The 56642-nt window shown below is 29.0% G+C and carries 53 protein-coding genes and 1 other RNA gene; 13 read left to right on the top strand and 41 right to left on the bottom strand.

Annotation, left to right across the window (positions count from 1 at the left end; translation table 11 throughout):
- Both OCV55_RS07580 and OCV55_RS07585 read left to right on the top strand, forming a co-directional pair.
- Nucleotides 1-238 (top strand): DUF6431 domain-containing protein (locus tag OCV55_RS07580; RefSeq protein WP_267309861.1); only part of this gene is annotated, 238 nt, incomplete at its 5' end.
- Between the two features lie 259 nt (nt 239-497).
- Nucleotides 498-692, top strand: a complete 195-nt coding sequence (locus OCV55_RS07585; RefSeq protein ID WP_096807543.1) for a hypothetical protein — start codon at nt 498-500, stop codon at nt 690-692.
- A 213-nt stretch (nt 693-905) separates the two neighbouring features.
- Here the strand turns inward: OCV55_RS07585 and purF are convergent, their stop codons facing one another.
- From purF to OCV55_RS07610, 5 genes are all read right to left on the bottom strand, one after another.
- Nucleotides 906-2321, bottom strand: a complete 1416-nt coding sequence (gene purF / locus OCV55_RS07590; protein ID WP_147580261.1) for an amidophosphoribosyltransferase — start codon at nt 2319-2321, stop codon at nt 906-908.
- Nucleotides 2322-2405: 84 nt separating this feature from the next.
- Nucleotides 2406-3770, bottom strand: coding sequence for a PFL family protein (locus tag OCV55_RS07595; protein WP_147580262.1), 1365 nt, complete (start codon nt 3768-3770; stop codon nt 2406-2408).
- A gap of 11 nt (nt 3771-3781) precedes the next feature.
- On the bottom strand, nt 3782-4054 hold the full coding sequence (locus OCV55_RS07600; protein WP_022000844.1) for an ACT domain-containing protein: 273 nt from the start codon (nt 4052-4054) through the stop codon (nt 3782-3784).
- A gap of 98 nt (nt 4055-4152) precedes the next feature.
- Nucleotides 4153-4467 carry a PTS sugar transporter subunit IIB gene (locus OCV55_RS07605; protein ID WP_022000845.1) on the bottom strand — a complete coding sequence of 105 codons (315 nt, stop codon included), beginning with the start codon at nt 4465-4467 and terminating at the stop codon, nt 4153-4155.
- Between the two features lie 66 nt (nt 4468-4533).
- Nucleotides 4534-4851, bottom strand: a complete 318-nt coding sequence (locus OCV55_RS07610) for a PTS sugar transporter subunit IIB (RefSeq protein WP_022000846.1) — start codon at nt 4849-4851, stop codon at nt 4534-4536.
- 165 nt (nt 4852-5016) lie between these two features.
- On the opposite strand from OCV55_RS07610, the gene OCV55_RS07615 reads away from it, so the two are divergent.
- Complete coding sequence (locus tag OCV55_RS07615; RefSeq protein WP_147580263.1) at nt 5017-5562, top strand: metallophosphoesterase family protein; 546 nt, start codon at nt 5017-5019, stop codon at nt 5560-5562.
- Between the two features lie 2 nt (nt 5563-5564).
- On the opposite strand, the gene OCV55_RS07620 is transcribed toward OCV55_RS07615, so the two are convergent.
- From OCV55_RS07620 to yqeH, 8 genes are all read right to left on the bottom strand, one after another.
- Nucleotides 5565-5900, bottom strand: coding sequence for a helix-turn-helix domain-containing protein (locus OCV55_RS07620; protein ID WP_022001265.1), 336 nt, complete (start codon nt 5898-5900; stop codon nt 5565-5567).
- Nucleotides 5901-6004: 104 nt separating this feature from the next.
- Nucleotides 6005-8308: a peptidase U32 family protein gene (locus tag OCV55_RS07625; RefSeq protein ID WP_147580264.1), complete on the bottom strand. Its 2304-nt coding sequence runs from the start codon at nt 8306-8308 to the stop codon at nt 6005-6007.
- Between the two features lie 11 nt (nt 8309-8319).
- Nucleotides 8320-9006 carry a 5'-methylthioadenosine/adenosylhomocysteine nucleosidase gene (locus OCV55_RS07630; protein WP_119363370.1) on the bottom strand — a complete coding sequence of 229 codons (687 nt, stop codon included), beginning with the start codon at nt 9004-9006 and terminating at the stop codon, nt 8320-8322.
- A 4-nt stretch (nt 9007-9010) separates the two neighbouring features.
- Complete coding sequence (locus tag OCV55_RS07635; RefSeq protein ID WP_119363369.1) at nt 9011-9724, bottom strand: class I SAM-dependent DNA methyltransferase; 714 nt, start codon at nt 9722-9724, stop codon at nt 9011-9013.
- Nucleotides 9724-10065 carry a ribosome silencing factor gene (rsfS, locus tag OCV55_RS07640; protein WP_147580265.1) on the bottom strand — a complete coding sequence of 114 codons (342 nt, stop codon included), beginning with the start codon at nt 10063-10065 and terminating at the stop codon, nt 9724-9726. Before rsfS ends, OCV55_RS07635 begins: the two co-directional genes overlap by 1 nt.
- A complete protein-coding gene (locus tag OCV55_RS07645) occupies nt 10058-11155 on the bottom strand; it encodes a nicotinate-nucleotide adenylyltransferase (RefSeq protein WP_147580266.1) in 1098 nt (365 codons plus the stop codon). The genes rsfS and OCV55_RS07645 overlap by 8 nt, the downstream gene beginning before the upstream one ends.
- Nucleotides 11152-11439, bottom strand: a complete 288-nt coding sequence (gene yhbY, locus OCV55_RS07650; RefSeq protein ID WP_022001271.1) for a ribosome assembly RNA-binding protein YhbY — start codon at nt 11437-11439, stop codon at nt 11152-11154. The genes OCV55_RS07645 and yhbY overlap by 4 nt, the downstream gene beginning before the upstream one ends.
- A gap of 13 nt (nt 11440-11452) precedes the next feature.
- A complete protein-coding gene (gene yqeH / locus OCV55_RS07655) occupies nt 11453-12547 on the bottom strand; it encodes a ribosome biogenesis GTPase YqeH (protein ID WP_032090046.1) in 1095 nt (364 codons plus the stop codon).
- 423 nt (nt 12548-12970) lie between these two features.
- Between yqeH and OCV55_RS07660 the strand changes: the two genes are divergently transcribed.
- Nucleotides 12971-14650, top strand: coding sequence for an IS1634 family transposase (locus tag OCV55_RS07660; protein WP_267309862.1), 1680 nt, complete (start codon nt 12971-12973; stop codon nt 14648-14650).
- A 184-nt stretch (nt 14651-14834) separates the two neighbouring features.
- Nucleotides 14835-15524, top strand: coding sequence for an RNA polymerase sporulation sigma factor SigK (sigK, locus tag OCV55_RS07665; RefSeq protein WP_107029510.1), 690 nt, complete (start codon nt 14835-14837; stop codon nt 15522-15524).
- Nucleotides 15525-15539: 15 nt separating this feature from the next.
- On the opposite strand, the gene parC is transcribed toward sigK, so the two are convergent.
- Together parC and parE are read right to left on the bottom strand one after the other, a co-directional pair.
- Nucleotides 15540-18158 (bottom strand): DNA topoisomerase IV subunit A, encoded by a 2619-nt coding sequence (parC, locus tag OCV55_RS07670; protein WP_147580267.1) that lies wholly within the window; start codon nt 18156-18158, stop codon nt 15540-15542.
- A 9-nt stretch (nt 18159-18167) separates the two neighbouring features.
- Nucleotides 18168-20093, bottom strand: a complete 1926-nt coding sequence (gene parE / locus OCV55_RS07675) for a DNA topoisomerase IV subunit B (RefSeq protein WP_022001275.1) — start codon at nt 20091-20093, stop codon at nt 18168-18170.
- Nucleotides 20094-20203: 110 nt separating this feature from the next.
- On the opposite strand from parE, the gene plsY reads away from it, so the two are divergent.
- Nucleotides 20204-20803, top strand: a complete 600-nt coding sequence (gene plsY, locus OCV55_RS07680) for a glycerol-3-phosphate 1-O-acyltransferase PlsY (protein ID WP_147580268.1) — start codon at nt 20204-20206, stop codon at nt 20801-20803.
- A 35-nt stretch (nt 20804-20838) separates the two neighbouring features.
- Here plsY and OCV55_RS07685 read toward each other — a convergent pair whose 3' ends face one another.
- From OCV55_RS07685 to OCV55_RS07770, 18 genes are all read right to left on the bottom strand, one after another.
- The gene (locus tag OCV55_RS07685) at nt 20839-21468 is read right to left on the bottom strand and encodes a histidine phosphatase family protein (protein ID WP_117792905.1); all 630 of its coding nucleotides are present in this window, start codon (nt 21466-21468) and stop codon (nt 20839-20841) included.
- Nucleotides 21469-21492: 24 nt separating this feature from the next.
- Nucleotides 21493-21693: a YneF family protein gene (locus tag OCV55_RS07690; protein ID WP_022001278.1), complete on the bottom strand. Its 201-nt coding sequence runs from the start codon at nt 21691-21693 to the stop codon at nt 21493-21495.
- A gap of 14 nt (nt 21694-21707) precedes the next feature.
- Nucleotides 21708-22070 carry a sporulation inhibitor of replication protein SirA gene (locus OCV55_RS07695; protein WP_022001279.1) on the bottom strand — a complete coding sequence of 121 codons (363 nt, stop codon included), beginning with the start codon at nt 22068-22070 and terminating at the stop codon, nt 21708-21710.
- Between the two features lie 68 nt (nt 22071-22138).
- Nucleotides 22139-24118, bottom strand: a complete 1980-nt coding sequence (gene tkt, locus OCV55_RS07700; RefSeq protein ID WP_147580269.1) for a transketolase — start codon at nt 24116-24118, stop codon at nt 22139-22141.
- Nucleotides 24119-24201: 83 nt separating this feature from the next.
- A complete protein-coding gene (locus OCV55_RS07705; protein ID WP_022001281.1) occupies nt 24202-24432 on the bottom strand; it encodes a DUF896 domain-containing protein in 231 nt (76 codons plus the stop codon).
- 19 nt (nt 24433-24451) lie between these two features.
- A non-coding RNA gene (ssrS, locus tag OCV55_RS07710) (6S RNA) lies at nt 24452-24611 on the bottom strand.
- Between the two features lie 36 nt (nt 24612-24647).
- Entirely contained in the window at nt 24648-25931 is a 1284-nt protein-coding gene (gene yfmH, locus OCV55_RS07715; RefSeq protein ID WP_119363363.1) for an EF-P 5-aminopentanol modification-associated protein YfmH, read from the bottom strand.
- A complete protein-coding gene (gene yfmF, locus OCV55_RS07720) occupies nt 25931-27193 on the bottom strand; it encodes an EF-P 5-aminopentanol modification-associated protein YfmF (protein WP_147580270.1) in 1263 nt (420 codons plus the stop codon). Before yfmF ends, yfmH begins: the two co-directional genes overlap by 1 nt.
- A gap of 90 nt (nt 27194-27283) precedes the next feature.
- Nucleotides 27284-28249, bottom strand: a complete 966-nt coding sequence (locus OCV55_RS07725; protein ID WP_147580271.1) for an ABC transporter permease — start codon at nt 28247-28249, stop codon at nt 27284-27286.
- A complete protein-coding gene (locus tag OCV55_RS07730; RefSeq protein ID WP_032090037.1) occupies nt 28249-29340 on the bottom strand; it encodes an ABC transporter permease in 1092 nt (363 codons plus the stop codon). Before OCV55_RS07730 ends, OCV55_RS07725 begins: the two co-directional genes overlap by 1 nt.
- Complete coding sequence (locus OCV55_RS07735) at nt 29330-30862, bottom strand: ABC transporter ATP-binding protein (protein WP_147580272.1); 1533 nt, start codon at nt 30860-30862, stop codon at nt 29330-29332. Before OCV55_RS07735 ends, OCV55_RS07730 begins: the two co-directional genes overlap by 11 nt.
- Before the next feature lie 304 nt (nt 30863-31166).
- The gene (locus tag OCV55_RS07740; RefSeq protein WP_032090035.1) at nt 31167-32228 is read right to left on the bottom strand and encodes a BMP family lipoprotein; all 1062 of its coding nucleotides are present in this window, start codon (nt 32226-32228) and stop codon (nt 31167-31169) included.
- A 95-nt stretch (nt 32229-32323) separates the two neighbouring features.
- On the bottom strand, nt 32324-34600 hold the full coding sequence (locus OCV55_RS07745) for an FtsK/SpoIIIE family DNA translocase (RefSeq protein WP_032090034.1): 2277 nt from the start codon (nt 34598-34600) through the stop codon (nt 32324-32326).
- A 61-nt stretch (nt 34601-34661) separates the two neighbouring features.
- On the bottom strand, nt 34662-36356 hold the full coding sequence (locus OCV55_RS07750) for a ribonuclease J (protein ID WP_117346913.1): 1695 nt from the start codon (nt 36354-36356) through the stop codon (nt 34662-34664).
- 79 nt (nt 36357-36435) lie between these two features.
- Nucleotides 36436-37023 (bottom strand): dipicolinate synthase subunit B, encoded by a 588-nt coding sequence (locus OCV55_RS07755; RefSeq protein WP_022001290.1) that lies wholly within the window; start codon nt 37021-37023, stop codon nt 36436-36438.
- Nucleotides 37016-37642, bottom strand: coding sequence for a hypothetical protein (locus OCV55_RS07760; RefSeq protein ID WP_147580273.1), 627 nt, complete (start codon nt 37640-37642; stop codon nt 37016-37018). The genes OCV55_RS07755 and OCV55_RS07760 overlap by 8 nt, the downstream gene beginning before the upstream one ends.
- Nucleotides 37643-37687: 45 nt before the next feature.
- On the bottom strand, nt 37688-38014 hold the full coding sequence (locus tag OCV55_RS07765; protein ID WP_117574681.1) for a hypothetical protein: 327 nt from the start codon (nt 38012-38014) through the stop codon (nt 37688-37690).
- 539 nt (nt 38015-38553) lie between these two features.
- Nucleotides 38554-39120, bottom strand: coding sequence for a DJ-1 family glyoxalase III (locus OCV55_RS07770; RefSeq protein ID WP_032090029.1), 567 nt, complete (start codon nt 39118-39120; stop codon nt 38554-38556).
- A 130-nt stretch (nt 39121-39250) separates the two neighbouring features.
- On the opposite strand from OCV55_RS07770, the gene coaBC reads away from it, so the two are divergent.
- Nucleotides 39251-40429, top strand: coding sequence for a bifunctional phosphopantothenoylcysteine decarboxylase/phosphopantothenate--cysteine ligase CoaBC (coaBC, locus tag OCV55_RS07775; RefSeq protein ID WP_147580274.1), 1179 nt, complete (start codon nt 39251-39253; stop codon nt 40427-40429).
- A gap of 2 nt (nt 40430-40431) precedes the next feature.
- Nucleotides 40432-41202, top strand: coding sequence for a type III pantothenate kinase (locus OCV55_RS07780; protein ID WP_032090027.1), 771 nt, complete (start codon nt 40432-40434; stop codon nt 41200-41202).
- Here OCV55_RS07780 and OCV55_RS07785 read toward each other — a convergent pair.
- The 3 genes from OCV55_RS07785 to OCV55_RS07795 are packed head-to-tail and all read right to left on the bottom strand — an operon-like array spanning nt 41199 to nt 44715.
- The gene (locus OCV55_RS07785; RefSeq protein ID WP_032090026.1) at nt 41199-41894 is read right to left on the bottom strand and encodes a DUF421 domain-containing protein; all 696 of its coding nucleotides are present in this window, start codon (nt 41892-41894) and stop codon (nt 41199-41201) included. The genes OCV55_RS07780 and OCV55_RS07785 overlap by 4 nt on opposite strands.
- A gap of 48 nt (nt 41895-41942) precedes the next feature.
- Nucleotides 41943-44375, bottom strand: a complete 2433-nt coding sequence (locus OCV55_RS07790) for a heavy metal translocating P-type ATPase (protein WP_032090025.1) — start codon at nt 44373-44375, stop codon at nt 41943-41945.
- Between the two features lies 1 nt (nt 44376).
- Complete coding sequence (locus OCV55_RS07795) at nt 44377-44715, bottom strand: ArsR/SmtB family transcription factor (protein WP_022001299.1); 339 nt, start codon at nt 44713-44715, stop codon at nt 44377-44379.
- Nucleotides 44716-44821: 106 nt separating this feature from the next.
- Between OCV55_RS07795 and OCV55_RS07800 the strand changes: the two genes are divergently transcribed.
- Both OCV55_RS07800 and OCV55_RS07805 read left to right on the top strand, forming a co-directional pair.
- Entirely contained in the window at nt 44822-45349 is a 528-nt protein-coding gene (locus OCV55_RS07800) for a cysteine hydrolase family protein (RefSeq protein ID WP_147580275.1), read from the top strand.
- Nucleotides 45350-45459: 110 nt separating this feature from the next.
- On the top strand, nt 45460-46488 hold the full coding sequence (locus OCV55_RS07805; RefSeq protein WP_119363350.1) for a branched-chain amino acid aminotransferase: 1029 nt from the start codon (nt 45460-45462) through the stop codon (nt 46486-46488).
- 70 nt (nt 46489-46558) lie between these two features.
- Here the strand turns inward: OCV55_RS07805 and OCV55_RS07810 are convergent, their stop codons facing one another.
- Nucleotides 46559-47893, bottom strand: coding sequence for a citrate synthase (locus OCV55_RS07810; protein WP_147580276.1), 1335 nt, complete (start codon nt 47891-47893; stop codon nt 46559-46561).
- 139 nt (nt 47894-48032) lie between these two features.
- Here OCV55_RS07810 and OCV55_RS07815 point away from each other — a divergent pair, with 139 nt between their 5' ends.
- Nucleotides 48033-50378: an HAD-IC family P-type ATPase gene (locus tag OCV55_RS07815; protein ID WP_147580277.1), complete on the top strand. Its 2346-nt coding sequence runs from the start codon at nt 48033-48035 to the stop codon at nt 50376-50378.
- 22 nt (nt 50379-50400) lie between these two features.
- Here the strand turns inward: OCV55_RS07815 and OCV55_RS07820 are convergent, their stop codons facing one another.
- The gene (locus OCV55_RS07820) at nt 50401-51168 is read right to left on the bottom strand and encodes an HD domain-containing protein (RefSeq protein ID WP_147580278.1); all 768 of its coding nucleotides are present in this window, start codon (nt 51166-51168) and stop codon (nt 50401-50403) included.
- A 54-nt stretch (nt 51169-51222) separates the two neighbouring features.
- Here OCV55_RS07820 and OCV55_RS07825 point away from each other — a divergent pair, with 54 nt between their 5' ends.
- The gene (locus OCV55_RS07825) at nt 51223-51663 is read left to right on the top strand and encodes a GAF domain-containing protein (protein WP_117849973.1); all 441 of its coding nucleotides are present in this window, start codon (nt 51223-51225) and stop codon (nt 51661-51663) included.
- A 32-nt stretch (nt 51664-51695) separates the two neighbouring features.
- Nucleotides 51696-52856, top strand: coding sequence for a polysaccharide deacetylase (locus OCV55_RS07830; RefSeq protein WP_147580279.1), 1161 nt, complete (start codon nt 51696-51698; stop codon nt 52854-52856).
- Between the two features lie 14 nt (nt 52857-52870).
- Here OCV55_RS07830 and OCV55_RS07835 read toward each other — a convergent pair whose 3' ends face one another.
- From OCV55_RS07835 to OCV55_RS07845, 3 genes are all read right to left on the bottom strand, one after another.
- Nucleotides 52871-55393 carry a translation factor GTPase family protein gene (locus tag OCV55_RS07835; protein WP_147580280.1) on the bottom strand — a complete coding sequence of 841 codons (2523 nt, stop codon included), beginning with the start codon at nt 55391-55393 and terminating at the stop codon, nt 52871-52873.
- A gap of 16 nt (nt 55394-55409) precedes the next feature.
- Nucleotides 55410-56117 carry a tRNA threonylcarbamoyladenosine dehydratase gene (locus OCV55_RS07840; protein ID WP_394802858.1) on the bottom strand — a complete coding sequence of 236 codons (708 nt, stop codon included), beginning with the start codon at nt 56115-56117 and terminating at the stop codon, nt 55410-55412.
- Nucleotides 56118-56168: 51 nt separating this feature from the next.
- The coding region (locus OCV55_RS07845) for a family 4 glycosyl hydrolase (protein WP_449670417.1) at nt 56169-56642 on the bottom strand (474 nt) is incomplete at its 5' end.

The raw sequence follows: 56642 nt of genomic DNA on the forward strand, positions 1-56642 counted from the left end.
GATCATTCATGCCTACTATGACCGCCATGTCGATATCTTTGATCGAAATCATACCATCAGAATATTACGCCTTAAATGCCCATCTTGTAATTCTACCCATGCTGTCCTGATTGAAGATACGATTCCTTATTCTATTGTTTCTTTTGATATCATCATTGATGTTTTAAAAAATAAAGATTTTTTATCGTCTTCTCATGTTTCCTTTATTATTGATTATATTTCTTTTTTTTGGAGGTAGACTCTCTATTGTTACTGTATCCAATGTTCTCAAGGATCTTAAATCTCCAAATGCAACCTTAGCTTTATCATTGTAGATGACAAATCAAAAAGAAGAATGAACACTACCATCGTTGAAAACAGAAATAAGACTATTAAACTTATCAAACATGCTTCGAATGGCTATCTGAACTGGGAAAGATTCCGTAATTGTATTCTCTACACTTTAAATGATGATACGACATACTATTTTACATGTATCAGAAAGGACAGAAATTAAAATGAAAAAAGTATTTACACTTGTTATTGATGAAAATAATGAACCAATTATTGTCGAAGAAGATGTAATTTTAGAAGATATTCTTAATAGTCTGGCATCGATTTCTAAGCGAATAGATGATATACAGCTGGCTCTAATAAAAAATGATGATGTTGATACATCATCAGATTTAGATATTTCCAAAATTGACTTCTAATGTATAAAGAAACGTGGGGCAAAATTTGCCCCACATCATTTGATAATTAAAATATGAGAAACCCCCTCGTTATTTTAAATTACCAATAAATATCGCTCTTTTAGGATATCTCTAATTTTAAGATGATCCTACTACCAACATCTAAAGAATACAGTAAAAATTGAAATATTTCAATAAATATGATCAATAATTGTTGAATAATATCAAAATAAATTATTTTTCAAATTTATTTGCTTTATCAAATGAATCATATAGATTAGTTACATAATTTCCATTAAAGCAAGACATACATAACCCACATGTATGTTCTTTTGAAAAATGAATAGATTTTTTTAATCCTTCTTCACTAATAAACGCAAGGCTATCAGCTTCAATATATTTACATAATTCTTCAACATTCATTTTATTAGAAATTAATTCTTCTATTGTAGATGTATCTACACCATAAAAACATGGAAATTTAATAGCTGGAGAAGCAATTCTAACATGTACTTCTGTTGCACCAGCATCTTTTAAATGTCTTACGATTCTTTTCGAAGTTGTTCCTCGTACAATTGAATCATCAATCATAACTACTTTTTTTCCACTGACAATTGCCGATACTGCAGACAGCTTCATTCGTACACCTTGTTCTCTCATTTCTTGAGTTGGTTGTATAAATGTTCTACCCACATATTTATTTTTTACCAATCCCATTTCATAAGGAATTCCTGATGCTTCTGAATATCCAATTGCTGCTGAAATCGATGAATCTGGGACACCAATAACAACGTCTGCATCGATAGGATTTTCATAATATAATTGCTTACCAGCTAATTTTCTTGTTGTATGAACGTTTATACCATCTAAATTACTATCAGGTCTTGAAAAATAAATATACTCCATAGCACATATTTTATCTTGTAATGGATCTTTTGTATAAATCTTACTTAATAATTTTCCATCTTTTACCCTAACAATTTCACCTGGTTCAACATCTCTTACAAATTTTGCTCCAACGACATCTAATGCGCATGTTTCTGATGCAAACACATAAGCACCATTTGGTAAAATTCCAATTGATAAAGGTCGTAATCCATATTTGTCCCTTGCAGCATAAATTCTATTATCAACCATGATTAAAAATGCAAATGCACCATCTAATTTATCTAAAGAAGTACATATTCTATCAATCATATGTCCACTTTGTCTTTTAATAAGATGCCCTAATACTTCAGTATCAGAAGTTGAGGAGAAAATGCTTCCTTGTTCTTCTAATTCTTGTTTTAGAATATTTGCATTAACTAAGTTTCCATTGTGACATATACTCATAGATCCTTGCATAGTTCTAAATACAAATGGTTGAACATTAGCAATTCCACCTCCACCAGCAGTAGAATATCTAACATGTCCAATAGCTGAACTACCTTGTAACTCTTTTAATTTATCTTGGTTAAATACTTCTGTAACAAGTCCTTCGCCTTTATGAAAAATCATTTTACCATTGTTTTCACAACAGATACCAGCAGCTTCTTGACCTCTATGTTGTAAGCTATGTAATCCATAATAACATATTTGTGATGCATCTTGATGACCAATTATCCCAAAAACACCACATTCTTCGTGTAATTCTCTATCCATATAATCCATATAATACCCCCGTGACGTAAATATTGTATAATGCAAATTTATTATCGTCAATATTTTTTATATATTAAAAAATTAGAGTTTCCTCTAATTTTTAAAACTATGAATTGGTGCTGGTATTCTTCCACCACGATTTATAAATTCTGAACAATCAAATTCATTAACAGGCATAATAGGAGCATAACCTAATAATCCTCCAAATTCAACCGTTTCACCTACATCTTTTCCAGTTACTGGAATGATTCTTACAGCTGTTGTTTTTTGATTGATCATACCAATAGCCATTTCATCAGCAATAATACCAGAAATAGTAGCTGATGATGTTTTACCAGGAATAGCAATCATGTCTAATCCGACACTACATACACATGTCATTGCTTCTAATTTTTCAAGTGTTAATGCTCCATTTTCTACAGCATTAATCATTCCTTGATCTTCACTTACAGGAATAAATGCACCACTTAGTCCCCCAACATAAGATGATGCCATTACGCCTCCTTTTTTTACTTGATCATTAAGTATTGCTAATGCTGCAGTAGTTCCAGGTGCCCCGACACTCTTTAATCCCATACCTTCTAAGCAATCTGCAATACTATCACCAACAGCTGGTGTAGGTGCAAGAGATAAGTCAATAATTCCAAATGGGATATTTAACATTTTTGAAGCTTCTTGAGCAACAAGTTGACCCACACGAGTAATTTTAAAAGCAGTTTTTTTGATTGTTTCGCATAATTTACCAAAATCTTCATCTTTACATTTTTCTATTGCGTTTTTCACAACTCCTGGACCACTTACACCAACATTAATAATACAATCAGCTTCACTTACACCATGAAATGCTCCAGCCATAAATGGGTTATCATCAGGTGCATTACATAAAACAACAAGTTTAGCACATCCAATTGAGTCATTTTCTTTTGTTAAATCAGCAGTTTCTTTAATAATTTCACCCATTAATTTAACAGCATCCATATTAATTCCTGTTTTAGTAGAACCAACATTTACTGAACTACAAACATTGTTTGTTACTTTCATTGCTTCTGGAATAGATTCAATTAAAAGTCTTTCAGCAGGTGTCATTCCTTTAGAAACAATAGCGCTATATCCCCCAATAAAATTAACTTTAAGTTCGGCAGCACATCGATCTAAAGTCTTAGCAATTTTAACAAAATCCTTTGTTGATTTACATGCATTAGAGCCTACAAAACCAATAGGTGTAACAGAAATACGTTTATTAACAATTGGAATACCATATTTCTTTTCAATTTCTTCACCCGTTTTAACTAAATCTTTTGCTACAGTTGTTATTTTGTTATATATATTTTTGCATAAAACATCAATATCATGATCCATACAATCTAATAAACTGATCCCTATAGTAATTGTACGTACATCTAAATTTTCCTGTTCAATCATTTTATTTGTTTCTGCAACTTCAAATAAATTAATCATTCTAATCTCCTTTAAATTCGATGCATTTTATTAAAAATATTTTCATGTTGTAACTTGATATTAACACCTATTTCATTTCCTAATTCATTAAGTTCATCACAAATAGCACCAAAATCTTTTGTTGCATTTTGTAATTCAATAATCATCATCATATTGAAATATCCTTGAATAATAGTTTGAGAAATATCTAAAATATTAAGTTTGTTATCAGCTAAATATGTACAAACTTTAGCAATAATTCCAACTTGATCTTTCCCAACAACAGTAATAATACCCTTTTCCATAATTATCCTCCTTATACTTTTGGAATATTATAGCATATGAAAAAAAATTAAAAAAGACTAAAATAAAAAACGACTGTTAAACAGTCGTCTCTAGTGAATTATTCACCCATCATAGCTTTAGCTTTTTTATAAACAGCTTCACCATTCATCATTCCATAATCTTTCATATCGATTACGTCACATGGTTTGCTTACACCAGCAGCTTCCATAGCTTTTTCAATAGTATTTTTTTGGAATCTAACTTGTGGGCCAAGTAAAATACAATCTACATCACCAACACGTTTTTCTCCTTCAGAAATTGGTAAAGCGAAGATTTCAACTTCATCACCCATTGCTGCAGCTGCTTTTTCCATTTTAGTTACTAATAAACTAGTAGACATACCAGCAGCACAAACTAACATAATTTTTTTCATAATAATAAATACCTTCCTTAACTAATTTTTTAAAGGGTTAACCCCAATTTTTACTATTTTATGTGATTAATCACCAATTAATTTTTTAGCCATTTCAAAAACAGCTTTACCATTCATTGTTCCATAATCTCTCATATCAATTACTTCAACAGGAATTGGTCCTTTTTTACGTCCAGCAGCTAATTTTTCAATAGCAGATTTTTGGAATCTAACTTGTGGGCCAAGTAAGATAACATCAACGTCTTCTAAAACTCTTGGTGCATCAGAAAATGGTAATGCGAAAATTTTTGCATCATATCCAGCATCTTTAGCAGCACCTTCCATTTTAGTTACTAATAAACTAGTAGACATACCAGCTGAACAAACTAATAAAATTTGTTTCATTTTTAACACTCCTTCTCATTTATAACCTATATATATTTTATCAATTATCCCTTTAAATGTAAACCCTTTCCGCTCTTTTTTTTCTATTTCAGAAAATAGATTTGAAATAGATTTTTTATTAAAATTAGACTATAATAATTTATATTGATATAATGGAGGTTTTTTATGAAGATACTTTTGGTAAGCGATAGCCATGGCTATGATGATGAATTAAAAAAAGTTTTAGAAAATGTAAAATGCGATCTAAAAATACATTGTGGAGATAGTTGCTTTGATAAAAATTCTCCATTTATAAAAGAATTTGCTGCTATTGTAGATGGAAATCATGATCAAGGTTTTTTCCCTTTAACTGCAACATTACCAACAGCATTAGGCAATATATTAATTACACATGGCCATAAATTTAATGTTTATGCAGGATATGATTATTTAGTTGAGTACATGAATAAAGCGGATATTCATATTTGTTTTCATGGACATACACATGTCCCACATTATGAAATATATAAGAATAAAATATTTATTAATCCTGGTAGTATTATGTTTAATAGAGGGCAATCTCAATGTGGAAGTTATGCTATTGTATCTGTTGATGATAAACTTCATGTTGATTTTTTTGACTCAAGAACACAAAAAAAAATACCCCAATCTTTAATTGATAAAGATCAAGATATTTTGAATGAATTTAAACGTTTTGCTTGTCAAAAATAATATTATTTCAAATGACGTTCTTCATTTCTTTTTCTTTTATATTCAATAATAAACATGATTTCTTTTAAATCATCATCAGGAAGTTCAGTAAGTAAACGAGCGATATTGGCAATATTATAATAGTCATATTTTTTCCCGCTCATAATTTCTTCTACACTTCTACCATATAAATTTGAAAACACTTTTAACTCGCTAACAGTAATGTCTCTTTTACCATTTTCTATATCGGAAATTGCAGAATGAGGAACATTTAAATGCGCAGCAACATCTTTTTGTGTTAAATGTTTAAAATTACGATATGAACGTAATCTTTTTGCTAATTCAGTATCAATCGCCATACAATAATCCTCCCATATAAAAATTTTAGCATTTTCATTAAAGACATTCAATTATATTTTTTTTAATTATTATTTTTAAAAAAAACATTTAATAAAAATTATTTTTATTTTGTAAAATATCCTTGAAAAATATCATAATTATTCTTATTTTTAGATAATAAATGTTTTGTAATATTAAGATAATCATTAACAATTGTTTGAATTTCTTGAGATGTTTCATCTAAAAAATTTAATAAAATATAATCCACATTTAGATCATTGATTTTATCAAAGTAAAAACGATGCGTATGTAAAACATAATTATTACAGTATTGATCTGTTACTATTTTAAAATTCATTTCTTTTCTATCTTTTAAACAATATTGATGTTGTTTACACAAATGACAGCCTTTTTGTTTTCTAGAAAAATAATGATTTGAAATAATACAATGTTTTAAATTCATATTAATAATTTGTGAGTAAGCTGTAAAATAAATGTCCTGATTTGTTTTAAAAGATTGTATATCATTTTTCGATGCTTCATAAGAAACAACAAATGGTAAATTGAATTCTTGAATTGCTTTATTATTTGTAATATTCATATGATATCCTAAGACTATATTTTTATCATTAACAAGATTCAATGCACCAAAATCATTCACTTGAATTGATTGACACTTTTGATAATAAACACTATTTAAAAATTCAATAAAATCTTGTTCATCATATAAAAATGGCACATAAGGTATATATTTATCGCATTGCGCTTGATATTGGTAAAAAGGTACAAATACTTGCTCAACACCATGCAAATCAAGCTGTTCAAGTTGAGAAATATCAGATACTTGAATTGCTATTTTCTTATGATCTTCTCTTTTTTTAGAAAGGCAATTAAATTGTTCTAAATCATTCATCTTTCTAAAAGACATATCTAACATTTCTTTTTCAAGTTTATCAATAGCCACTCTTCTTAAATTATTTAATTCTTTAATGGAAACAATTCCATCATTTGGAAAACGTATTGAACATTTTTCTAAATAAAAAATTGTATTTCCTAATTTAGATAATTGTTCTTTTATTCTTTCATTTGTTAAAGGTACGTTTTGTGCTTTTTCAATGTATTGATCGCTTTTAACACTAATTTTTTTATTTTTATAGATCACTGTTAATTGTAATGGTAAACCAATTAACCCAAAAACTTTCATTTGAATTGGTAATTTAATATGTTCATTTTTTATATATTTACTATTTTCTTCAACAATTTTTGCATCAACAACCTTATAAATATCTTGAAAATCCAATAACTGGTCCATTTCAATAGAAACAAGATCACCTTGATATGCAGTATTAACTAATCGATTATTTTTATATAATTTAGTAATTGTACGTGTAAAATCATTTTTAGGAAAATAAATACGATCATTTTGATAAAGGGTATCTGATAACTTAATATCCAGCATTTTTCTTTTTTTAGAATAATTAATCATTTTACCAATTTTGATGCCTTGGTTTCCAGGTATATCTTGTGCTAGATTAAGATAATCTTGAAATAGAAATCCCTGTGTAAATCCCCTATTAAATACTTTTTTCATCTGTAAAATATCAGGCGTGTAATTTTTTTGATCAAAATAATAATCTATAGCTTGACGATATGCTTTTACGACTTCACCAACATATTCAGGTCTTTTCATACGTCCTTCTATTTTAAATGATTTAATACCCGCATCAATAAGTTTAGGTACTTTTTCAATTGTACATAGATCCATTGGTGATAATAAGTATTTTTGTTTTTTGATTATTTTATTATCTTCTAATAAAGAATACGGCAATCTACACGGTTGACCACATTCGCCTTTATTCCCACTTCTTTTAGCAATCATTGATGACATTAAACATTGACCAGAATATGACATGCATAATGCACCATGAACAAACACTTCAATATCAATTGAACAATTATGACATATTTCTTCAATTTCACGAATGTTCATTTCTCTTGCAAGTACAACACGATCTACATTTTGTTTAGCAAAATATTTGACTCCTTCAATATTTCTAACACTTGCTTGTGTTGACATATGTATCTCTATATCAGGAAAATGATTTTTAATAAGAGAAAAAAGCCCCATATCTTGAATAATAAGAGCATCTACACCAATATGGTAAAGATATTTTAAATAATCAAAAATTTCATCGATTTCTGCATTATTATAAAGAGTATTTACAGTAACATATAATTTAACATTTCTTAAATGACAATAATCTACAGCCTCTTTTAATGCAGCATAATCAAAATTATGAGCAAACGCTCGTGCCCCAAATTTTTGGCCACCTAAATAAATAGCATTAGCGCCATTTTGAACAGCAGCGACTAATGCTTCAAAGCTCCCTGCAGGAGCTAATAATTCTATATCTTCTCTTTTTTTCATAAAAAACCTCCTTAGGCTTTTACTAATTCAACACATAATTTAGCCGAATTTTCACTAGCAATTTTTAAATATTCATCAAATTGCATAGAAGATTCACCATGACCATAAACATCCGATAAAGATCTTGTTATAATAAAAGGAACTCCAAATTTATAACAAGTATGTCCTATTGCAGAAGCTTCCATTTCTGAACATAATGCATTTGGAAAATCTTTTTTTATTTTAGAAACTTGTCCTTCTTGAGCAATAAATTGATCTCCAGAAACAATTAATCCAACATTTTCATGAATATTCATTTTATGAAGAATATCTTTTGCTTTATTAACCAAATTTTCATCTGCAGGAATAAATACAGGAAGTTCTGGTAATTCACCCATAGGACGCCCAAAAGCTGTTAAATCAACATCATGATATGCTACATGACTAGAAATTACAACATCACCAACATTTTGATAATCCTTTAAACCACCAGCAGAACCAATATTAATAACATAGTCAATGTCATAATTTGTAAGTAATAATGTTACACAAATAGCAGAATTTACTTTTCCTATTCCACCTTGTAAGATAACGACTTGTTTATTATCTATTTTTCCTTCGTAAAAAACACAATCTAAAATTTTATTTTCATGAATATCTTCTGTTTTATCTAACAAAGCCTTTACTTCTTCTTCCATTGCTCCAATAATACCTATCATAAAATCACCCCTTTTGACATACAAATATAACTCTTTCACATTCAGTATCATATTTAGAAAAATCACTATATAACTTAATGTTTTTAAAACCAATTTTTTCTAATAATTCAATATAGGTTTCAACATCATACGTTTTTTGATAATGTTCTTCATAAACTCGATCATTTTCTACTTTATCAATAATTTCTACACTATGTTTTACATATCCTTTACTGATACGATCAACATGCCAATGAAAATAAAAATCATCTTCATCATTTTCTTCATCATAATCTTTTAAAATTGTTTCCATTTTATACATAGAATCAATATCAAAAATAAATGATCCACCTTTTTTTAAAGCATTATACGTATTTTCAAATACTTGTTTTACATTTTTTAAATCAATAACATAATTTAAAGAATCACATAAACAAAGAATAAGATCTAATTGACTATCAACTGCAAAATCACACATATCAATACGTGATAACATCACATCCACTTTAAAATCAATACATTTGTATTTAGCAACCTCTAACATATCTTTTGAAATATCTGTAGCACAAACTTGTTTTCCTAAATGAGCCAAACGTATTGCAATTTCTCCTGTACCACATCCAAGCTCTAATACAGTTTGATAATCTTTTACATGCTCATTAATAAATTGAATATAATCATTATAAAAATTTTGATCCATTAAACTATCATAATAATAGGCAAATGCTTCGTACGACATTATAAAATATCCTCTACTTGGACAAATGGCTTATCAGACCATAGTTTTTCAATTCCATAATTTTTTCTTTCTTCTGGATCAAATAAATGAACAACAATATCACCGTAATCCATTAAAATCCATTTACAATTTTTTCTACCTTCAATATTTTTTACATAGTATCTTTCTTTATTACAAGCATCTTCAATATGATCTTTTAATGCAAGAAGTAATCTTTCGTTACTTGCACTTGCAATTACAAAATAATCACAAATAGGACTGTCAATTGACATATCAATAACAACAATATCCTCTGCTAATTTTTCATCTAATACTTTTACAATTGTTTTTAATTTATCCATTTAAATCTCCTTTACAATATACTTGATAAACATCAAAAAAACATTCATCAATAGGTCTATTTTTCTTCTTCGAAAATTTATAAAAATTCTTTAGTTCTCCTTTAAAACCTTCTATGATATCTTCCTTACATAATGCAATTTGTTTTGAAGAATCATATCCTCTTAAAGGATCAAGTTTATCTGCACAATATACGCACATATCTAACAAGGACATGTTTGTTGAAGCTGTTGTGTGATGACGAATTGCTTGTAATATTTCAGCATCTTCAATCATAAAATCTTTTTGTGCTAAATATGTTGATAACCATTGATGATAAATTGCTCTTGGTTTATCAACATATTTACTAAAATACTTTTCCATCAAATCATCTTCTTGTTTTTTATCCATTTCTTTGGCAATATCATGCAACATTCCTGCAATATATGCTTTTTTACCATCAATTCCATTTTCAACAGCAAATTCTCTAGCAAGTTTTGCAACAGAACATGTATGCTTAAATCTTTTTTCGCTCATATATCCTGAAACAAAATTTTCTAAATATAAGCCATTTTGAAATGCATATGTATAAACATTTCGATCAACGATTTCTTTATTTCCCTCTTTAAATTGAGTGCTTGATTCAGCCGTTGAATCAGCTTGAATAAATTCAAAATGATAATCATTTAAAACATCATTTTTTTGATATCCTTTTCGATTAAAAGCTACTAATTGAACAAGTTCACTAATTTCTTTAGCAGATTTCCATTTATCAAATTGGCTTGCCTGATCCATTCCCATCATAAAATAGAGCTGATCATTTTTATATATTTTTTTTAATTCTTTAATTGTATCTATCGTATAATTTTTTTTATTATCTTGTCGATCAATTTCTAATGTACAAACTTCACATTTTGAATTATCTTTAAGAGCAATTTGAATCATTTCTATACGTTGTTGATTATTTGCAACACTGTCTTCTTTCCAAGGATTGTGTTTGGTAGGTACAATTAACATCTTATCAAGTTGAAGAGCTATAATTGCTTCATTAATGATTCTTGTATGACCTAAATGAATAGGATCAAAAGAGCCTCCAAAAATTCCTATTTTCATGGTAAACGATAAATTTCCTTTTCGCTTTCACGGTATAAAATGATTGTACGCCCTAATATTTGAACAACTTCAGCATCAGTTTTTAAAGATAATTCTTGTGCGATTTCATTTTTATCTTGTTGACAACTTTCTAAAATTTTTACTTTAATAAGTTCTCTTGATTCTAAAGCTTCATCAATTCCAATAATTTGATTTTCATGTAAACCATCTTTTCCAATTTGAAAAATAGCGTTTAAATGATGCGCTTCATGTCTTAAAAATCTTTTTTGTTTTCCAGTTAACATAATATATCCTCCTTTAAATTAACGCTTCTCTTATAAAGACTCCAACTTGTTCGGGAGCTTTCACTTCTATTAATGCATTTGGACAATGAATTGTCACAAATCCTAATCCTGAAATAACAACATCGACTTTATTTTCAGGTAATCTAAATTGATATGTTTTAAATGATTGAATATCTTTTAATTCTTCAACTTCAGGTTTTAATGTTTTATGTCGATTATAAAGAGCATCCGCATTTTCTAATTTTGTACGGTGAATTTGCAATCTTCTATGAAAATAACATGTCATCGATGTTTTTGAACCATTTAAAAAATCTAAACGTGCTAATCCACCAAAATATAAAGTTTGTTTACAATTCAACTGATAATTAACAGGTCGTAATTCACTTTGTGGTAAAATATCTTTTAATGTATTTTCATCAATAAGATGTGCTATTTGATGTCTATTGACAATACCTGGACTATCATAAATGGACGAATTTTCATCTAATGGAATTTCAATAAGATCCAATGTTGTACCAGGAAACTCACTAGTTGTAATTAAATTATCTTGAACATCACTATAGGCTTTCAATAAAGAATTGATTAAAGATGATTTACCAACATTAGTAACTCCTACAACATAAACATCTCTACCTTTTCTATATTGATCGATCATTTGCATTAATTCATCTAAATGATAATTCTTTTTCCCACTTGTAAGTAACACATCTAACGGTTTAATTCCCTCTAATTTAAGTTGTCTTCTCAACCAATGAATAATTTTCGTATCTTTGATTGAACGAGGTAAAATATCCCTCTTATTACCAACAACAATGACATCATTATAATTAATATGACGAACCAATCCTTGAATTAAACTTCCATTGAAATCAAATAAATCAACAAGATAAACAACTAAACAATCCTTTTCTCCAATTTTATTCAAAATTTCAAGAAAATCATCATCTGATAAATTTGTTGCTTGTAATTGATGATAGTTTTTTAAACGAAAACATCTTTTACATAATACTTGACTTCGATCTAGTGCATTTTTAGGAACAAAACCAATCTTTTTTTCATCTTCACTTTGAATAATAGCTCCACAGCCGTAACATCTTAACTCTTCCATAAATTACCTCTCTTTATCACATAACAATTGTACTCTATTATACTTGATTTTTAAAGAAATGTTAAGCAAAAGAAATATTAATTTTATTTATCATTTTTTGTCAAAAATAGCATTAATTATAATGAGGTGATCAACATATTTTCTTTATTACTTTCATTATTGAATAATGCTTACTTTATATCTTATATCAAGTCTAAAACTTTTGATTTACCACTCACTTTCAAAGAAGAACAATTTTACTTACAAAAAAAATGTAATGCCCGTCTTTAGAAGTTATCACTATATTTTTTAGAACTACATTTAAACCATTTCTTTCAATATGTCGATTTTATCGGCTTTTTTTATACTTTTAATTTTTTTATATTATTTTTTATGTTATAATTTATATAGTGATAGTAGTGATATATTATTGGAGGTGTTTCTATGGCTTTTTTCCTTAAAAAATCTACTCTTAAAGGTCGTACCTATCTTTCCATCGTTGAAAGTTATTACTCCCCTCAAAAGCATGGTGGTGCTCATCGCACCTATAAATCACTTGCTTCTGTTGAAACTTGGAAAGCCAAAGGTATCGATGATCCTATTGCCTATTTTCAAAAAGAAGTGGATGAACTCAACAAAAATAATAAAAACAAGAATTCTCTTAAGATTTCCGATCATTCTCCTGAACTCTATCTTGGATATTTTCCATTCATATCCATGATGAATAAAATGGATATCAAAAAGTATGTCGACTATTTCAATCTGCATAATTCTTTTGAGTTTGACCTTTACGAACTTCTTTCATCTCTTATCTATGCTCGTCTTGTTAATCCATGCAGTAAGCATAGAACTTTTCATGAGGTCCTTCCTCAACTAAGAGACGGCGTTCACTTTTCTTATGATCAGCTTCTTGATGGTCTTGAATTCATCGGCAATGACTACGGCAAGTTTATCGAAATCTTTAATGAACAGACAAAGAAATTCTATGATATCAATACTTCCAAGACCTACTTTGACTGCAGTAATTTTTATTTTGAAATAGACAGAGAAGATGACTTTAGAAGAAAAGGTCCTTCTAAAGAAAACAGAAAAGATCCCATTGTCGGCTTAGGACTGCTTCTTGATGCAAATCAAATTCCTATTGGCATGGAACTGTTTCCTGGCAACGAAAGTGAAAAGCCCCTACTGAGAAATGTCATCAAAAAACTGAAAGATAAAAATCAAATCACAGGGAAAACCATCCATGTTGCAGATAAAGGATTGAACTGTGCACAGAATATCGCCTTTTCCAAAGAAAACGGAGATGGCTATCTCTTCTCAAAATCAGTAAAATCCTTACCTGAAAAAGAAAAGACATGGATACTGTTGGATAATGATGATTGGAAGGATGTAAGAAGCAGAGATGGCACACTGTTATACAGATATAAATCATGTGTCGAAAAATTTCCATACACTTTTGAAATAGATGGTAAAAAGAAAACCCTCTGCTTTACAGAAAAAAGACTTGTTACCTATAATCCAAAACTGGCCTCAAAGAAAAAATATGAAATAGCCAAACAGATTGAAAAAGCAAGAAACCTCTGTTACAGTCAGGCAAAACGATCAGAATATGGAGATTTAGGAAAGTATGTCGATTTCATTGATGAAGACGGAGAGAAAGCCAAGGCCTCAATAAACGAATCAATGATTGAAAAAGAGCTAAAGTTTGCAGGATACAATATGCTTGTTACTTCAGAAAAGGATATGGATGATATTGATATCTATAATACATATCACAATCTATGGAGGATAGAAGAATCCTTCAGAATAATGAAGTCTGATTTAGATGCACGCCCTGTATTTCTTCAAAAAGAAAACAGCATAAAAGGACACTTCCTGATCTGTTATCTTGCCGTACTGTTAGAAAGAATATTCCAGTTTAAGATATTGGATAATCAATACAGCACACATCAAATCATGAAATTCATTAGAAGCTTTAAGGTGGTCAAAGGTGAAAGTAAATATATCAATGTAACGCCATCAAGTGAATTTATAAAAGAATTCGAAAAGATTACAAATCTTCCACTTACAAATTACTATTTGACAGAGCGGCAAATTAGACAGATATTCAATTATAAGATTTAAACGAAAAAGCAATAGAGATTCTATCTTGAATTCCTACTGCTTTTTTACTATCACTATATTTTAATGCTGGATACCAAAGTCAGGTATTATACTTGATTTTTAAAGAAATGTTAAGCAAAAGAAATATTAATTTTATTTATCATTTTTTGTCAAAAATAGCATTAATTATAATGAGGTGATCAACATATTTTCTTTATTACTTTCATTATTGAATAATGCTTACTTTATATCTTATATCAAGTCTAAAACTTTTGATTTACCACTCACTTTCAAAGAAGAACAATTTTACTTACAAAAAAAATGTAATGGCGATAAAGCCGCCAGAGATCTACTTATTGAAAAGAATCTTAGGCTTGTTGCCCATATTGCCAAAAAATATAATAACAATAGAGATTTGCAAGAAGATCTCATTTCAATTGGCACTATTGGACTTATTAAAGCCATCGATAGTTACAGTATTGATAAAAAAACAAAATTAGCAACTTATGCTTCAAAATGTATAGAAAATGAAATTCTAATGCATTTAAGATCAGCAAAAAAAATAAATCAAGAAGTTTCTTTAAATGAAGTAATTGGAGTTGATAAAGATGGCAGTGAAGTTGTTTTAGAAGATTTAATTGATAATAAGGAAAAACCTATTTTAGATCAAATATATGATGCTGATAATCTTCAAAAGCTTATTCAATGTTTTGATGTATTAACTTCAAAAGAAAAAGATATTTTAATAAAACGCTATGGTCTAAATTCATCTAAAAAAATGACCCAAAAAGAAATTGCTAAAGAGTATCACATTTCACGTTCTTATATTTCTCGAATAGAAAAAAGAGCATTAATTAAATTATTAAAATGTTATTTACAAGAAAAAGAAGGATAATCAATCATCCTTCTTTTAAAATTCATCATCATTTAAAATATCTTCTAACGTAATCTTTTCATATTTAATTGTATTTTTCTTTTTTGAATTAGATGTTTCTTTTTTAATAGGAACTTCTTGAATATCAAAATCATCTAATAAAGTTTTTTCTTTACTTTCTTTTAATTCAATAACACCACTTTGTAAATTTTGATTTTCTTGTTTTACATTGTAATCATTTGTTGTGATTACTCGATTTATTTGACTCCATAAAATAGTTTCGTCTTTTTCTAACTTAATAAACGATGAAAATCTTGATTCTAATGAAGCGTTATTGAAATCTGTTGGCTTAAATGTATACTCTTTAGATTTTGAAGTATAGACAGAAGCACTTTCTTTAGATGAAAGTACAAATGCATTCTTTACATAAATTGTTTTCGTTTTTAAATTTTTATACAATGTTGTTCCTTTAGTTGTACGTTTACATGCTGGTATATCATTCAATTTTAAACGTTTCATTTGACCGTCTTCACTAAGAATCAATACTGAATAATTTTCTAAAGGATCAAACACATCAACCGCTGCTATTGAATCATTTTTTAAATTAAGAGCTTTTATACCTGCAGCTTTTAAACCAACAATCGATACTTCTTGTTCACTATATAATCCACCATAGCCAGCTTTAGAAACAATAAATATTCCTTGTTGGTTATCAGTAAGTAAAGCACAAATCATAGTATCTTGTTCTTTTACTTTCATGCATGTGATTGCTTTTGAATATCTAGAAACTTCAAAATCTTTTAAAAGCGTCCTTTTGATTTGACCATTTTTTGTTGCCATTAAAACATAAAGAGGTAAATTAAAATCTTGAACAAGAATTGAAGAAATAATTTTTTCATCTGCACCTACTTTTACAAGATAACTTACATGTTTACCTAAATCTTTCCATTTAAATTCTTCTATTTTATGAACTGGTACAAATAAATAATTTCCTTTATTAGTAAATAATAATACATGATTTAAAGTATTTGCATGATGTAAAGAAATAAGAATATCATCTTCTTTTTTACCAAATGGAATATTCGTACTTGCTTTCATTGATCTTTGTGAAATACGTTTAATATAACCATCTCTAGTAACAGATATATAGATATCTTCAGAAATAATCATAGCTTTTTCATCAATTTTAATTTCACTAACTTCTTCTTTAATTTGTGTTAAACGAGGCATAGGATATTTTTGTTTGATTTCTTTAAGACGTTTAATGATGACTTGTCGTAAAACATCATCACTTTCTAATATTTCATTCAATCTTTGAACACGTTTTTCAAGTTCTGCTTTTTCTTCTTGTAAAGAAACAATATCAGTATTAGTCAATCGATAAAGTTGTAGCATCACAATTGCTTCTGCTTGCTTTTCAGAAAATGCATATTGTTTTATTAAATTGTTTTTTGCATCGCTTTTATCTTTTGACGCACGAATTGTTTTAACAACATCATCTAAAATAGAAATTGCTTTAATTAACCCATCAACAATATGCAAACGTTCATTTGCTTTATTTAAATCATATAAACTTGCTCGTGTTACAACATCAATTTGGTGATCAATATAACCATCTAGAATTTCTTCAATTCCCATTAAAACCGGTCTTTTATCCTTAATGGCTACCATATTATAGTTATAGTTTTTTTGTAAATCGGTATTTTTATAAAAATAATTGAGAGTATTTTGAACATTTACAGTCTTTTTCAAATCAATAACAATTCTCAAACCTTCTCTGTCTGATTCATCTCTTACTTCTAAAATACCATCAATATTCTTATTAAAACGAATCTCATCAATTTTTCTTACTAATTCAGCTTTATTGACTTCATAAGGAATTTCAGTAACCACAATTTGATTCATGTTTTTTTCTTCAATAATTTCAGTTTTTGCTCGAACAATAACTTTTCCTTTTCCTTTTTCAAAGGCCTTTTTAATACCATCTAATCCTTCAACAATAGCGCCTGTAGGAAAATCAGGCCCTTTGATAAATTCCATTAATTTATCTAAATGACAATGAGGATATTTAATTCGATGAATTGTTGCATCAATAACTTCTTGTAAATTATGTGGTGGAATATCTGTTGCATATCCAGCTGATATTCCAGTAGATCCATTGACTAAAAGATTAGGATATGCAGCTGGTAAAACCGTTGGTTCATACTCTGTATCATCAAAGTTTAAAGACATTAATACAGTATCTTTATCTAAATCTCTTAATAATTCACTTGCAATTGGTGAAAGTCTAGCCTCTGTATAACGCATAGCTGCAGCAGGATCATTATCAATTGATCCATTATTTCCTTGCATATCAATTAATGGTGCTCTGATTTTCCATTCTTGCGAAAGACGAACCATTGCATCATAAACTGACGTATCACCATGAGGATGATAATTACCAATAACATTCCCTACCGTTTTTGCCGACTTACGATAAGGTTTATTAGCCGTATTTCCTTCTTTATTCATTGAATAAAGAATTCTACGTTGAACAGGTTTTAATCCATCACGTACATCAGGAAGTGCACGTTCTTGAATAATATATTTTGAATATTTTCCAAAGCGATCACCCATGATTGCTTCTAAATTCATTACAATTTTTTTATCAGACATAAAAACCTCCTAAATTTGATAATTATCTTCTAATGTAAATTGTACATTTTGTTCAATCCATTCACGTCTTGGCTCAACTTTATCACCCATTAAAACAGTCACATTACGTTCAACCACAGCAGCATCATCAATTGAAACTTGAATCAAGGTTCTTGTTTCGGGATCCATGGTCGTTTCCCATAATTGAGAAGCATTCATTTCCCCTAGACCTTTATAACGTTGAACATTGTATCCTCTGCCAATTTTCTTTTTAGCATCTTCAAGTTCATAATCTTCCCAACAATAAATAACCTCTTCTTTTTTTCCACTTTTTTTAGATACTTTATAAAGAGGTGGAAGAGCAATATAAACTTTCCCTGCTGTAATCAAATCTTTCATATAGCGATAGAAGAAAGTTAATAATAATATTTGGATATGAGCCCCATCCGTATCTGCATCCGTCATAATAATAACTTTATCATAATGACTATCTTCAACTTTAAAATCTGCACCAAATCCAGCACCAATAGTATTGATTAATGTCGCAAGTTCTTCATTTTTCAAAATATCTTGTAAGGATACTTTTTCACTATTTAAAACTTTTCCTCTTAAAGGTAAAATTGCTTGATATTTTCTATCTCGTCCTTGTTTAGCACTACCTCCGGCAGAATCCCCTTCGACTAAATAAAGTTCATTTTTCTTTTTGTTTTTAGTTTGAGCAGGAGCTAATTTCCCACTTAATATTCTTTCTTGTCTTGCACCTTTTCCTTTTCTTGCTGCTTCTCTTGCTTTTCTTGCTGCATCCCTTACTTGAGCAGCTTTAATCATTTTTTTAACAAGATTATCTGCAATTTCTTTATTTTCTTCTAAGAAATAAGATAATTTTTCATATACGATACTATCTACAATATTTCTAGCTTCTGGTGTTCCTAATTTTGATTTTGTTTGCCCTTCAAATTGTAAATAATGTTCAGGAACTTTAATGGAAATAATCGCTGAAAGCCCTTCTCGTACATCATTTCCTTCTAAATTTTTATCTTTTTCTTTTAATAGACCATATTTTCTCGCATAATCATTGAATGTTTTTGTAAGTCCAGATTTAAAACCTGTTTCATGTGTTCCACCATCACCCGTTCTTACAAGGTTAACAAATGATAATGTCGTTTCTTGATATCCAGAAGTAAATTGTAAAGCAATATCTACTTCCATCCCATTTTGTTCACCTTCAATAGAAATTGTTGGATGAAGTACATCTTTATTAGTATTTAAATAATCAATAAATGCTTCTAATCCATTTTCAAAATGGAATTCATCCATTTTTCCAGTTCTTTCATCTTTTAAAACAATTTTGATGCCTTTTAATAAAAAAGCACTTTCCATTAGTCTTTCACTAATTGTTTTATAATTAAATTCTATTGTTGAAAAAATTTGATCATTTGGTAAAAAATGAATCAATGTTCCCGTTTCTTTTGTTTTTCCAATAACTGTTAATTTTCCTATTGTTTCTCCGCCATCTTCAAAACGTTGCTTAAAAATCTTTCCATCTCTACAAACAGTCACTTCTAACCAATGAGAAAGTGCATTAACAACAGAAGCACCTACTCCATGAAGTCCTCCCGAAGTCTTATAACCACCATCTTCAGAGAATTTACCCCCTGCATGAAGAATTGTCAAAATAACTTCTGTTGTTGGCCTTCCTGAAGCATGCATGCCTGTTGGCATTCCACGTCCATGATCTTGTACCATAATACTATTATCTTTACAAATAGTGACTTCTATTAAATTACCATATCCAGAAAGAGCTTCATCTATTGCATTATCAACAATTTCCCAAACTAAATGATGTAATCCTCTACTATCTGTAGATCCAATATACATACCAGGTCTTTTTCTAACTGCTTCTAATCCTTCTAGAATCTGTATATTTGACTCATCATATGTATTCTTTTTTGCCATATAATCACTCCTTTTGTTATACTTGAACTATTATATCAATACTCTTGTTTTTTTTCAAAGTTTAATTGCATTTTTATAGGATAACTGTATAATTTAGCTTGGTGATAAAAATGTATGAAATATTATTGATTCTATTAGGTTATTTATACGGTTCTATCCCCTTTGCCCTTGTTATTGGAAAAGTATTTTATAATACGGATGTTAGAGAAAGTGGCTCGGGCAATTTAGGAGGAACAAATGCTGGCAGAGTCTTAGGAAAAAAAGCAGGTATTTCTGTAATTGTACTAGATGCTCTTAAAGCAGTTATTATATTTTATTTAAGTAGTTATTTATCTTTAAAATTCAATTTAAATCCTGATATTAAATATATCGCTGGATTAGCATGTATTTTTGGACATTGTTATCCTATCTTTGCTGAATTTCGAGGAGGGAAAGCTGTTTCAACAAGTCTAGGTTATTTTTTATGTATTGAACCATTATATGCAGTTGTTGCTATTGTTGTATTTTTACTTGTTTTAAAAATTTCAAAATATGTATCTTTATCTTCAATTTCTACTGCTTTGATTGTTTTATGTATTACACCGTTTCTAGCGGTGTCCATAACAGCAAAATTATGCATGCTTATAGCTGTTATCTTATTAGTTTATAGACATAAAGATAATATCAAACGTATTAAAAATCATACTGAATCAAAAATTCAATGGATGTAAAAAAGATTAGTTTATGATCGTTAAACTAATCTTTTTTATTTATAACTAATTTTTTCTTTTAAAGGTGTTAAAAAACAATCTTTCCCAATAAAATCTATTTTATGTTTTTTTCCATCAAATTCAAACAACGAAAGCGAACATCCTCTTACAATTTCTTGATTAACTTCATTTAATCGTTCAACAGGTAAATCTAAAAAAATTCCATGTAATATTGTAAATAACATACCATGAATTGTTATAAAAATTGTTTGTTGAGGATCTTCGTTATATTTTTCTAAAATAAAATCATTCAAACGAAAAACAACTTCTTCATATGTTTCTCCATTTGGCAAAGAAAATGACAATTGCGGTTGATGCCACAAACAAAAATAATCATGTTTCTTTTTTAAATCTTGAATATATTCTCCTTCATAATCACCGAAGTTCATTTCCTTTAAACGACTATCTTCAATAATATTTTCATTTTTAAAAATAAGTCTAGCTGTAGATTTTGCTCTTAATAAAGGCGAAGAATATACTTGATCAATATGTATTGTTTTCATATATTCACCTAATTTTAAAGCATCTTCTTTCCCTTGCTTAGTAAGCGGTGAGTCTTTCCATCCTTGTAGTCTTTTTTCTTCGTTCCATGCAGTTAAGGAATGTCTAGTAATATATATTTTCATATAAACAAAAATAAGGGTATCCCCTTATTTATATTGTGATTTAACTGAAGCCATGATTCTTTTAATTTGAGCCTCACTTGGTTTTCTTCCCATTTCCATATACATAGCACGAATCATTTTTTCATTGATAGGTGGATTTTTTTGTAATTGTTTTTTAAAGAAATAACGAGACGCAAAGAACCCAGCAATTAATCCAACGATTAATCCAAGAATTGCATATAACATTGATAATACCTCCCTTACAAATTCTCATCTATTATAACATAACTTTTTAAATTATGATAGAGAATATCAAAGAATATGTTTGTTTTATCTTTCGATTCAATAATAATTTTATAATTTTCAACATATAAACGACTTATTTCATGTGTAAGTTCATTTTCAAATATATGCATTTTCCCAACTCGATGATATTCTTTTCTATTGTGCAATTCTTTATAAATAAGTTCATTCATATAATCAACACTGTTATAGACGCAATTTATAAATTTATTCATAAAATCATTATCTAATGTAAGATTATCAAAATATTGTTTTAAATTTGGATACTTTTCAAATAATTGTTTTATACCTTCTTCGTATTCATATATAACATATTTCATCTCAATCACCTATTACTAAGGTATCATAACAATCAAGGGAAGAATGTAAAAAAAAGGGAGTACTCCCTTTATTTTAATAATTTTTCAATATTTTCTACGACTCCATCAACAGTAAATCCATAAGATGGGATAACATCTTGTGCTGGAGCACTTTTACCAAATTCATCAATAGACATTGTTATACCATCTAAACCAACATATTTATGCCATCCAAATGAACTAGCCATTTCTACTGATAAACGTTTACGCATTGCATTTGGTAAAACAGCTTCTTTGTATTGTTCATCTTGTTGATCAAAGAATTCTTGACATGGCATAGATACAACACGTACATCAATACCTTTTTCAAGAAGTACTTTTTTAGCCTTCATAGCTAAATTAACTTCTGATCCAGATGCAATAATGATAGCATCTAAATGATTTTCTTCTTTACCAATAACATAAGCACCCTTGCTTACACCTTCAACAGAACTATTTTCCATTGTTTCTACATTTTGTCTTGTAAGAATAAGTGCTGTAGGATTTTCAGTTGATTCAATCGCTAATTTCCATGCTGCTGCCATTTCTACGGCATCTCCTGGACGAATAACATGCATATTTGGAATTGATCTTAACATAGCAAACTGTTCAATTGGTTGATGAGTTGGCCCATCTTCACCAACTGCAATAGAATCATGAGATAATGGTAAAATAATTGGTAATTTCATTAAACAAGCCATTCTTACTGCTGCTTTAAAATAATCAGAGAATACTAAGAAACCACCAGCTGAAACTTTTACACCTTTATGCAATGTCATACCATTCATAATAGCAACCATTGCAAACTCACGAATTCCAAATACTAAATTACGTCCATTATAATTTTCAACACTAAAGTCATCTTCATCTTTAATTTTTGTTTTTGTTGAACTAGCTAAGTCTGCAGTTCCCGATAAGAAAGTTGGATTTTGTTTAGCAACTTCTTGAATAACTTCTAATGAAGTATTTCTTGTAGCATCATTATGTCCTACAGGATAATTCTTTAAAAGTTCATCAATGTTTAAAGAATATTTACCAGCAATAGCATCTTCTAATTGTTTTGCTTCTGTTGGATATTGTTCTTTATACTCATTGAATAATTTATTCCATTTATTAAATTTAGATTTTCCTCTTTTAATTGTTTTCTTTTTAAAATCTTCATATACTTCTTCAGGTACATAGAATTCATCATGATCAAAACCATAAGATAATTTAGCGTTTTTACCATCTTCTTTACCTAATGGTGCACCATGAACTTTATTTGTTCCTTGATTTGCTGAACCAAATCCAATAACTGTATTTACAATAATTAAAGTTGGCTTGAATTGTTCTTTTTTACCTTTTTTAATAGCTTTATGAATTTCATTAATGTCATTTCCATCTTTAACTTCTAAAACTTGCCAATTACAAGCTTCATAACGTTTTTTTACATTTTCACTAAATGACATTGATAAAGGTCCATCCAAAGTAACCTTATTTGCATCATATAAAACAATTAATTTACCTAATGATAAATGACCTGCAAGAGATGCTGCTTCATAAGTAACTCCTTCTTGCATATCGCCATCACCACATAAAACATATGTATAATGATCAATAATATCAAAGTTTTCTTTGTTATATTGACTTGCTAAAAATTTTTCAGCCATTGCCATTCCAGCTGCCATTGGAATACCTTGTCCTAATGGTCCACTTGAAGCATCAACACCATGTGTCATTTCAATTTCTGGATGCCCAGGTGTACGAGAATTCAATTGTCTAAAATTCTTTAGATCATCGATTGTAACATCAAACCCTGTCAAATGTAACATGCTATATAAAAGTGCAGAAGCATGTCCACTTGCTAAAACGAAACGATCTCTATTAATCCATTCAGCTTCTTTGTTATAAATGTTTAGTTCTTTATTAAACAATGTATATAAAGCAGGTGCTGATCCAAGAACCATTCCTGGATGTCCAGAATTTGCTTTATTGATTGTATCGATTCCTAAACTTCTAATTGTTGCGATTGATAAATTTGAAATATCCATTTACATTTTCTCCCATTTTTAAATAAGTCAAGACATATTATACACATTTTCTATAAAAATTAAATATCTTCTACTAGAATTCCTTAATTTTTTAATTTTTCTTGTTTTAATTTAAGCGGTGTTATATCATTTCCTTTTTCATCTACAACTTTAATTGCTTTTAATTGAGATTTAAATCCTTCTCTAAAAAGCTTAATATATTCTTTTCTCAATTTATCCTGTTCTTTTAATTCTTCAGGAGTAATTGTACCTTCTTTTTTCTTTTTAGCTAAAACATTTATTCTATCTATAAGTTTTTGATCTATTGCTGCCATTTTGATTTCTCCTTTTAAATAAAAAACTAGAGAGCTTTTAGATTATCCCTGTTACGTACAGGTGGGCACCTTTAAATAATTTTAGGATTCCTATTCAAAGATAGGCTTTCAACACCATTATTTAGATCAGGTTCCCGTATCTAATGTGTAGGAAATTTATTTACACTCTCTAGTCGCATTACATTATACCATAAATTATTTTTAAATATACCCCTTTATTTATCTTTTTTAACAATATAGCTTGAAGCATATTCCTTATTAAAGTATCTTTTTACTTCATTTATATCTGCCAATGTCATTTTACTTACATAATCTACTAAATCAAATGAACAAATTCCTTCAAAATAATAACGGCTAAAAGTATTCGCAATACTTTCTGGACTATTGTAACTATTGATGAAGTTTCCAATTGTTTTTCTTTTAATTCTTTCAAAGTCATCTTCTGCTATTTCTAAATCTTGAACATGATCTATAAAATTAAAAATTGTCTTTTGCAATAATTCATAATCATCTTGATCTCCACCCATTAAAATAAAAGCATAATCTCTTTCTTGCGTAAAACTTGCACTAAATGTTTCATTAATATACCCTTTTTCTAACCATTCGTTATATAACGAAGAACTTTTAGAAAAATATAAATCAAATAATAAATTTAAAGCTAATTCTCTTTTAATTTTATCTTGAGGATCATCAAGAATTTCATTAATTTTAATAGAAACAATCAATTTATTCATTTCAACTTGCATTGTATCAATTTGTTCTTTAACAGCCACTGATGTTGGTTCTTCTATTTTTAATCTTTGAATTGCATTTTCAGATAAGAAATGCTTTTTATTTTGATTTTCTTTAATGACACCTATTAATTCTTCAGGATTAATATTACCTACAACAAAAAGCATCATATTATGTGGATGATAAAAAGTTTGATAACAAAGTTCCAACATATCTTTATACGTATTATTAACAGTTTCACAAGTTCCAGCAATATCAATCTTAACAGGATGTTTATGATACAAGTTGGCAATAGCTCCAAAATAAACACGCCAATCTGGGTCATCATCATACATTTTTATTTCTTGACAAATAATTCCTTTTTCTTTTTCTACGCTTTCGTCTGTAATATTTAGACTTTGTACAAAATCTAGTAAAAGTTCAACACAATCATTTTCATTTGTTGTCGTTGAAAATAAATAGGCCGTACGACTTGATGATGTAAATGCATTTGAACTTGCCCCAAGTTTAGCAAACTCATCAGCAGCATCCCCATTTTCCATATCAAACATTTTATGTTCTAAAAAATGAGCAATTCCGTCTTCGACTTTTATCATTTCTTTTTGTCCTAAAGGTACAAAAGTTGTATCAATCGATCCAAATCTTGTTGAAAATAAACCATATGTTTTTTCAAAACCAATTTTAGGTAACAAATATACTTCTAAACCATTTTCCAATTTCTCATGAAATAACGTTTCTTTTAAAGTTTGATAATATATTTTTTCCATTACTCATTTCTCCCTTTCAACAAAAATATTGTATCAAGTTCAATATTTTGACAAACATCTACAATATCTTGATAAGTAACATTTTCAATTTTTTCTAAATATTGTTCATTTGTTTCTTTTTTTCCCGTAATATCTCTATTGTATTGAACGGCAACTTGACTTAATGGCTCATCGTTTGTTTTTTTCATAGAATTTTTAATCATTAATTTTGCAGTATCAATATCATCTTGATCAAAGCAACCATCTTGCATTTCTTTTAATTGTTCTTTAATTAATTGAACGGTTTGATGATAATCTTTTCCTTCTATGCCAGCTGTAATGACCATCACTCCATTAAAAGCATCATAACTTGAAGAAATATAATAACATAATGAATTTTTCTCTCTAACAACTTTAAATAATTTAGATTGACTCATTCCACCAAAAATCGCATTAAATACTACAAAAGCATAATGATTTTGGTGATTGTAATTTACTGATATACGATATCCCATATTAAGTTTAGCTTGTGTAACATCTTGCTTTTCGATGATTTCTAATAAATCTTTTCTATTTTTTTCAAATGAATATACACTTTCAAAAATTGAATTATTCTTTTCAAAAGATAAACACTTTTCAAAGACATGAACAATAGATTCATCTACATTTCCAACTACATAAATATGTTTTTGGTCATTTTTTATACATTCCTTAAAATACGAAAATAATTCTTCATTTTCAATTTTTTTTATATCTTCAATATTTCCATGAGAAGAAATCCCTAAACATGTCCCCTTTCCCATATATTCAAACATTTTTTCTAAACTATAATAAAATTTATCATCTTGATTATTAATAAGACGTTCAACCAATTCTTTTTTCTTTCTTTCAAACATTGTTTGATCAAAAACTGTTTTTGAGGCATTAGGTTTAAAGAAAATATCATTTAACAATTGGATTTGCCGTTGAATAAGATCTTCTTTGTAAGGTAAATATTCTTGATTAATACAGATTGAATTAATATTAATAATATGACTCTTACCTTTAGTAACAACATTAGCTCCTAATTTCATGCCATACATGCTTTCTAAATATATAGAAAGTTCTTGTGTTGAGGGATATTTTTCTGTACCCGTAGTCAACATAAAAGATAGTAATGTTCTTTTAGCAACCGTTTTTTCATCTAGTGTATTTTGTAATTTTAATGAAATTGTAATATTTTTAAATTTATTTGTAGGGATCAAATGTAAATCATACCCTGGCATTTTATAAACTTTTTCCATAATCATTTCCTTTCATTCTCATCTATTATACACAAATAATCAAAAAAATAAAAAAGTATTATTTCCTAAGAAACAATACTTTCAAATATTTTAACGTTTTGATTTATCATAAGGAATCCCCGAAGCCTTAGGAGCAGCAGAATTTTTAGAAGTAAACGCTAATAAAATCAATGTTGCTACATAAGGAATAAGTTTATAAACAACACTTGGGAAACCTAATGCTGATAAAAATGGAATTGCTGTATAAGTATATGCTAATGTCTTCATAATTCCAAAGAATAATGAAGCAGTAGCAATACGATATGGTTGCCAGTTACCAAAAATCAAGATTGCAAGAGCTAAGAATCCATAACCACCAACATCACTATTAAATACAGTTGAAATTGGGATGATATAAATAAGTCCACCTATACCACCTAGAAAACCAGATAACAGAACACCCATATAACGATATTTATAAACACTTACACCTGCAGCATCAGCAGCTTGAGGATTTTCACCACAAGCACGTAATCTTAATCCTGCTTTTGTTTTATTTAAGAAAATAACCGATAAAATCAAAATAACAATTCCAAGATAAGTTGTAATATAAGCACCTTTAAATAAGATAGGTCCTAAAATTGGAATTTGTGATAAGACAGGAATTTCATGAATTCTAAATGTATTTGAAAAAGGTACACTTGAATTTCCATTGAAAATCAATTTAGCTAAGAATAAACCTAATCCAGGAGCTAACATATTAATTGCAGTTCCTGAAATTGTTTGATCGGCTTTTAAGTTAATCGCTGCAAAAGCATGAAGTAAACTTAATAAAGCCCCAAAAATACCAGCTACAATTAATGCTAAAATCAATAATAATTGCGGATTCATTGTTGTGTTTGCTGATTGCATTAAATAAATGAAATAAACCCCCACGAATGCTCCACCAATCATGATTCCTTCTAACGCGATATTAACAACACCACTTCGTTCACTAAACATCCCACCTAAAGCAACTACTAAAAGAGGAACTGTAAAGACTAATGTTTGATTTAAGACATTTAAAATAATATCCATTATTCTTGACCCCCTTCAACAGCAACTTCTTTTTTATGTTTTTTCTTTTCATGATTTTGTAAATATAAACGGATCATTAAAGCAAATGAACTAAAGTAAATAATAACCGCTGAAATGACATCAATAATTTCAACTGGAATATTACATGCTTGCATATAGTTTCCACCAACATTAATATATGAAACAAATAATGCCGCTAAAATACATCCAAGTGGACTGTTCATTCCTAACAATGCAACTGGAATTCCATTAAATCCTTCTGGAAGTGTGACTTCAGCAGTTGTAAAGGCTCTACCTGTTCCTCCGATATAAACAAGTCCACCACCAATACCTGAGAAAAATCCTGAAATAACCATTGATAAAATAACAATTTTCTTTTCAGACATCCCAGCATAACGACTTGCTTCTGGATTATAACCACATGCTTTTAATTCATAACCAAATGTTGTTTTATTTAAAATAATATAAGCAACGATACATAATGCAATAGCAATAATAATACCACCATTAACATCTGAGCCTGGGAAAATATGATTTAATCCCATTTTAGGAACAGCAATCTTAGATGTTTGAGAACGAGCACCAGCTGAATCATAAATAAAAGCTTTAACACCCTCAATAACAAGATACATACCAATATAGTTAAACATGATACCTGAAATAACAATATTAACATTTCTATACGCTTTTAAAATTCCGGGAATCAATGCCCAAATTGCTCCAGCAAGTCCAGCAGCAATTAAACAAATGATCCATAATAATGAATCAGGTACAGTTTGATAAAGCGTATTGGCTAAAAATAATGCCACAAAGCCACCAACTGTATATTGACCAGTTGTCCCGATATTAAAGTTACCGCATTTAAATGCAAATGCAACAGATAACCCAGTCATCATAATTGGAATTGCAGAATAAAGAACTTGTCCTGTACTTCTTAATCCTTTATAAAATCCCCCAGACATCATAATACCCATTGCTCTAAAAGCTTGAGATGGATTTGCTATTAAAATAACGATAAATCCTATAAACAATCCAATTAATATAGCAAGTAAAGAAGCTATCAGATTTTGTTTTGACTCACTATTTTTCATATCCTTCACCTCGTTTACTTCCTGACATATAAAGTCCTAATTCTTTTTCATCAATTTGTTTTGGATCTAAATTAGCAACGATTTCACCTTCATACATTACTAAAATACGATCTGAAACATTCATAACTTCATCTAATTCTAATGAAACAAGTAAGACAGCTTTATTTTCATCTCTTTGTTTAACAAGTTGTTTATGAATAAATTCAATAGCACCAACGTCTAATCCACGTGTTGGTTGTACAGCAATTAATAAGTCCGAATTAGATTCAACCTCTCTAGCAATGATTGCTTTTTGTTGATTTCCTCCTGACATTCCTCTCGTAATAGATTTTGCACCTTCACCAGAACGAACATCATATTGTTCAATTAACTTATTAGCTGTTTCATACATCTTATCAAATTTAATAAAACCTTTATTTTGATATTTTGAATCAAAATAACTCTTTAAGATAAAGTTTTCGGCTAGATTATAATCTAACACTAAACCGTGTTTATGACGATCTTCTGGAATATGAGCCATTCCTTTTAAAGAACGTGAACGAATACTTTCATGAGATAAATCTTCTCCATTTAATAGAATTTGCCCACTGTTATGTTTAATAAGACCTGATAATGCATAAACAAGTTCCGTTTGTCCATTTCCATCAATTCCCGCAATACAAACGATTTCTCCTCGACGTACATTGAATGAAACATTATTTAAAACATTCTTGGACGAATGAGCTGGTTTATAACATAGATCTTTTACCTCAAGAACTGCATCACCAATTTGAGGTTCATCTTTTTCTACAATAAAGTTAACTTTTCGGCCAACCATTAATTCTGATAATTTTTCAGCAGATGTTGAAGCTACATCAACTGTACCAATATATTTACCTTTTCTTAATATTGTACAACGATTAGCTACCGCTTTAATTTCATTTAATTTATGAGTAATAAAAATGATAGATTTACCTTCTTTTGCTAAATCTTTCATAATCATCATTAGTTCATCGATTTCTTGAGGTGTTAATACCGCAGTAGGTTCATCAAAAATCAAAACATTATTATCTCTAAATAACATTTTCAAAATTTCAACCCTTTGTTGCATCCCTACAGTAATATCCGAAATTAAAGCATCTGGATCAACATTTAATTTATACTTTTGAGATAATTCAATAACTTTTTTTCTTGCCGCACCTTTTTGAATAAAAGTATGCTTTGTTTCTTCAATACCCAAAATAATATTTTCAAGTACTGTAAAGTTATGTACAAGTTTGAAATGTTGATGAACCATACCAATGTTATATTTATTGGCATCGTTGGGATCATTAATTTCAACAGGTTCTCCATTAATTTTTATTTGTCCTTCATCCGGTTGATATAAACCAAATAAAATAGACATCAGCGTCGATTTTCCGGCACCATTTTCTCCTAACAATGCATGTATTTCACCTTGTGCAACTTGCAAGGTAACATTATCATTTGCTTTGATACCAGGAAACTCTTTCGTTATGTTAAGCATTTCTATTGCATATGACATTAAGCTTCCCCCTTTTCGATACAATTATACATGAATTTATAAATATAGAAAAGAATTTTTGTTTTTTCATAACAAAGAAAAATATATTAAAAATAAGAATTTTAAATATCTATATAATAAAATTATTCTACTATAAGAAGCAATTGTTTCTAATTACAATAATTCCTCAAACATAATGTTTGAGGAATTAATTAGTAGGAAATAAATATCATTGGTAAGATATCAATATCCTATTTTTAGTTAGAAATTATAACAAAAAAGGATGTTACGATTTTAAATTATTTCGTAACATCCCCAATTTATCTTATTCAAAATTAACTGTTAAATTATCAAATGAAATTCCTGAAGGATCTCCAGTTTTTTCATCAACATCAGCAGATGATTTTAATTCTAAAGAACCATCTTTGATTTTTTTATCAACAGCATCATGATCTTCTTTAGAAAAGTTCTTTAATAATCCTGGATAAACAATACCACCTGTATTTTTCAAAGTAACTGTTTTTCCACCTTGGAATTTATCTTTCTTATAAGCATTTAATGCTTCAATAGTGGCACCTTTTACATCTTTTAATGCAGATGTAATAACAGTATCAGAATCACCACTTTGGTCAGTATCTACACCAATAGTGTATTTACCAGCTTCTTGTCCAGCAGCGAAAATTGAGTTACAAATTTGTCCACCACATGAGAAGATGACTTCAGTTCCACCTGCATACCATGATGAAGCTTTAGATTTGATATCTGGTGATTCAGAGAATGTACCAGTATATGTATAGTTAACATCAACATTAACATTCATTTCTTTAGCAGCATCACTAGCACCTTGAAGGTAACCAACACCATAGTTTTCTACAGCTGGTAAAGCCATACCACCCATGAAACCTAATTTAGTATATCCTTCTTTAACAGCAGCATATCCAGCAACATATCCAGATTCTTGTTCAGAGAATAAATAGCTTACTGTATTATCTCCAACTTTTGTTTCTCCACTACCATCTTTTTGTGGTTCAAAGTCGATAGTAACGAATTTAACATCAGGATATTTTTCTTGAGCTTGGTATAAAGCCCCAGAGAAGTTGAATCCTGGAGTTACAACAACTTTTGCTCCATTATCTACAGCATCATCAATTGTAGATAATAATCCAGCTTGATCAGTATCTTTTGGTGCATAATATTTATATGAAATATCATTTTTTTCACCAAATTCTTTTACACCTTCATAAGCAGATTGATTGAATGATTTATCAGTAACTGATCCAGAGTCAGTGATCATTGCGATTTCATAAGTATCATCGCCACCACTTGTACATCCAGTAGCACCAAAAATCATTCCTAAGCATAAAATACTTGCGAATAATTTTTTCATGTTCTTCTTCCTCCATTTAATTTTCCTCTATCATTGTAGCATCAAAAAAAACATTTGAAAACAGTTAACATAATAAAAAACGGTAAATATCGTTTTTAAATTTCTTCTTCATTATAGCCACGTACATATACTTCACGTGGTTTAGATCCAATTTGTGGACCTATAATACCATCCGCTTCTAATTGATCAATAATTCTGGCTGCTTTGTTATAGCCTATTCTAAATTGTCTTTGTAAAAGTGATGTGCTCGCTTTTTGTGCTTGAATAACAAATGCTCTGCACATTTCATACTCTTCATCTTCTTGTTCTTCTTTAGAAGCAGCTACTGCAGAAATTGGTTTTACATTTGTATATCTTTCATCATATGAGGCTTCTTGTTGTTTCGTTGTATAATAAGTGATTGCTTCCACTTCACTATCATCAACATAAGCTCCTTGCACACGAATCGGCGAATTCGATCCCATTGGTAAAAAAAGCATATCTCCTTTTCCTAAAAGTTTCTCTGCGCCTGTACAATCAAGAATCGTTCTAGAATCAATACTTGAAGAAACAGCAAAAGCAATTCTTGATGGAATATTGGCCTTAATAACACCTGTAATAATATCCGTTGATGGTCTTTGTGTAGCTACAATTAAATGAATCCCAGCCGCACGTGCTAATTGAGCTATACGCATAATACAATCTTCAACATCTTTACTAGCTACCATCATTAAATCTGCAACTTCATCAAGGATTACTACAATATATGGAAGTTTTTCTAATTGATGTTCCGCATCATTTTCTTGATTTTTATTTTCAACATATTGATTATACGTTTCAATTTTTCTAACATTTGCCCCTGCAAATAAATCATAGCGTCTTTCCATTTCCGAAACGGTTTCTCTTAAAGTGGCCGCTGCTTTTTTAGGATCAGTAACGACCGGTGCTAATAAATGAGGAACCCCATTATAATTGGATAACTCAACCTTTTTAGGATCAACTAAAATAAGTTTGACCTCATCCGGTTTCGCACGCATTAATATGCTGCTAATGATCGTATTAACACATACAGATTTACCTGAACCTGTTGCTCCAGCAATAAGTAAATGAGGCATTTTATTAAGCTCTGCATAAATGACTTGACCATTAACATCCTTTCCTAAAGGAACAACAAGTTTATTGTCTTTATATTTATCAGGAATGTTTTTAAATACCTCTTTAAAAGAAACCATTGATGATACTAAATTAGGTATTTCAACACCAACCGCTGGTTTTCCAGGGATAGGCGCTTCAATACGAATATCTTTAGCTGCTAAAGCTAATTTAATATCATCTTGTAAAGACATTATTTTATTGACTCTTGTCCCCGTTTCTAATTTTAATTCATATTTTGTAATTGAAGGACCAATAGAAATATTATTAATAGAAGCATGAACTCCAAATTCATTTAAAACAGCTGTTAATCTTTCAGCACTTTCTACAGCATGATTTTTATTTTCACCTTGTTTTTTATTAACCACATTATGTAAAAGAGATAACGGTGGTAAATGATAATTTTTATTTGTATGCTCTATGACTGGTTCTTCAATTTGTGATTGATCATTTTGAACTAATTCTTCATCCACCGATGGAATAGGTGGCTCTTTATCAACAATTTCTATTTCTTGATGTTCATCATTAAAAGTAAAAGCTTGTGGCAAAGTCACATCTTCTTTCGCTATTTCTTCAAATATAGTCGTTGGGGTTTCATCATCTTCGAAAATAGCATCATCAAAAAAAGTTGTCTTATTTTGTTTTTTCTTAAAGAAATTTCCAAAATAATTTGAATGCTGTTTTAAAGAATCTTTTGTTTTATTAAAATTATTTTTTGCTCTTTTTTGAATTTCTTTTTTGTGTTCAAAATAAAACTTACTTCCTAATAAAATAATTCCTGTTACAACAATAAAAACCGCCGCAATGATTGCTCCCATATAATCAAACAATGCACTTAAAAAGCCATATAAAACTGCCCCCAATAATCCTCCTCTATTTAAAGGAACTTGATTAAAATAAGACTGTATGACTTTTATCCCTGTAAGTGATGGCGTAGCAGAAATAAATAAAGTTAAACCTATAAAGAGCAAATAAAGACCTACCGCCTTAGGACCATTAAATTTAGGAAAATCCGCCTTAATAACAATATATCCTAATAAAAGAATACAAGTAAGATAAATAATCCCATTTAAATTCCCAAATACATACATAAAAACATAATTCAAGTGGTCTCCAATCACACCTAATTGCATAGCAGCAATAATTACTAAAAAAATGAAAAATAAACAAATAATTCTTAATTTTAATTCTTCACTCACTTGTTCTTGCTTACTTTTTCTTTTTCTTGCGGTCTTAGCCATCATATCACCTCTTTACATATCATATTTAAAAAACAAAACAAAAGCAAGATATTCCTTGCTTTTATAATTCTATAATTACTGGTAAAATGACAGGTCTTTTGCCAGTCTCTTTGATAATATATTTGTTTACTTTATCTTTAATATTTTGACGCACATCTCTAATATCTTCTTCCGTCTTATTTTTATAAGACTCTAACTCAGTTTCAGCAATATTCATAATTCCTTTTACAACATTTTCTGAATCCTTTAAGTAAATAAAACCTCTTGTTTGTACATCTGTATTGGCAACAATTTCTCTTGTTTTACCATCAATTGTCATACCAATAATAACAACACCATCATTTTGTAATTGATTTCGGTCATCAATAACTTTAACACCAACATCACCAATTCCAAGACCATCAATCATCACATCTTCAATTGTAATAGAATCTCGATAACTTTGTAATTTTCCATCTTTAAAAGTAATCATTTCTCCATTATCAACAATAGCAATATGATCATCATTTATATTCATTTTTTTAGCAACATCACTTGCAGCAATAAAATGTTGATATTCTCCTTTGATTGGTACGAAATATTTTGGATTTAAAATTTGAATCAATACTTTAATATCCTCTTCACTTGCATGCATAGATTGCAATTCTTTGTTTTTCAAAACATGAATATGTGTATCAGTTTTATAAAGTTCATTGATTGCTCTATTAGCTATTTTTTCAGTCCCTGGTAAAACAGGTGAAGCTACAATAAATGTATCACTATCTTGTAATTTAAGCTTATCATCTCCTCCATCGATAATATCTAAAATATCATGATAGATACGACGAGGACTACCACTTAATAAAACAACCAATTTATCATTATCTTTATTTTTTTGAATATCATTATTATCACCAATACAAGCTGGATGAATATCCAAGATTGGTTTTTTCTTATTTTTAGCAATTCTCATTAAAGAATTGGTATTATCATATTTATCTCTTCCATAGAAACAAATCTTACGATTATATTTTTTAGCTAGTTGAGCAATTTCTTGAGTTCTAAAAGCGTTTTGTGCATAACTTGAAATAATAATACGTCCTGAAGCATCTTCAAAAATACTTTCTATTTTAGCAGTTAACTTATGATTAGGAGAAGTATAGCCATCATTTTTTGAATATGATGATTCACAAAGTAAAGCTAAAACTCCTTTTTTACCAATTTCCATCATCTTTTGAATATTACACCTAAATCTTTCAGGTGCTCCAAAATCAATAATAAATTCACTACTATAGACAATATAACCATAATCTGTTAAAAATGCTAACCCTACACTTCCAGGAATAGAATGCGTAATTGGGAAAAAGTCCACTTCAACTCCAGCAACTTTAATTGTTGCATTCATATTTACTCTTTTGATTTTATATTTATATGAAACATGAGAATGTCTCATATATCTTTGTAATAATTGATCAATTAAATCAGCTGTAAGATCTGTTGTATAAATAGGAACATTCACTTCTTGTAATAAATAAGGAAGTGCTCCCATTACATCATCATGACCATGCGTAATAAATATAGCTTTAATTTTATCTTTATTATCTTTTAAATAATCAAAATTAGGAATAATAACGTCCACTCCTAATTTATCTACTTCTGGAAAACGATAACCTGCATCAATAATAAACCAATTATCATCTATTTCTAAGCAGTACATGCTTTTACCGTTTTCAGCTTGACCACCAATTGGCATCAATTTTATAATACTTTTTTTCATTATTTCCTCCTTAATTATATCTTCTTACACTCACTTTGCTATTATTCTAACAAATTATTAACAAAAGAAAAAGTATCATTTACTCTTTCTTCATTAAAAATAAAGGTTGAATTTGTTTATCAACCAATGCATTGATCATCGTTTGAATAATTAAATCTCGCCGTGCAATCAAACTATTTGGTTTCTTGATTACATCATCTTGATACATTGGCACCAAATAAAAATGCTTTGTATTAAAAATCTTCATCATATTCATTCCGCTTGTTGAAAGTAAGTCATTACTACATAAACCAAGAACGATATTGTGTTGATTTCTAAGTGTTGATTTAACAGCCATTGTCACCGCATTATCATTGATTCCATGTGCCATTTTAGCTAATGTATTGGCACTGCATGGATAAACTACCATTAAATCCAAGGGTATTTGTGGCCCAAAAATTTCTGCTTCAACAACTGAACAAATAACCTTCTTTTCAATAATTTTTTCAACTTCTATGATTAACTGATTCGCCTTAAAAAACCGTGTATCACAAGAATTCACTTGATCACTTATAAAAACATAAATATCTACAGGATATTTTTTTAGTTCCTTTAAAAATCTCAAACAATTACTTAACGAACAAAAAGAGCCTGTAATCCCAACCCCTATTTTCATTCCATTAAACATGTCTCATCACTCCGTGAATATATTGAAACATCAACAATGCCGATTCATATGGAAAATACAAATTAGGTATATTTCTTAGTGATTGATAATCTTTACCCTCAACTGTTTGTGCCAAATCATAAATTTGTTTATATTTTAATTTTTTATAATTGATTTTACAAACAGGAATCGTATTAATAATTAAATCATACTTTCCTGATAAAGCATTTAAATCCAAATGATGATAGATTTGTTTTATTTCATCTAAATCCTTGTTATTTCGATTACAGATTGTAATATCATAATTACTTTTTAAAATATTTGCAAGCTGTTTTGCTAAATCTCCATAGCCTAAAATAAGTATATTATTATAATGTGTTTTATCTTGTATTATTTTTAAATAGAGTCCCATTGCTGTTAAAGTATTATTTAAATGTTTAAAAACTTTATCTTTATTAATAATATATTTTGTATTTATATTATTAAGAGAAAACGTATTGTCATGATCTATCTTTTGATTTTTAACAACATAAAAATCAAGGTTTTGTGCTTGTTTATCATTTATTTGATAACCATGACTTAAAAAAATATCTTTTAAAAATTGTGTTCTTTGATCATATACTTCAATAAACCCTTTCATATGCCACCTCATTATACTATATGAAAGGGTTTGATAAATGTGAAATTAGCTCGCTTTATTTTTCATTTGTGATGTCATCAAAGCTATAATTTCTTCTACTTTTGGACTAATAACACTTACAGCTGACATGATCATCTCTTTTTCATTTTGATAATCATGACATAAAAACGCATACTCACATTTTAGATGAAATAAACATTGTTCCTTTTCATTAACAGTCGTTAGAAACATTAAATTGATTGCATTACTATCGCAAATTTTGTAAGAAACAGACATGACTGCCCGAATATCTTCTAAATTACGAATAACACTGTCTTTTTCAGCATTTAAGTGTACACTTAATAAATGAATTTGTGATATACTGTTTTCCATATTTATTTTACCTCCTTCACTATATATATTGTTATTTTTTAGGTTTTTTCTTTTTATTTTTTTAGAAATGAGGAATTTTATGCAAATTATTACACTTATTTATTCAATCATCTTATTATTTTTTTATCATCCACTTTATCAAAACTACACAAGTTTAATGAATACGTCATTTTCTTTTTTTTATTACATTTGGTGTGTTTTATTAACTCTTTCTTTATGCTTAACTTTTTTTAAAGTAACTTCTTTAAAAAAATTCATTATTTTTCTTTCTCTGTTCTTTTTTATTGGATTAATTTTACCCTATCATAAAAATTATCCAATCTTTTCAACTTTACATGTTTTTATTCCTTTATCTTGCATTATCATTGCACTTTTATTCTTAGCATATCTTATTAAAAATAAACAAAAAAGTGAGCCAATTTTAGCTCACAAAATTTATTTATGGTTTTCCTACGGTCTTTCAATCATTGCCATGTTCATTATTTTCTTTTCTCAAATCAATGGTCTTATCGAAATTAGCGTTTTACTATTTATCAATTTTATTCTTTATGTGCTTCAACGTTCATAAGATATTCATATTGCATACCTTGTCTTAAGTTTGATGAATCGTACCCTAAACTTTCTAAAATAGTATATCCAAATTCTAAGGCAGCCGCTGGTCCTTTACCTGTAATAATATGATCATCTTTTTGAACAATAGCTTCTTGATAATTAGCTCCGGTAAGTTGTGTTTCAAAACCTGGAGAACAAGTACAGATTTTATCTTTTAAAATACCTGCTTTAGCTAAAACAATTGGTCCTGCACAAATAGCAGCAATCAATTTATGTTCCTGATTGAATTGTTGAACAATTTCAATAACACGTGCATCATCTCTTAAATTTGTTGCTCCAGGTAAACCACCAGGAATAACAATTCCATCATATTCTTTGATTTGATCATTAAAGACGCAATCCATTTGAATTGTAATTTGATGAGAACTTGTCACCTTTAAATCATCCATCCCTACTAAATCAACATGAACATTTGCTCTTCTTAAAACATCAACCGGTGTCAATGCTTCGATTTCTTCAAATCCATCTTTACATAATACAGCTATTTTCTTCATAAACACTCCTCTTTTCTTTTAAAGATATTTTATCATGAAAACCAAAAAATAAAAGAATGAAATACATTGTATGGGATTTCAAAATATATTATAATGTTGCATAGATGTAAAAATCACCCTTGGAGGTTTTATGAAAAAAATTGTTATTGGTATAACAGGAAGTATTGCAGCATATAAAACATGTGAACTTATTTCCCGTTTAAAAAAGAAAAATTATAATATTGAAGTTATTATGACAAAAAATGCGGCTCAATTTGTAACACCACTTACCTTTGGAGCACTTATTCATAAACCTGTTTTAATTGATGATTTTGATGAAACAGGTTATCAAATTAAACACATTAACATTGTAAAGGATGCTGATTGTTTTATTATTGTTCCAGCAACTGCAAATATTATTGCCAAAGTTGCTCATGGTTTAGCAGACGATGTTTTATCTTCCGCCTTTTTAGCAGCAACATGTCCAAAAATCATTGCTCCTGCAATGAATGTACACATGTATGAAAATACTGCAACTCAAAAAAATCTTGATATTTGTAAATCTTATCATATTAAGATTGTGAAACCTGAAATTGGTGAACTCGCATGTGGTTATCAAGGAAGAGGACATTTAAGTGATATTGAAGATTTACTTGATGCTATTGAATATGCGACATCTCCTCATCCATTAGCTGGAAAGCATGTTCTTATTACCGCTGGTCCTACTCAAGAGCCACTTGATCCAGTGAGATTTATTTCAAATCATTCAAGTGGAAAAATGGGCTATGCACTAGCAAAAGTTGCTCGTCAATTAGGAGCTCATGTCACATTGATTAGTGGGCCATCATCTCAAAGAGCTCCTTACGAAGTAGATGTAATCAAAATTCAAAGTGCACAAGGTATGTTTAAACAAGTATTAAGTTATTTTGATTTTCAAGATTATGTTATCATGTCTGCTGCTGTTGGTGACTATCGTCCTTTAGAATATAGCAATCAAAAAATAAAGAAAAAAGCTGACGAATTTTATTTAAAATTAGGAAAAAACGAAGATATTTTATCTTATATTGGAAAACATAAAACAAAACAAACTATTTGTGGATTTGCTATGGAAACAGAAAATGTTATTGAAAATGCTCAAAATAAGTTTTTTAAGAAGAATTGTGATTTATTAGTTGTTAATGATTTATTTGAAGATGGTGCTGGGTTTAAAACTGATACAAATAAAGTTGCTTTAATTACAAAAAACTTTGTTGATTATTTAGATTTAATGAGCAAAGAAGATCTAGCACATATTATTTTAGAAAAATTAATGAAAGTTAAAGGAGAATAAAGATGCTAGTAGTTGTAGATATGGGAAACACAAATATTACAATGGGACTTTTTAAAGATGATCAGCTTATTGGCAATTATCGTTTAACGACTAAACTGCAAAGGACATCAGACGAATATGGTTTTATGATTCTTGCTTTTTTAAGCGCCTATAATGTAACCGTTGAAGATATAAAAGATGTTATTATTTCTAGTGTCGTTCCTAAAATCATGTATTCTTTTACAAATTCCATTCGTAAATATTTCCACAAAGAACCTATTATTGTTGGTCCAGGAATTAAAACAGGCATTTCTGTAAAATACGATAATCCTAAATCTTTAGGAAGTGATCGTATTGTTGATGCTGTTGGTGCCTACTATAGTCACCATTGTGCTTGTTTAGTAATTGATTTTGGCACTGCTACGACATTCGATGTTATTTCTTCAAAAGGTGAATTTATGGGTGGCGCAATTGCTCCTGGTATTGGTATTTCTGCTGAAATGTTATCTAATCGTGCTGCTCAACTACCTGAAGTAGCAATAAAAAAACCACAACATATTATTGGTAAAAATACTGTTGAAGGTATGCAATCAGGGGTTGTTTATGGTTATATTGGTTTAACAGAGAAACTGATTGAAGAAATTAAAAGCCAATATCCTGAACCATTAAAAGTCGTTTCTACAGGTGGTCTAGGTAGAATGATCTATCAAGAAACAAATTTGATTGATGCCTATGATAAAGATCTTACATTCAAAGGTTTAAAAATTATATATGATATGCAAAAAAGGGATTAAATAAAATCCCTTTTTAATTCGTTTTTTAAATAAAAATGTATTGTTTGTTGTCCATCTACATACAAAATAACAATTTCTTGAAGATTAATTCCATGAACTTTCATAATTTGTTCTAACCACTTTTGATTATGATGAATCAATTCTAAATTTTCATAAATAATTGTTCCTTGTAAAATAAGAATTGTTGGTATAAATTCTTTTTGAACTTCTTGATGTAGATCACCTAATTTTAAGGGCCTTGACAATGTCTTAGGATAAAAAGTAAATTTCCCATTTGTTTCTAAAATAATTTTATCTAACTCGTTAAGCTCAAAATAACCATTCATTCTACAATTCATCAACAATTCATTCAAATCAATTTTTGCTTTATCCAAACTTTTTAAATATATCTTATCATTTTCAAATAAAACAACAGGTTTTCCTTCAACAAAAAAGCGAAAATTTAAATACCTTTTTGTTAAAACAGAAACACCCCAAGTAAAAACACCATAAACAATCATTCCAATCAACGGCTTTAAAATATCATTAAAACTTCCCATAACCATTTCAGCAGCAATAGAACCAATTGTAATTCCAATTATATAATCATATAAAGATAACTCTGTTACTTGCCTATAGCCCATTAATTTCGTTAGTAAAAACAAAACAATCAAAGAAATTAAGGGCAAAACAAAATATTCAAGCAAATTCATTTTAATCACCCTTTTAAGTATGGACAAAATAAAAAAAAGAAGTCAAAATTATGACTTCTTATACAAAATTCTCATTGAGTTACAAATAGCAATTAAAGTAACACCTACATCAGCAAAAACACCCATCCACATATTTGTAAGTCCAAACAAAGTAAGAACTAAAACTCCAATTTTAATTAATAACGTAAAAGTAACATTTTCTTTTAAAATAAAGTTTGTATAATGAGAAACTTGAATGGCTTTAGCAATTGATGTAATATCGTCACTCATTAAAACAACATCTGCAGCTTCAATAGCTACATCACTACCAACGCCACCCATCGCAATACCAATATCACTTCTAGCAAGAACTGGCGCATCATTAATACCATCACCAACAAAAGCTACAACATGATCATTACCCATTAATTTTTCTAATTGTGTAACTTTATCTTGTGGTAATAAATCACTATATACTTGATCAATTCCTATTTTAGAAGCAATATCACGAGCAACAGTTGAATGATCTCCTGTAAGCATAACCGTATTTGAAACATGTGCCTTCTTTAAGTCTTGAATACCTGGCATTGTAGATTCTTTAATAACATCTGCAACAACGATATGTCCTAAATATTGTTTTTGACATGCTATATGAACAATTGTTCCAATAGATTGAGGTTGACTCACTTCAATACCTAATTCATGAAAATATTTTTCATTTCCTAATTCATATTGTTTTTGATCAATAACAACAGAAAGACCTTTTCCAGCGATTTCTTTAAAATCTTCTATTCTTGTACTATCGATTTCTTTATTATAAGCTTTAACAATACTTCTAGCAATTGGATGATTTGACATATATTCACCATATGCACCAATTTCTAATAAATAATCATCTGAAATTTCAACAACTTCAAATTCACCTTTAGTAAGTGTTCCTGTTTTATCAAAAACAACAGTATCAATATCTTTTAATAATTCTAAATAGTTCCCACCCTTAACTAAAACACCTAAAGCACTCGCTTTACCAATACCAGCATATAAACCTAAAGGTACTGAAATAACCAGTGCACATGGACAAGAAACAACTAAGAATGTACATGCACGATAAAGCCAATCATAGAAATTTTGATTTGGTAAAATAATCATCGGAACAATTAATAATAAAACAGCAAGTCCCACAACAGTTGGTGTATAAACTTTTGCAAAACGGGTAATAAATTTTTCAATTTTAGCTTTTTTACTTGCAGAATTTTCAACAAGATCAATAATACGACTTACTGTACTATCCGCATAAGGTTTTGTTACTTCAATATAAATAACATCATTTAAATTGACAACTCCTGATAAAACCTCATCTCCTACTTCAACACTTCTAGGAACTGATTCACCTGTTAAACTTGCAGTATCTAACATACTGTTTCCTTTAATAACTTTACCATCCAACGGTACTTTTTCTCCAACTTTAACAACAATTGTATCTCCTACTTGTACTTCTTCAGGAGTTACTTGAATCATTTGATCATCTTTTACAATTGTAGCATACTCACTTTTAATATCCATTAAAGAAGAAATAGATGATCTTGTCTTATTAACAGCATATCCTTGGAAAATTTCACCAATAGCATAAAATAGCATAACCGCAATTGCTTCACTGTAATCACCTAAAGCAATCGCTCCAAAAGTTGCTAAACACATTAAGAAATTTTCATCCAAAAAGTCTTTTCTACCAATATTTTTAATTGCTTTTAAAATGACTTTATAACCAATTAATAAATAAGCAAACAAATATAAGAAAGTAGCAAAACCACCTGCAAAGAAATGTGCCCCTATAAAAATAATAACACCTTCAACCAATTCCATATTTTCTTTTAAATCAAATAATTTTGGTTTACTATATATTTTTTGATTATCTTCCTTTGATAAAACAACTCCTTCTTCAACAGAGTCAACAACAGCTTGTAACTTTTCCATTAAAGAATCATCGTTTTTTACTTTAACCATTAACTTTTGAGTAGAAAAATTAACAACCGCATCTTCAATGTAAGATTGTTTTTTTATCTCAGCTTCTACTTTACTTGCACAGTTTGCACAATCCAAACCAACTATATTAAATTTGATTGAATTAGCCAATTCACGATGATCTTCCACATGTTCATGATGATGTCCGCAACCACATTCATCGTGATGATGTTCATGTTCATGATGGTGTCCACAACCACATTCATCGTGATGATGTTCATGATGGTGTCCGCATCCACATTCATTGTGATGATGTGTTTTGTTTGTAGAGAGGTTATCTATTGTTACTTCATCTTCAATGGATTGTATAAAAGAAAGAAGTTCATTATCATTAATTTCTTGATTACTTTCAAAAGTCATCATACCTGTTGCAAAAGAAATTACACAATCATTAATCTCTTCTTTTTTATTTAAAGCATCTTCTAATTTTTGTGTGCAATTAGCACAATCAAGGCCATTAACCTTATATTTATATTTCATATTATTTATCCTCCATGATATGACTATAACCAGCCTCAAAAATTAGTTTTACATGCTCATCATCTAACGAATAGTACATCATTTTACCATCTCTTCTATTTTTAACTAATTTATTGGCTTTTAAAATTCTAAGTTGATGAGAAATAGCTGACTGAGTCATATCCAAACAAGCAGCTAAATCATAAACACACATCTCATGATCAAATAAAGCACAAATAATGCGTATTCTTGTTGAATCACCAAACACTTTGAATAATTCAGCAACATCATATAAAGATTCTTCCTCGGGCATTGCTTTCTTTACTTGTTCAACAATTTCATTATTAACGATTTTATCCATTTTTTCTCCTTTCATATGAATATATGTTCATATGAATATTATATGATATTTATTTACAAAGTCAATATATATGATAAGATTAAATAAAAATGATTGGAGAAATTTTATGAAAAAATTACTGATTGTAGTAGACTATCAAAAAGATTTTGTAAATGGTAGTTTGGGATTTAAAGAAGCTGAAGATTTGGATGAGTATCTTGCTTCTTTAATTGATCAATATCATCAAAATAAAGATGATGTTATTTTTACTTTCGATACACATCAAAATAATTATTTAGAAACTCAGGAAGGAAAGAATTTGCCAATTGAACATTGCATTAAAAATAGTGATGGTTGGAAACTATATGGCAAGGTAAATACTGCTAAAAAAGAATATGATATTTGTATTGAAAAAACAACTTTTGGTTCTCTTGAATTAGGAAATCACTTAAAGGATAAAAACTACCAAAATATTACTCTAGTAGGTGTTGTTTCTAATATTTGTGTTTTATCTAATGCTGTAATTGTTAAAAGCGCTCTACCTGAAACACCTATCTTTATTGATGTAAAAGGTATTTCTAGTAATGATTTAACAATGCAGGCAAAAGCAATTTCAATTTTAGAAAATTTGCAATTCAATATTATTAATAAATAAAATACAATTAATAATTTTTTATTAAAATAAGTTATAAATTATTATTGACACTTCATCTAATGAGGCGTAGAATTTGCCTAAAGATATATATAGGAAAGGAAGTATTAAAAATGTCAAAAAAAGATATTGATTGGTCAAATATCGGTTTTGGATATATGCCAACAGAAGCAAGATTCGTATCAAATTATAAAGATGGAGCTTGGGATGAAGGCGTGCTTACTGCTGATGACAAAGTTGTTATTAGCGAATGTGCAGGTGTTTTACAATATGCACAAACATGTTTTGAAGGGTTAAAAGCTTATAGAACAAAAGATGGGAAAGTTGTTTGCTTTAGACCTGATTTAAACGCAAGTCGTATGGCTGACTCTTGCAAACGATTAGAAATGCCAGTTTACCCTGAAGATAAATGGGTAGAAGCCATTGAAAAAGTTGTTAAAGCTAATATTGATTATGTACCACCTTATGGTTCAGGAGCTACTTTATATATTCGTCCATATATGTTCGGTAGTAATCCAGTTATTGGTGTTAAACCAGCTAACGAATATCAATTTAGAGTATTCGTAACTCCTGTAGGGCCTTACTTCAAAGGAGGAGTTAAACCTATTACAATTCGTGTATCAGACTTCGATCGTGCTGCACCTCACGGTACAGGACATATCAAAGCTGGTTTAAACTACGCAATGAGTTTACATGCAATCGTTGATGCACATAATCAAGGATTTGATGAAAACATGTACTTAGATGCAGCTACTAGAACTAAAGTAGAAGAAACTGGTGGAGCAAACTTTATTTTCGTAACAAAAGATAATAAAATCGTTACTCCAAAATCAAACAGTATCTTACCTTCTATCACTCGCCGTTCTTTAATGTATGTTGCTAAAGAATACTTAGGATTAGAAGTTGAAGAAAGAGAAGTTTATTTTGATGAAGTAAAAGATTTCGCTGAATGTGGTCTTTGCGGTACTGCTGCTGTTATCTCACCAGTAGGCAAAATCAATGATCATGGTAAAGAAATTTGTTTCCCAAGTGGAATGGATGAAATCGGACCTGTTCTTAAAAAACTTTATGAAACTTTAACAGGTATTCAAATGGGTACAATTGAAGCACCTGAAGGTTGGATCAAAGTTATCGAAGAATAATAAAATATATAAGAGTTGTCATCTTGGCAACTCTTTTCTTTTATAAAAAAAGCATTGATTTAACAATGCTTTAACGATTTTCCATTTTAATATATTCTTTCTTTTCCCCAACATATTTACCTGCTGGACGAATAATTCTTCCTGAATAAAGTTTATTTTCAATATTATGTGCAACCCATCCAACAGAACGTCCAATAACAAACATCAAGGTATAAAGATCTTTAGGAATTCCTAGCATATCATAAACGAGCCCGCTATAGAAATCAATATTAGCACATACATGAATACCTTTTCTCTTTTCAATTTCAGCAACCGCAATTTCTTCAAAACGATGATATAAGTTATATTCTTTTAATCTATCTTTTTCAATAGCTAGCTGCTTACATTGTTTAGAAAGAATTTGACAACGAGGATCACTCAATGTATAAACAGCATGCCCTATACCATAAATCAAACCAGATTGATCATTAAATTTTTTACCTAAAATATCATTTACAATTTGTCTAATCTGTTCATCACTTGCATTTAAACCAACAGTATCAATAACAAGTTCCATTTGTTTGGCTACCGCTAGATTAGCTCCACCATGTTTAGGACCCTTCAAAGAACCAATCGCTCCTGCAAAACATGAATAGATATCAGTTCCCGTAGATGACATTACCACATTTGTAAATGTAGAGTTGTTCCCTCCCCCATGATCAGCATGTAATACTAAACACATATCTAGAACACTGGCTTCTGTTTTAGTAAATGAACGATTTATTCTTAACATCTGTAAAATATTTTCAGCAATCGAATAATCAGTATTTACAGGATGAATAAATAAACTATCACTATCAAAATAATGTACTTTACAACGATAAGCATAACAAACAATTTCGGGAATCTTAGCGATTAAATCTAACCCCTTATTTAATGTTGCTTCTGGTGAAACATCATCAGGTGTTTCATCATACGTGTAAAGCATTAAAACTTCTTGTTGAAGTTTATTCATCATATTTTGCATTGGAAATCCTAGTATACGTGCTTGTAAATAATTCAAAGGTAAATCATATCTTGAAGCTAATTCTTTTTTAAACGCATCTAATTCATCTTTATTAGGTAAATATCCAAAAAGAATTAAAAAACAAGCTTCTTCAAAAAGAAAACGATTTTTTGGATCATGTCCCTTTATAAAATCAGAAACTTTAACACCCCTATAATAAAGTTCCCCTTCTGTATCAATCTTTTTACCATTTTCTTTTTTATATCCCACAACATCTGATATTCTTGTAAGTCCAACAAGAACACCTGTTCCATCTTCATTTCTTAAACCATTTTTTACGTTGTATTTAGAATATAAAGAATTGTCAATTTTATTTAATGATGTACTTCTTTGAAATACATAATCAATAAATTCACTCATATTTAAGCCCCCTTATCATAGTGTTAGAAATATCATATCACAAATTTGTATAATTGTATACAATTATTTACTTGTCTTATTTTGTTAAAGATTGTCAAATGACAAAAAGTATTCTAAAATAGAATACAAGGTGATAGTTATGAAAATATTTGATAGAGAATTCTCAGGTCTATCTCAAGAAGACGTTTTAAAAAGGCAACAACTTGGGAAAACTCATTTTGTGGAAAGTAAAACAACAAAAACATATAAAGAAATTATTTTTAATAATATTTTTACATTTTTCAATTTAATTAATATTCTACTATTTGCATGTCTTGTTTTTGTTGGATCTTATCGTAATACCCTTTTTATCTCTGTTATCTTTTTTAATACTTTAACAGGAAGTTATCAAGAAATAAAAGCAAAAAGGACATTAGATCAGTTAAGTATTTTAACAAAACAACAAATTGATGTTTTAAGAGATAATCAATTATCTAAAATCAATGTTGATGAAATTGTTCAAGATGATCTCATCATTTTAAATACAGGAATGCAAATACCTGTTGATTGTGAACTTTTAGAAGGTCATATAGAAGCAAATGAATCACTTCTTACAGGTGAAAGCGATGCTATTTTAAAAGTCAATGGTGATTCACTTCTTTCAGGAAGTTTTGTTACATCAGGACGTGCAATTTGTAAAGTAATTCATGTAGGAAAAGAAAGTTATATTCATAAGCTTACCGCTCAAGCAAAAGAATTTGAAAGCAAAAAATCAGAGCTATCAAAATCGATTGACCAAATTTTAAAAATTATCTCAATTATTATCATTCCTTTATCAATTTTACTCTTTTTTAAAGAATATTTTATTGGTCATTATCCATTTAGTGATGCAGTTGTTTCAGTTGTAGCTGCTGTTTTAGGAATGATTCCATCTGGACTTGTATTACTTACAACAATCGCCCTATCTTTAAGTGTTCTAAGACTTGCTAAAAAAAATACTCTTGTCCAAAATCTATTTTGCATTGAAACTCTTGCTCGTGTGGATACTATTTGTTTAGATAAAACAGGAACGCTTACTGAAGGTAAGCTTAAAGTTGATGATGTTATTTGTTTTGATGATCATTTTAATATTGATCAAATTATCAAAAATATGAATTATTGTTTAGAAGATGGCAATATGACATCTATAGCACTTCATCAATACTTCTCTAAAGAAAAAAATTATCAGCCTTTCTTTGTTATTCCTTTTTCATCGCAAAGAAAATATAGCGCTGTTTCTTTTAATGAATTTGGAACCGTTTATTTAGGAGCAAGTCAATTTATTTTTGAAAATCTAGATTCTAAGATTGAAAAGAAAATTAAAACTTATACCTCTCAAGGTTTTCGTGTTTTGTGTATTGGATATACTCCAATAACTATTAATGATAATACTTTAATAAAAGAGTTAAAATGTATTGGAATTTTAATTTTATCTGATGTTATTCGTCAAGACGCTAAAACAACATTAGATTATTTTAAAAGACAAGATGTTGATATTAAAATTATTTCTGGAGATGATCCTGTTACTGTTTCAGCAATTGCTAGACGTTGTCATCTTTTAAATTATGAACATTACATAGATGTTTCTTCTTTATCGGATGAACAAATAAAAGAGGCCATTGAAAAATATACTATTTTTGGACGTGTTTCTCCAAAACAAAAACAATTGATGGTCAATACTCTTCAAGAAAATAACCATACGGTTGCAATGACAGGTGATGGTGTTAATGATGTATTAGCTTTAAAAGCAGCAGATTGTTCAATTGCTATGGCCTCAGGAAGTGATGCAGCTAAAAGCGCTTCACATATTGTTTTATTAAAAAATAACTTTAATGCCATGCCACATATCGTTAATGAAGGAAGACGTGTCATTAATAATATTACTGCTTCTGCATCAATGTATTTAATTAAAACAATCTTTTCAGTTGTTTTATCAATTGGAATGATCTTATTTGGACATGGTTATCCATTTAAACCTATCCAACTAACTGTCATTTCTGCTTGTTGTGTAGGCATCCCGACTTTCTTTTTGACCTATGAACCAAATTTCAAAAGAGTGTCTGGTGATTTTTTAAAAACAGTCTTTAAAAACGCCTTCCCTTTTGCCTTTATGATTGCTATTTGCTCAACAATTATCGTTAATGGTGGTCGTGTCTTAGGTTTAGAAAAAGAAATGCTTTCAACAATTTGTGTTTTACTTACAAGTTGGTGTTATTATAATGGTTTAAGACATATTTATTCACCCTTAAGTCATTATCGTATTTTTGTAATCTATATAATGCAAATTGTTTTATATATTTCTTTAATTGTTGGTCATCAATTTTTAGGATTAGGAAATATTGATTATATTGGTGCTATTACTTTAATGTTTTTAGTTACTTTTTCAAAAGTCATTTATTTATTGAATTTTGAATTATTTGATTATACTTATTTATTCTTGCAAAGAAAACGAAATAAACACAAATAAAAAGGACAAACGTCCTTTTTATTTACTTACATTTTTCTTCAATATAACTTTGACATGTTTTTTCAACAAATAACATATCTTCTTTTAAATTTCCTGTAAAATGTAAACGTTCCATATTCCTATGTATATAATCATTTTCTCTGATAAACAAATAACTTGATTTAAAATTTAAGTCAAATACGAAAGCCATATAAGAAACCCACATATCTACTTCATTGTGCCTATTTTCTTTTAAAATCAAAGTATGATTTTCAATATCTTTCAAAATATTTTGAGAAACTCTTTGACTATAAAAGTCAGCATCTGAAATACTAAACAAAGTTTGTATTGATTCTATATTTTTTACTCGAAAATTATCTAATTTATCACTATCCCTAATAAGTAGAACTTGTTTTAATAAAGAGGGTTCTAAATTATTTGGTATTTTGTATAAAGAATGATAAGCAATCGCCTTTTCGATAATTTCATCATATTGATCATCATCAATAAAATTTCTAATCATCCCCTCTTTAAATAAAACCTGCACCCCTAATTTAGCATGATCAATATTTCGATCATCAAAGCTATTAAAACGTTTTATTTGTTCAAAACGTCCTATATCATGCAATAAAGCAATTAAATAGGCTATGTCTCTTTCAACACCTGTAATATTTTCATGGTAGCATAAATATTCAGTTGTATGTACGACTTCCAATGTATGAACAAGTTTTAAATGAATTTTATCATTCGTTAAATCAAATTGACGCACATAATTTATAAAACTCTCTTTTGCTTTTAAAATATCAAACACCTTGACCTTACTCCTTTCTTTATTTTATACTATACCATAAAGTGAGGTAAAAATATGAATGACTTATTATTAAAACAATACATTGGTTTAATTGAATGTAACAATGAAGAAATTTCAATTCTAGCCAATACATCTGCTTTTATTATGCAAAATTTTCAAGATATCTCTTGGGCTGGATTTTATTTATTTAAAAACAATGAACTTATTTTAGGACCATTCCAAGGTAAAATTGCTTGTACTAACATTCCTCTAGATAAAGGAGTTTGTGGTAAAGCAGCATCTACTCGAAAAACTGTTATTGTAGAAGATGTTCATCAATTTGCAGGACATATTGCCTGCGATAGTGAAAGCAACAGTGAAATTGTAATTCCACTTATAAAAGGAAATCAATTATATGGTGTATTAGATTTAGATTCTACATCATTTAGTAGATTTTCTAAAGAAGATCAAATTATTTTTGAAGAAATTTCAAAAATTTTAGTTCAACATTTATAATTATTTACATATCTTTGATATGAGGGGAAGCCATGAAAAGACATCTTTTATTATGTTGTTTAATAGGAATAATGAGTATACTGGGTTACTTTTATTTTCAAAGAAAGATTATATTTATTGATCATCCAACAATTGAAATCAATAGTCCATTTTATTATAAAAAATATATTAAAAAAGTTAAAAATGGTTCTATTAATGACGTCACTTATAATGCAAATGATTTAAACAATCAAACTTTAGGACATTATACAGTGACTTATTTTTTTAAAGGAAAAACATATCATTTGAAAATAGAAGTGATTGATACAAAAAAACCAACTATTAAAGAATCTGAATCTTTAAAAATTGAAAAAGGGAAATCTTACGATTTAAAAAAAGGAATTATTATTAAGGATAATTCTAATCAATACAATTTAACAATTGATACCAATGATTTTAATCCCAATCAAATTGGAAACTATACAATTTATTATAAAGCAAATGACCTTTCCAATAACCAAACGACTTTCAAAAGAAAAGTAACTGTCGTTAAAAAAATAGAAATTGGCACACATATAGAATCTAATAAAAAAATAGTGTATCTTACGTTTGATGATGGTCCCAGTCAAAATACTGATTGCATTTTAAAAATATTAAAAAAATACAACGCTAAAGCAACTTTTTTTGTTACAGGATGTCATCAAGAATATAATCAATATATTATTGAAGCTTATAAACAAGGACATACTATTGGTTTGCATAGTTATTTGCATGAATATCAAGATATTTATTCCTCTAAGGATGCTTATTTCAAGGACCTTAAAAAAATAAAACAAATGGTTAAACAACTTATTGGTATTCAAGTCCACTATATTCGTTTTCCAGGAGGAAGTTCTAATCGTATTTCTAAAAACTATTGTCATGGTATCATGTCTCAATTAACACGTGAAGTCATTAAACAAGGTTATCAATATTATGACTGGAATGGTGATACAACAGATGCAAGTGGCAATCATATCCCAACTGCAACAATCATTAAACAAGCTACAAGTGAAACACATCAAAATATTGTCCTTTTAGCACATGATACAGATGCTAAAGATACAACTGTAGCTGCTCTTCCTTCTATCATCCAATATTATAAAGAAAAAGGTTATCAATTTTTAGGCATTGATGATGAAAGTTACTATGTACATCATGATATACAAAATTAGCAGTCATTTGACTGCTAATTCTTTTTTAAATCCTCTAATAAATAATTTTTCATTTGCTTATTTTTTCTTTGAAATTCTTCAATTTCATGAAGATGTGTTTCTTTAACCAATAATTCGAATTCTCTTGCAGAAATACGCATAGCCCCTCTAGAAGAAACAATAATTTGTTCTAAAACATCTGAAGTAGCTACATAAACACGATATTTTTGTGATAAATCATGTGTTACTTTCTCTATGTAGTTATCTGCAGTTTGCGCTTCTTTTGTATAAACAACATAAATATTATCATTTTTTTCAATTGAGCCAATATTCTTTTTAATTTTATAAGCATCAAAAACAACAATCAGCAAACATTTTCGATAACCTTGATAATTATTCAAAATATCTATTAAACGATGTCTAGCATGGTCTAAATTTGTTTTAGCAAGTTCATTTAATTCATCCCACGAAAAAATAATATTATATCCATCTACTAATAAACATTCTGGTAAAATTGTCTTTTTTTCTTCAACCTGTTTTTCTATTTTACGATTCATTTCTTTAGAAAGTCGTCTTTTAATTGGTCCATATGTTCTAATAAATATTTCCTCTAACTCTTTATCATCGACTTTATAATTTTTTGTAACTGGACGTGGTTTATTTTTTTGATATACATAAGGTAAATGCATATAATTTGCTACTTCATCATAAGGGACATAAAATCCTGCACCCTGTTTACAAAAGATAGAACCTGTAGGAAATAAAGCATCTTCTTCACTATTATAGCCAATTTCTTGAATATTTTTTTCTTGATCATGACATTCAAAGTAACCAGCCATTTGATAGAACAGCTTCCCATTACCTTTTGTAAGCGAAAGAAAATCCTTTTGATAAGTCATTAAATAACGAACAGGTGCTTTTCCTTTAATGATTGTTAAATCCTGTTCATAACTTATTTGATAATCGCTATGAAATGTATCTAAATCATAAATAATCTTACTTGAAATATGATTTTCTACAATCATCTCAAATTCATAATAAGGTTCTAATAAAAGAGATTTTGCCTTTTTTAAGCCTTGTCGAATTGCTCGATAGGTTGCTTCTCTAAAATCTCCGCCTTCAGTATGTTTTAAATGGGATTTTCCTGTAACAAGAGTCAATTTCATATCTGTAATAGGCGATCCTGTAAGAACACCAAGATGTTGAATTTCTTGCATATGTGTTAAAACAAGATTTTGAAAATTAAGCGGTAAAGTATTTCTTTGACATTGATTTTCAAACACAAGTCCTTTGCCCCTTTCTAAAGGTTCTAATAAGATATGCACTTCAGCATAGTGACGTAAGGGTTCAAAATGACCTACTCCTTCAACTTTATCCAAAATCGTTTCTAAATAAGTAATTCTTCCTTCATCATAATGAATTAAAAATCCATAACGTTCCAAAATAAGATTTTGTAAAGTATCTAATTGAATTTCTCCCATAATTTTAACTGAAAGAATTCCTAATCGTTGATTATATTCAAATTGTAAACTTGGATCTTCTTTACCAATACTTAGTATTTGTTCAATAGCTTTACTTTTTTCAATATCATCAGGAAGTAAAATTTGATAAGACATAAAAGGCTTTAAAATATTTTGTTGTGTCTGTTTTTGATTTCCAAATGTAAAACCAATAGGTAACTCATCTAAACCCAAACAAGCCACTATATCACCTGTTGAAGCACTTTGAACACTTTGATAGCCTTGTCCTGTATAAATTCTTAATTCATCTACTTTACTTTCACTAATAACATCTTTAACATGCAAAGTCCCACCTGTTACTTTTAAATGCGTTAAATTTTTTTGTTTATGAAATGTCTTTTTAAAAACAATCCCACTTAAAATATCTAAAGCTTCTTTTTGACAAGTATATAAATCTAAAGCTTCCATAAATTCTTCTACACCTTCATCTTTTAACGCTGAGCCAAAGAATACAGGAAACATTTGTCTTAAAGAAATAACTTTTTGAATATCTTCTTGTTTCATTTGTTGATTAAGATACTTTTCTAATAATTCATCATTTAATAAAGAAATGTTTTCATAAAAGTTTTCATCAATTGCAAAACAATTTTCATTTAATTCTTTTTGAATATTTTGTAATAATTGCTCTTTGGTTGAGTACGTACTATCCATCTTATTAACAAAAATAAAAGTAGGAATTTGATAAGTTTGCAATAATTTCCAAATTGTTTTTGTGTGCGCTTGTATACCATCCTTAGCCGAAATAACAAGAATAGCATAATCTAACACTTGTAACGTTCTTTCCATTTCACAACTAAAATCATTATGCCCAGGTGTATCTAAAAAAGTCATTTGACTTTCTCGATACATAAATGAGATCTCTTTTGAAAAAATAGTAATACCTCTTTTTCTTTCTTGTGTATCATAATCTAAAAAAGAATCTTCCTTATCAACTCTTCCCATTTTTTTAATAACACCTGCATGAAAAAGCATTGCTTCAGATAATGTTGTTTTTCCAGCATCAACATGTGCTAAAATCGCAAAAGTTACTTTTTTCATGAATTTCACCTTCTTTCTACTTTATATGTAGTAAGTCTCTTACAACAACACTTGCAATGATCAAACCTGCACAACTTGGTACAAAAGAAATACTACCAGGTGTTTTTTTATGTGTCTCAGGATTTACAGGTGCATCTGTTTCAATGGGCTTTTCTGTAGAATAAACAACTTTTAAAGCAGGTATTTTTCTTTTCTTAAGTTCCCTTCTCATAACTCTAGCAAGTGGACAAATAGATGTTTTATAAATATCAGTTACCTCCAACTTTGTTGGATCTAACTTATTACCTGTCCCCATCGATGAAATAATTTTAATCTTTTTTTCTTGTGCTATTTCTACCAATTTAATTTTAGCTGTTACTGTATCAACAGCATCTACAATATAATCAAACTCATCAAAGGGAAAATGATCAACTTTTTCAGGTAAAAAGAAATCATCATATGTTAAAACATGACAATGTGGATTAATAGATATAATACGTTCTTTCATAACTTCTACTTTTTTTTGATCTATTGTTTGATGTGTCGCAATAATTTGACGGTTAAGATTCGAAATAGAAACCGTATCATGATCAATGATATGAAGTGTCCCTACACCAGCTCGAGCCAGTGCTTCAACGACAAAACCACCCACACCACCAACACCAAAAATAGCAACGGTACTGTTTTGTAAGGCCTCTATTCCTTCTTTTTTTATTAATAATTCTGTTCTTGAAAATTCTTCCATAATAATCACCTGTAAAAGTATACCATAAAATAAAAAAGGCTTCCGCCTTTTTTATAAACCTTTTTCAGTTAATTCACGTGCAACATCATCTTTGATGGTAACACCTGCTGCTTTTAACTCGGCAATCTTATCTGCAAATTGTGGTAAGTATTTTTCATGAGCAATCAATAATTCATTTAAAACATTCACCATTTTTTGTCCTGATACTGTTTGTGGATTTAAAATGAATGCTTGCATTAATAATCCATAATCACCAGTTACAGCTGCTTCTTCAACACATAATTCCATGTTTTTCATGCATTGTAACCATCCTCTTTGAGCTGGTTGTAATGGTCCAAAGGCAATAGCTCTTGCTCCTGTTGAACCAATATATGCTGAAACTTCTACTGCACAGTCAGCTGGTAAATCTGGGACAGATCCATTATTTTTAGTTGTTACAACGATATGTGATAATTTATTTCCATAAATAGAAGCAATTGTTTCACAAGCCGCATCTGAATAATGTGCTCCTCCACGTTTTGCTAA

It is taken from the genome of [Clostridium] ammoniilyticum, from assembly GCF_025566905.1.
GTDB classification, from domain to species: domain Bacteria; phylum Bacillota_I; class Bacilli_A; order Erysipelotrichales; family Coprobacillaceae; genus Faecalibacillus; species Faecalibacillus intestinalis.

Excerpts from the sequence above, each read along its gene's own strand:
- OCV55_RS07585 (WP_096807543.1), top strand. The coding sequence starts at position 498 with ATGAAAAAAGTATTTACACTTGTTATTGATGAAAATAATGAACCAATT.
- purF (WP_147580261.1), bottom strand. The coding sequence starts at position 2,321 with ATGGATTATATGGATAGAGAATTACACGAAGAATGTGGTGTTTTTGGG.
- OCV55_RS07595 (WP_147580262.1), bottom strand. The coding sequence starts at position 3,770 with ATGATTAATTTATTTGAAGTTGCAGAAACAAATAAAATGATTGAACAG.
- OCV55_RS07600 (WP_022000844.1), bottom strand. The coding sequence starts at position 4,054 with ATGGAAAAGGGTATTATTACTGTTGTTGGGAAAGATCAAGTTGGAATT.
- OCV55_RS07605 (WP_022000845.1), bottom strand. The coding sequence starts at position 4,467 with ATGAAAAAAATTATGTTAGTTTGTGCTGCTGGTATGTCTACTAGTTTA.
- OCV55_RS07610 (WP_022000846.1), bottom strand. The coding sequence starts at position 4,851 with ATGAAACAAATTTTATTAGTTTGTTCAGCTGGTATGTCTACTAGTTTA.
- OCV55_RS07615 (WP_147580263.1), top strand. The coding sequence starts at position 5,017 with ATGAAGATACTTTTGGTAAGCGATAGCCATGGCTATGATGATGAATTA.
- OCV55_RS07620 (WP_022001265.1), bottom strand. The coding sequence starts at position 5,900 with ATGGCGATTGATACTGAATTAGCAAAAAGATTACGTTCATATCGTAAT.
- OCV55_RS07625 (WP_147580264.1), bottom strand. The coding sequence starts at position 8,308 with ATGAAAAAAAGAGAAGATATAGAATTATTAGCTCCTGCAGGGAGCTTT.
- OCV55_RS07630 (WP_119363370.1), bottom strand. The coding sequence starts at position 9,006 with ATGATAGGTATTATTGGAGCAATGGAAGAAGAAGTAAAGGCTTTGTTA.
- OCV55_RS07635 (WP_119363369.1), bottom strand. The coding sequence starts at position 9,724 with ATGTCGTACGAAGCATTTGCCTATTATTATGATAGTTTAATGGATCAA.
- rsfS (WP_147580265.1), bottom strand. The coding sequence starts at position 10,065 with ATGGATAAATTAAAAACAATTGTAAAAGTATTAGATGAAAAATTAGCA.
- OCV55_RS07645 (WP_147580266.1), bottom strand. The coding sequence starts at position 11,155 with ATGAAAATAGGAATTTTTGGAGGCTCTTTTGATCCTATTCATTTAGGT.
- yhbY (WP_022001271.1), bottom strand. The coding sequence starts at position 11,439 with ATGTTAACTGGAAAACAAAAAAGATTTTTAAGACATGAAGCGCATCAT.
- yqeH (WP_032090046.1), bottom strand. The coding sequence starts at position 12,547 with ATGGAAGAGTTAAGATGTTACGGCTGTGGAGCTATTATTCAAAGTGAA.
- OCV55_RS07660 (WP_267309862.1), top strand. The coding sequence starts at position 12,971 with ATGGCTTTTTTCCTTAAAAAATCTACTCTTAAAGGTCGTACCTATCTT.
- parC (WP_147580267.1), bottom strand. The coding sequence starts at position 18,158 with ATGTCTGATAAAAAAATTGTAATGAATTTAGAAGCAATCATGGGTGAT.
- parE (WP_022001275.1), bottom strand. The coding sequence starts at position 20,093 with ATGGCAAAAAAGAATACATATGATGAGTCAAATATACAGATTCTAGAA.
- plsY (WP_147580268.1), top strand. The coding sequence starts at position 20,204 with ATGTATGAAATATTATTGATTCTATTAGGTTATTTATACGGTTCTATC.
- OCV55_RS07685 (WP_117792905.1), bottom strand. The coding sequence starts at position 21,468 with ATGAAAATATATATTACTAGACATTCCTTAACTGCATGGAACGAAGAA.
- OCV55_RS07690 (WP_022001278.1), bottom strand. The coding sequence starts at position 21,693 with ATGTTATATGCAATTCTTGGATTAATCGTTGGATTAATTGCTGGGTTC.
- OCV55_RS07695 (WP_022001279.1), bottom strand. The coding sequence starts at position 22,070 with ATGAAATATGTTATATATGAATACGAAGAAGGTATAAAACAATTATTT.
- tkt (WP_147580269.1), bottom strand. The coding sequence starts at position 24,118 with ATGGATATTTCAAATTTATCAATCGCAACAATTAGAAGTTTAGGAATC.
- OCV55_RS07705 (WP_022001281.1), bottom strand. The coding sequence starts at position 24,432 with ATGGCAGCAATAGATCAAAAACTTATAGATAGAATAAATGTTTTAGCT.
- yfmH (WP_119363363.1), bottom strand. The coding sequence starts at position 25,931 with ATGGAAAAAATATATTATCAAACTTTAAAAGAAACGTTATTTCATGAG.
- yfmF (WP_147580270.1), bottom strand. The coding sequence starts at position 27,193 with ATGGAAAAAGTTTATAAAATGCCAGGGTATGATTTACATTTGATCCCT.
- OCV55_RS07725 (WP_147580271.1), bottom strand. The coding sequence starts at position 28,249 with ATGGATATTATTTTAAATGTCTTAAATCAAACATTAGTCTTTACAGTT.
- OCV55_RS07730 (WP_032090037.1), bottom strand. The coding sequence starts at position 29,340 with ATGAAAAATAGTGAGTCAAAACAAAATCTGATAGCTTCTTTACTTGCT.
- OCV55_RS07735 (WP_147580272.1), bottom strand. The coding sequence starts at position 30,862 with ATGTCATATGCAATAGAAATGCTTAACATAACGAAAGAGTTTCCTGGT.
- OCV55_RS07740 (WP_032090035.1), bottom strand. The coding sequence starts at position 32,228 with ATGAAAAAATTATTCGCAAGTATTTTATGCTTAGGAATGATTTTTGGT.
- OCV55_RS07745 (WP_032090034.1), bottom strand. The coding sequence starts at position 34,600 with ATGGCTAAGACCGCAAGAAAAAGAAAAAGTAAGCAAGAACAAGTGAGT.
- OCV55_RS07750 (WP_117346913.1), bottom strand. The coding sequence starts at position 36,356 with ATGAAAAAAAGTATTATAAAATTGATGCCAATTGGTGGTCAAGCTGAA.
- OCV55_RS07755 (WP_022001290.1), bottom strand. The coding sequence starts at position 37,023 with ATGTTTAATGGAATGAAAATAGGGGTTGGGATTACAGGCTCTTTTTGT.
- OCV55_RS07760 (WP_147580273.1), bottom strand. The coding sequence starts at position 37,642 with ATGAAAGGGTTTATTGAAGTATATGATCAAAGAACACAATTTTTAAAA.
- OCV55_RS07765 (WP_117574681.1), bottom strand. The coding sequence starts at position 38,014 with ATGGAAAACAGTATATCACAAATTCATTTATTAAGTGTACACTTAAAT.
- OCV55_RS07770 (WP_032090029.1), bottom strand. The coding sequence starts at position 39,120 with ATGAAGAAAATAGCTGTATTATGTAAAGATGGATTTGAAGAAATCGAA.
- coaBC (WP_147580274.1), top strand. The coding sequence starts at position 39,251 with ATGAAAAAAATTGTTATTGGTATAACAGGAAGTATTGCAGCATATAAA.
- OCV55_RS07780 (WP_032090027.1), top strand. The coding sequence starts at position 40,432 with ATGCTAGTAGTTGTAGATATGGGAAACACAAATATTACAATGGGACTT.
- OCV55_RS07785 (WP_032090026.1), bottom strand. The coding sequence starts at position 41,894 with ATGAATTTGCTTGAATATTTTGTTTTGCCCTTAATTTCTTTGATTGTT.
- OCV55_RS07790 (WP_032090025.1), bottom strand. The coding sequence starts at position 44,375 with ATGAAATATAAATATAAGGTTAATGGCCTTGATTGTGCTAATTGCACA.
- OCV55_RS07795 (WP_022001299.1), bottom strand. The coding sequence starts at position 44,715 with ATGGATAAAATCGTTAATAATGAAATTGTTGAACAAGTAAAGAAAGCA.
- OCV55_RS07800 (WP_147580275.1), top strand. The coding sequence starts at position 44,822 with ATGAAAAAATTACTGATTGTAGTAGACTATCAAAAAGATTTTGTAAAT.
- OCV55_RS07805 (WP_119363350.1), top strand. The coding sequence starts at position 45,460 with ATGTCAAAAAAAGATATTGATTGGTCAAATATCGGTTTTGGATATATG.
- OCV55_RS07810 (WP_147580276.1), bottom strand. The coding sequence starts at position 47,893 with ATGAGTGAATTTATTGATTATGTATTTCAAAGAAGTACATCATTAAAT.
- OCV55_RS07815 (WP_147580277.1), top strand. The coding sequence starts at position 48,033 with ATGAAAATATTTGATAGAGAATTCTCAGGTCTATCTCAAGAAGACGTT.
- OCV55_RS07825 (WP_117849973.1), top strand. The coding sequence starts at position 51,223 with ATGAATGACTTATTATTAAAACAATACATTGGTTTAATTGAATGTAAC.
- OCV55_RS07830 (WP_147580279.1), top strand. The coding sequence starts at position 51,696 with ATGAAAAGACATCTTTTATTATGTTGTTTAATAGGAATAATGAGTATA.
- OCV55_RS07835 (WP_147580280.1), bottom strand. The coding sequence starts at position 55,393 with ATGAAAAAAGTAACTTTTGCGATTTTAGCACATGTTGATGCTGGAAAA.
- OCV55_RS07840 (WP_394802858.1), bottom strand. The coding sequence starts at position 56,117 with ATGGAAGAATTTTCAAGAACAGAATTATTAATAAAAAAAGAAGGAATA.